This is a genomic window from Vicinamibacterales bacterium, from assembly GCA_036496585.1.
Taxonomy (GTDB): Bacteria; Acidobacteriota; Vicinamibacteria; order Vicinamibacterales; family 2-12-FULL-66-21; genus JAICSD01.
This window is the reverse complement of sequence record DASXLB010000066.1, coordinates 1-57671: the sequence shown is the minus strand read 5'-3', so window position 1 is coordinate 57671 and position 57671 is coordinate 1. Positions and strand designations below refer to the sequence as shown.

Below are 57671 nucleotides of genomic sequence, written 5' to 3'. Positions count from 1 at the left end.
GGTCTCGTCAAGAAGAACGGCATCATGATGGTCGACTTCGCCGTGGAAGCCAGGCGCGAGCGCGAGGTCACCGCCGCCGATGCAATCTACGAGGCGTGTCTCGTCCGCTTCCGACCGATCATGATGACGACGATGGCGGCGCTGATGGGCACGCTGCCGATCGCGCTTGGCCTCGGCGCTGGCGCCGAGGCGCGCCGCCCGCTCGGCCTCGCCGTCGTCGGCGGCCTGCTCGTGTCGCAGACGCTCACGCTCTACGTCACGCCCGTCTTCTACATCTACATGGAGCTGATCCAGGCGTGGATGAAGCGGCGCAAGACAGCCGACCTGACCGACGCGCCGCTGCACGGCCACGAGACCGCAGCCGCGAAGTAGCGCGGGCCTTCTCGTCCCGGACGCTTCAGGCCGGGCCGGACAAGTACTCGGCAACCCGGTCGATCAAATCGGCCGGGTTGTCGTATTTCAGGACCGTGCAGCGCGGGTGCGTGTTGCCATGGACGAGCCGCGAGATCTGATTGGCGCGATCGGCACGATAGAGCAGCAACACGCGCTGCACCGTTCGATCGCTGCGGCCAAGGACGTAGCCGACCTCGAAGCCAACCCCGTAGCTCGAGCCCGACGCGTCGGCGATCAGCACGTCGCACGATTCCAACCACGCAATGTCGCGTTCGTACACCGCGCGTTCGGTGAGCGCCGCCTCCGCGGCGTCGACGCCGTCCTCGAGCAGATGCGCGGTCAGCACCGTGTGGCCGATGGCGTCGAGCGCGGTGACGAGCGTGCGCAACGCCGCGACGGCGCCGCGGTCGCCGCGGACCGTGCAGGCCAGGTAGATGCGCATCTTACCCACCGGTGGCGCCAAAGCCGCCGCGCGAGCCGGGGCGCGGCGCGTCGGCGGTCTCCTGCCACTCGGCGCGCGCGATCGGTAGCAACACCCCCTGCGCGATGCGGTCGCCGCGCGCCACGGTGACGGGCGCGGCCGTGAAGTTCAGAACCTGGATCCGGATCTCGTCCGCCGGACCGCAGTAGTCCTCGTCGACGACGCCGACGCCGTTGGCGACCATCAGTCCGCGCTTCAGCGGAGTGCTGCTGCGCGCGAACACGCCGAGAAGGTGCCCACGCGGTACTTCTATGACGAGGCCGGTCGGCACCAGCACGACCCCGCCAGGCGGTACCGTGACGTCTTCGCTGGCCGCCAGATCGAATCCCGCGGCGCCGGCCGTCTCGTACCTGGGGAGCGGCACGTCGGCACGCAGGCGGTGAATGCGAACGCTGATCATCGCGACACTGTAGCGCAGGCGGCGGCTGTCGGGCAGGCCTCGATGCCTGGCTGGACGTCAGCGTTTCAGGCGATACAGCCGCACGTCGTCGGCCCCGATGCCGAGCAACTCGAAATCGCTTCGTGCGTCGAGCAGCGGCACCACTTCCTGGTGGTCGCGGCGGAACGCCGCCGGGTGGACGACGACGTGCGTGACGCCGGCGTCCTTCATCGCCTTGATGGCCCACTCCTGCGGGAAGTACCAGAACGCGTTCGCGTACTGATGGTAGGTGTCCGGCGTATAGCCGCTGTAGCCGTTCATCAGCGGCCGCCAGTGCGCGGTCGAATTCAGCACGTAGGAGCCGTTGAGGAAGACCGCCCAGGGCGGGTAGAACGGCTGCTCGGCCACGACCACGGGGCCCGGCTCGTCACGCAGCAGCGCGTACACGGAAGGGATCCCGGCGAACGGCTGATAGGTGAACGGCGCCCTCAGCGCTTCGGCGTTGACGAGCACGATCAGCGCGATGGCGACCGCCGGGCGCCGGATGCCCGCCGCACCGTAGCCGGCGAGAATCGCCATGCCGAGCAGGAACAGATTGCCGAAACGCGCCGCGGCGCGCAGCCCCTGCATCGGCGGAAACACGTGATACAGCCAGCCGTAGAAGGGCGTGGCGGTACCGAGCGCGAGCACCGCCCCGGCGGCGGCGAAGGCGCCCACGCCGACGATCCGCCATCGCGAGACGCCCGATTCGTGGCGCCTGAGGAGCGCCATGGCGGCGAGCACGATTAGCGTGAAGCCGGGGAAAAAGCTGTCGACCGGATCCTTGAAGAACCGTCCGCTCCAGGTCGAAAAGTGGATCCGTCCGGCCGAGGCGAGGAACCCGCGCGGCGTCGCCGAATACTCCTTCACCAGATCGAGGCTGCGCAGCATGTGCTGCTCGGTCGCGGCCCGGTGATAAGGGAGGTAGATCGGCACGAGGACGAGCGCCGACAACGCCAGGGCGGCCGCGGTGCGCGGGCCGACGAACCGCCATTGCGGCCGCCACACCGGCAGCGTCGCGACGCCGAAGATCGCCAGCATCACCGCGGCGAAGACGATGAGATAGCCCGATGTGTAGGCCGCCAGGGCCAGCCCGCCGACGAGCGCGGCCCCGGCCTTCCACGAACCCTCGCGCAGCAGTGTGTCGGCCGCGAGGAGCACGAGCGGGAGCGAATAGATGTGGATGCCCTGGATGTGCGGGAGCCTCGTCAGCGTGTGCGTATTGAATGCGAATGCCGAACCCGCCAGGAGCCCGGCGAAGAAGCTGCCGGTCCAGCTCTCGACGAGCAGGAACGTGGCAAAAGCGGTCAGCGCAAACCCCGCGATCAGGACGAGGTTGTAGACGAGAACGGGCGACCCGCCGCTCCACGCGATCGGCGCGCCGAGCAGCGCCGGCACGATGAGCGGTTCCGAGAACGCCAGCGCGTCGTGGGCCGGATAGAAAATATTGGCCTCAAAGAGGTGCAGGGGAGCGCGCGGCAGCTCGTGCTCGACCCAGGCGAGGATCCACTCGTTCAGTTGAGTGTCGGCGTTGTCGTTGCGGGAATAGCGGCCGGGGTGCATCGCCAGCGGCCAGGTATGGATCAGCGCAAGCAGCACGCAGACGGCAAGGGCCCTGGTGCGGCGCTCGGATGTCATCGGCGCGAGATTATCGCTCATCCGGCGCCATTTTCCGACGCCGCGCCGCTGGCGGATGAATTGCAATGTCGTCTCCAGAATCGGAGGTCGGATCCATGCTGAAGAGTTTCGCAGCCGCGTGTCTGGCGGCCATTGTCACCGTTCCGATGGCGGCACAGTCCAACATGGCGCAGCCGGAGAAGTTCACCGCGTTCGCCGTCGATACGAGCACCATGACGCCGCGGGCGGGCACGGCGCAGGTCGATATCACCATCAACCGCTGGTCGACCGACGCCGATCGCACCGGCTTGATCGAGATCCTGCGCAGCAAGGGACAGGATGCGCTGCTCGAGGCGTTGCAGAAGATGCCGGTCGTCGGCTTCATCAACACGCCAGGCTCGCTGCGCTACGATCTGCACTTCGCGCGGCAGATTCCGCAGCCGGAAGGCGGCCGGCGGATCGTCCTCGGCACCGATCGCTACATCGGGTCCTGGGAAGCGGCCAACCATCCCCGGACCGTGGACTACCCATTCACGGTCATCGAGCTGCAGCTCGACAAGAACGGCCTCGGCAAAGGATGGGCGTCGATCTACACCAAGGTCACCGCGACCGAGAGCGGCAACGTCGAGCTCGAGAACTTCACGAACGAGCCGGTCATGCTCAACGAGGTGCATCCGGTGAAGTAGCGAAGCGACAGGGGGTGGCTGGTGTCGGGCGGGATACACTTCAGCCGTGCATCCGCTCGTCATCGGCGTCGCCGGAGGCTCGGGCTCGGGCAAGACGACCGTCGTTCGCAAGATTCTCGACGCGCTGGGCGATGCCCGGGTGCCCGTGCTCGAGCACGATCGCTACTACCGCGACCGTAACGACCTCCGCCTCGAAGAGCGCGCCGCGCTGAACTACGACCACCCCGATTCACTCGAGACCGATCTGCTCGTCCGTGACGTCAACGAGCTTCGAGCCGGACGGGTCGTGCAGGTGCCGGTCTACGATTTCGCCCGTCATGCGCGTAAAGACGAGACGGAGACAATCGCGCCGGCACGCGCGATGATCGTCGAAGGGATTCTGATTTACACGGATCCGGAGTTGCGAAAGCTGATGGACGTGAAGGTGTTCGTCGATACCGACGACGACACACGATTCATCCGCCGCTTGCGCCGCGATATCGCCGAGCGCGGCCGGACGGTGGAGTCGGTCATCGACCAATACCTCGGCACCGTCAAGCCGATGCATCTCGAGTTCGTCGAGCCCAGCAAGCGCTACGCCGACATCATCATTCCGCAGGGGGGACACAACCCCGTCGCCGTCGACATGCTCCTGCGGCTGATCCGGGGCCTCGCGACCGACATCCGCTGACGCCCTCCCCTCGCGCCTTTATTCCGCGCGCAGCGCGACCATCGGGTCGATAGCCGCCGCCCGCCGCGCGGGAATGTAGCCCGCCAGCAGCGCCGCCGCCATGAGCACGCCCGCAAACGCCGCGAAGACCTTCGCGTCGCTCGTCGCGATGCCCAGCAGCGCCGTTTCCATGACCCGCGCCAACGCCAGCGACAATGCGAATCCGATCGCCGTCCCGACCACCGTGAGCCTGAACGCCTGCCCGATCGTCAGCCGCACGACGTCGCCGCCGGTGGCGCCGAGCGCCATCCGCAGCCCGATCTCGTGACGGCGCTGCGCCACGAAATAGGCGATCACGGCATAAAGCCCGACCGCCGCCAGAATCAGCGCGAGGATCGCGAAGGTGGCCATGATCGACGCGAGGTACTGGAGGCCGATCGTCCGCTCGTGCAGCTGCCGCCGCATCGTCATCATGTCGAACACGGGCTGGTCGGGATCGACGCGGAGCAGCGCGGCGCGGACGCCGGCCGCGGCGCTCGTCGGATCGCCCGCCGTGCGCACCACGACGCCAAAATAATCGGACGGCGCCTGCGCGATCGGCCGGTAGATCGTCGGCGCGTTGCGGCGCATGAACCAGTCCTGAATGACGTCGCCGCAGATGCCGACCACGGTCACCCAGTCCTTGCCGCCGATCTTGACGCGTCGGCCGATGGGATCCTCATCCGGCCAGTACTTGCGCGCCATCGACTCGCTGACGACCACGACCGGTGCGGTGTCCTCGCGATCCGCGTCAGTCACGCCGCGCCCGCGCTGGATGGGGATTCGCATCACACCGAGGTAGCCGGAAGTGACGAGGCGGTTGTCGGCCGACGGCGGGTTCTTCGGATCCGCCGGGGGATGGCCGTCGATCTCGATCGTCCGGGACGAGTTGCCGCCTGTCGCCGGCAGGTTGTTCGCGATCGACGCCCGTTCGACGCCCGCCACCGTCGACACTTCCTGGACGGCGCGCTCGATGAAACGCCGCCGCGTCGCGTCGTCGGGATACTTGCGCTCGGGCAGGACCAGCTTCATCGTCAAGAGACCATCGGGGTCATAACCCTGCGGGCCGTTGAGGAACCGGTTCGTGCCGAGCACGCCGAGCCCCGCCGTCACCAGCAGCGGCAGCGCGATCGCGATCTCGGCAACCACGATGGCGCGTCGCAGGAACTGACGGCCGGTGGCGCTGCGGCCGCCCTCCTTCAGCGTTTCGGCGACGCGCGACCGCGCCGCCTGGAACGCCGGCAGGATCCCGAAAATGCAGGCGGTCAGGAACGCCAGCGCCAGCGTAAAGGCGAGCAGCCGGAAGTCGGGGCCCAGCGATTCGAAGCCCGGCACGAACCGGATGATGTTCGCCGGCATCGCGATGCGCATCAGGTACAGCCCCGCCCATGCGAAGCCCATCGCCGGCGGGACGGCCACGCAGGCGAGGAGCACGCTCTCGGTCAGGAGTTCGCGGACGATGCGGCCGCGGCTGGCGCCCAGCGCGAGGCGGACGGCGACGTCACGGCGGCGCTCGGCGGCGCGCGCCAGCAGCAGGTTGGCGATGTTGGCGCAGGCGATGAGCAGCACGACGAACGCCGACGCCTGCCACATCGAGAGAATCGATCCGGTTCCTTCGTCGAGCATGCCCTGCGACAGCGTGTAGACGTGCACGCCGTGATCGCGATTGGCGTCGGGATACTGCTGTGCGAGACGGACCGCGAGCACGTTCATCTGCGACGTTGCCTCTTCGAACGTCCGGCCCGGCGCGAGGTGGCCGACCACGGTGAGGAATCGCGCGTCGCGCCGCGGCGCCGTCTTCGGATCGAACGCGAGCGGCGCCCACAGCGACGAGCCATCAGGGAACTGGAAGCGCGGCGGCGCGATGCCGATCACGGTGTAGGGCTGGCCGTCGATTGTGATGCTGCGTCCGACGATTGACGGATCGCCGTCGAACCGCCGCTTCCACAAGGCGTCGCTCAGCACGACGACGTAGTGGCGGCCGAAGGTTTCGTCGTCCTTGACGAAGCCGCGTCCGAGCGCCGGATGCACGCCGAGCGCGTCGAAGTAGTCGGCCGAAACCAGGTACCCCTGGACACGCTCCGGGTCGTTCTTCTCGAGCAGGTTGGCGTCCCACCAGGCCATGGCGGTGAGCGCGGTCAGGGAATCGGCTTGCGCGCGCCAGTCGAGGAAGTTGGCGGGCGACGTCGTCTCCTTCTTGAAGTCGAGCCCGGGCCCGGTTTCACTGACCATCACGACCCGGTCGGGATCAGCGAACGGGAATGGCCGCAGCACCAGGCGATCGATCACGTTGAAGATCGCGGCGTTGGCGCCCAGGCCGAGCGCCAGCGTGCCGGCAACGGTGAGGGTGAGCAGCGGCCGCTTGCGCAGGCCGCGCCAGCCGTAGCGGATGTCGTTCAGAAGGGTGGTCATCAGTCGGTCTCCAGCGCGGGTGGGACGGTCTCGGGTCGGGGCGCGGCGAAATGCCGCATGGGCCGCGATGCCGGCGGCCTGCCGCCAGCACCAGGTCGGGCCGCGCGTCGCGCATTCCTCCTCGAGGTCGCCGAGGATCATGTCGCGCTCGTCTGCGCTCGGGACGGTGAGCGCGAGCAGCCAGTCGGTCAGCCTCGGAGATCGAGGCCCGCGCGCGCCGCGCGAGCGAAGGTGGCTCACAGAATCGACTCCAGGCCGTTCCAGAGGCGCTGCAGCGCGAGCCGGGATTCCCTGAGTGCGCGGACGGCGGACGGCGTGACGGTGAAATACCGCCGGGCGCGGCCGCCGCGCTCGGCCAGGGGTTCGCCGAGCCGCGACCGCAGGCAGCCTTTCGATTCGAGCCGATCGAGCGCCGTGTAGAGCGCGCCGCGCGCGACCCGCCGACCCGCCTGCCGCTCGATTTGATCGAGGATAGGAACGGCATACGCCTGGTCGCCGAGCCGGAGCACCGCCAGCAGCACAATCTGTTCGAGCTCGCCCAGATAGACGTCAGGCATATGACTGCATTGTAGTCAAAATACGCGAAACGCCCCGCGCCAGTTCCGCCGCCGCCTGCGTTTCAGCGAAGCTTGCGCGCGGCTGCCTGCACTTCGTCCATCACCCGGAGCAGATTGCCGCTCCAGATTCTGGCGATCTGATCTTCGCTGTAACCGCGCTTGACCAGTTCAAGCGTGACGTTGAAGGTCTCGTCGGCGCCGTTCCAGCCGTCCACCCCGCCGCCGCCGTCGAAGTCGGACGAGATGCCGACGTGATCGATGCCGACCTTCTTGACGGCGTAGTCGATGTGGTCGACGAAATCCTTGACCGAGGCGCGCGTCGGCGGTGGGATCCTCGCGTTGAGCGCCTCCAGCTTTTTCTGCAGGTCGGTCCGCTGGTCGTCGCCGAGCGCGGCCAGCGCGCCGCCGCGTCCCCGGCCCTGACCGCCGCCGCGGGCGCCGGCAGCCGGCGCATCCGCGCGGCCCGCGCCGCGTTCACCGCCCGTCGCACAGGGGTTGGGCGCCGCAATGGCGTTGCCGCCGCGCGCGCCGCGACCGCCTCCGCCGCCGAGATTCGTTCCTGGCGGCAGGTTGAACTCCTTGCGCAGCGCGTCGAGCGCCGCCTTGCGTTCGGGTGAGTCGGTCTTCACGTACGACGCGAACGCCACCACCTGCACGACGCCGCCGTTCTTCTTGAGCGCGGCGAGCTGCTCGTCGTCGAGATTGCGGCTGACGTCGGCCAGCGCGCGCATCGCCGAGTGCGACGCGATGATCGGCGCCTTGCTCAACTGGATCGCCTGCATCATCGACTCCTTCGACGGGTGCGAGACGTCGATCATGATGCCGACCTTGTTCATCTCGGCGATGGCCTGCTTCCCGAGCGGCGAGAGGCCGTGCCACTTCCAGCCCTCGACCTCGCCGGTATTCGAGTCCGACAGTTGACTGTGACCGTTGTGCGCCAGGGACAGGTAGCGCGCGCCGCGATCGTAGAATTCCTTGATGCGGCTGAGGTCCTCGCCGATCGGGTAGCCGTTCTCGACGCCGATGAACGCGACCTTGCGGCCCGACGCGTGGATCCGGCGCGCGTCGGCGGCGGTCAGCGCGAGGCCGATCTTGTCCGGGGCAATCTGTTCGCTGAGGCGGTGGATCGCGTCGAATTTCTCGATCGCCGACTTGTAGGCGCGATCGTAGCCCGCCGGCGTGAACGCGTCCGGGCCGGTATCCTGGCCGACATAGACGATGAAAAAGGAGGCGTCGAGGCCCCCCTTGATCATCTTGGGCAGGTTGACCTGGTTGCCCAGGTCCATCGTGTAGTTGCACGTGCTGGTGAAATTGGACGGGTTGATGTCATTGTGCGTGTCGAGCGTCATCACCCGCTCGTGAATCGCCCGCGCCTTCGCCGTCAACGCATCATCCTGTGCCGTCAGCCCAGCCGTCGCCAGACCGGCCGCCATCCCCACCGCCCACAACTGCCTCATCCACGCTCCTCCCATCGGCGCATGATAGCGCGAGGAACCGGTGGCCGGCGCGCACCGCCGACGGGCCTGGCCCAATCGTGTGACGAAATAATGGCGCGGCTGAGTAAGCCGAACTCCCCCGCGGGTCGTCTTAGCACTATAGAATCGCCTCACTACCGTGCTCGAATCGCTATTCCAATTCCTGTTCGAGTACCGGCCAGCCGTTTTCCGTCAGGGGGACTTCCGTTTCGCCCCGCCGGCCGGCACGCCGGTCGCTGCGGCGGTCGTCCTCGCCGCTGTGGCGGTGGCGTTCGTCAGCTATCGCATTCTGCGCACGCGGGTGCAATGGAGGGAGCGCGCGACGCTGGCCCTGCTGCGGCTCGTCGCGCTTGCCGTGATCCTGTTCTGCGTCTTCCGGCCGGTCCTCGTCGTCAAGGCCGCGGTCACCCAGCAGAACGTCGTCGGCATCCTGATCGACGATTCGCGCAGCATGCAGCTGACCGACGAGAACGGCCCGCGGGCCGACGTGATCCGGCGGACGTTCGCCAATCCCGACAGCGCGGTCATGAAAGCGCTCTCGGATCGCTTCCTGGTTCGTACCTTTCGCTTCTCGTCCTCGACCTCGCGGCTGACCGCACCGGGCGAGCTGACCTTCAGCGGCACGCAGACGCGCGTGGCGAATGCGATCGAGAGCGCGCGGCAGGAGCTCGCCGGCTTGCCGGTCGCGGGGCTGGTGCTCGTCACCGACGGCGCCGACACCACTGACGCGACCGTCACCGACGCGCTGCTCGCGTCGAAGGCGGAGCAGCTGCCAGTGTTTACCGTCGGCGTCGGCAAGGAGAAGCTGGCAAAGGACATCCAGGTCGGCCGCGTGTCGACGCCGCGCACCGCGCTCAAGGGGACGTCGCTGCTCGTCGACGCGGTGGTCACCCAGACCGGGTATGCGGGCCAGACCGTCACGCTCGACGTCGAGGACGGCGGCCGTATGGTCGGCAGCCAGCCGGTGCGGCTGCCCGCCGACGGCGATCCGGTGTCGGTGCGCGTCCGCTTCACGGCGACCGAGGCGGGGCCGCGCGTCTTCCGTTTGAAGGTGGCGCCGCAGCCCGGCGAGGTGGTTACCCAGAACAACGAACGCGACGTGCAGATCGACGTCCGCGATCGCCGCGAGCGGATCCTGTATTACGAAGGGGAGCCGCGGTTCGAGATGAAGTTCGCGCGTCAGGCGATTGCCGACGATCCGAACCTCGAGCTGGTGACGCTGCAGCGCACGGCCGACAACAAGTACCTGCGCCTCGACATCGACGCCGCCGGCGTCGAGCTGGCCGCCGGCTTTCCCAAGACGCGCGAGGAGCTGTTCAAGTACCGCGGCATCGTGCTCGGCAGCGTCGAGGCGAGCGCGTTCACCGCCGACCAGCTGCACATGATTGCCGATTTCGTCGACGTGCGCGGCGGCGGACTGCTGGTGCTCGGCGGCCAGCGGTCGTTCGCCGAGGGAGGCTATGCAGGCACGCCCGTCGCCGAAGCGCTGCCGGTCGTCATCGGCAAGTCGGGCAGCGGCTTCACGCGCGTCAAGGTGCGCCCGACCCGCGCCGGCGAAGCGCATGCGGTCACCCAGCTCGGCGACACCGAGGAGGCCTCGGCCGAGCGATGGAAGACCATGCCGTCGCTGTCCACGGTGAACCTCATCGACACCGTCAAGCCCGGCGCGACCGCGCTGCTTTCGGGCACCGACGATCACCATCGTGACCGTATCGTGCTCGCCTTTCAGCGGTACGGCCGCGGCAAGTCGATCGCTTTTCCGGTGCAGGACTCGTGGCTGTGGCAGATGGACGCGTCGATGAGCGTCGAGGATCAGACGCACGAGAACTTCTGGCGCCAGCTGCTGCGCTGGCTGGTCGACGGCGTCCCCGACATCGTCGAGACTCGTCCCCTGGCCGACCGCGTCGAACCCGGACAGCCGGTGACGCTCACTGCCGACGTCGTCGACGACCGGTTTCTCGAGCTCAACGACGCGAGCGTCGTCGCGCACGTGACCTCGCCGTCAGGGCAAATCAGCTCGGTGCCGCTCCAGTGGACCGGCGAACGAAACGGACAGTACCGCGGCACCCTGTCGACTTCGGAGACCGGCTGGTACGAAGCGAAGGTCGAGGCGACGCGCGACGGCAAGCCGGCCGGCACCGCCGTGACGCACGTCCGCACCGCGCCCGACGACGCCGAGTACTTCGATGCCGCCATGCACGCGCCGCTGCTGCAGCGGATCGCCCAGGAGACCGGGGGCCGCTTCTATCACTCGGACAACGTCGGCTCGCTGCCTGAGGATCTCAAGTATTCCGGCCGCGGCGTGACCGCGGTGGAGGAGCGGGATCTGTGGCACATGCCGGCGCTGCTCTTCACGCTGATGGTCGTGCTCTGCGCCGAGTGGGGGCTGCGGCGGTATTGGAGGCTGGCGTGAGCCGCGAGATGCGAGGCGCGGGCCGGGTGCTGCGGATCCGTCTACGGCGGACGTTCAGGTCCGTCGTCTGCGCCATCGTGCTCGTTCTCGCACCCGTGACATCGGCGTTCGCGCAGTCGACGCATTTGCTGATCGTCGTCGGGTTGCCGGGCGACCCCGAGCACGGCGAGCTGTTCGCCAAGTGGGGCGCGACGCTGTCGGCTGCCGCGACCGAGAAGCTCGGCATCCCGAAGGATCACGTGACGCTGCTGTCGGATCGGCAGGCGACGCGCGACGCCGTCATCAAGGCGTTGGGCACGCTGGCGGCGACGGCGGGCGAGGACGACACGGTGGCGATCGTCCTCTTCGGCTTCGGCACCTATGCGAACAAGATCGCCAAGTTCAACCTGCCGGGACCCGACATGACTCCCGAGGACTTCGCCGTACCGCTGAGCAAACTGAAGTCGAAGCGGCTGATCTTCGTCGACACGACGAGTGCGAGCTCGCCGTTCATCGAGGCCCTGTCGGGGCCCGGGCGGGTGATCGTCACGGCGACGCGGACCGGCGGCGAGATGTACGCGACGCTCTTCGGCGGTCCGTTCGTCGAGGCGTTCTCGACCGAGGCCGCCGACGCCGATCATGACGGGAAGGTGTCGATCCTCGAGGCGTTCGACTACGCGCGCAAAGCGGTCGCGGCGAGTTTTCAACGCGAGGGGCTGCTGCCGACCGAGCACCCGCTGCTCGACGATAACGGCGACAAGGAAGGCACACTCGAGCCCTCGCGCGACGGCAAGGAGGGCGCCCGTGCAGCGGTGCTGAGCCTGGGCGCGTTGCACCAGCCGTCGCTTCCGACCGACGAGAAGCTGCGCGCGCTCTATCTCGAGCGTCAGGATCTGGAGCGCCGTATCGACGCGCTGAAGCTGCTCAAGAGCGGGATGGATCCCGCCAAGTATGCCTCCGAGCTGGAGAAGCTGGCCACCGACCTGGCGCTGAAGTCGCGCCAGATTCGCGAAGCAGAGGGCAAGGGTAAATGACCCTCGACAACGAGACGTACGAGTAAGACATCAACGATTCATTGACGGGATGACACACTGAGGAGATTGGCGAGCGGGCTGTCGAGGGTGGCTGGTCGTACCCTCGACGACCCCGCCGCCAGTGTTCCGGACAGGACGGAGGATACGTGGCTCTGGTGACCAACAGCGTTGATCTCGATTCGCCGGACGACGTCGCCCTTGCGGACCGGATGAAATCCGGCCGCGAGCGCATCGTGACCGAACTGCGCAAGGCGATCGTCGGCCAGGAAGAGGTGGTCAACGAGGTGCTGCTGACGCTCTTCACCGGCGGCAACAGCCTCATCGTCGGCGTGCCGGGACTGGCCAAGACGCTGCTCGTCCATACCCTGGCGCGCGTGCTCGAGCTGAAGTTCGCGCGCATCCAGTTCACGCCCGATCTGATGCCGTCCGACATCACCGGCACGGATCTGATTCAGGAGGACCCGGCGACCGGCCGCCGACAGATGGTCTTCTCGCCGGGGCCGATCTTTGCCAACATCGTATTGGCTGACGAGATCAACCGGACGCCGCCCAAGACGCAGTCGGCGCTGCTCGAGGCGATGCAGGAGCACCGGGTCACGATCCAGGGGCGCACCTACCAGCTCGACGAGCCGTTCTACGTCTTCGCGACGCAGAACCCGATCGAACTGGAGGGTACGTATCCGCTGCCGGAAGCGCAGCTCGATCGCTTCATGTTCATGACCGTGATCGATCACCCGCCGATGGAGGAGGAGTTCGAGGTCGTCCGTTCGACGACCTCGCTGCGCGACGTGACGTTCGAGCGCTCGGTGAACGGACAGGATCTGGTCGCGTTCCAGCGGCTGACCCGCCGCGTGCCCGCCGCCGACCCGGTGGTGAAGTACGCGCTCGAGATCGTCCGCGCGAGCCGGCCGAAGTCCCCGAGCGCGCCCGAGGCGATCCGGAAGTGGGCCGCCTTCGGCGCCAGCGTTCGCGCGGCGCAGCACCTGGTGCTCGGCGGCAAGGCGCGGGCGCTGACCGCCGGCCGCTATCACGTCAGCTTCGAGGACGTGCGCGCGCTCGCACACCCGGTGCTGCGCCACCGCGTGCTCACCAACTTCCACGCGCAGTCGGAAGGTGTCACCAGCGACGCCCTCATCGACAAGCTGCTCGAAGCGGTGCCGATGCCGCGCAGCGGCATGTAGGGGCAGGGGCCGGAATGGTGCGGAACGACGTTCAGCGCGGCGGGTTGTCGGGGACGAGGTTCGTCGACCCGGCGGTTCTCGCCAGGATCGGCAACCTGGAGCTGGTGTCGCGCTCGGTCGTCGACGGCTTCATCAACGGCCTGCACCGGTCGCCGTACTTCGGCGCGTCGGTCGACTTCGCCGAGCATCGCGGCTACACGCCGGGCGACGACATCCGCCGCGTCGACTGGAAGCTGTTCGGCCGTACCGACCGCTTCTACATCAAGGAGTACGAGGCCGACACCAACGCCAACTTCGCCGTGCTGCTCGACGTGTCGAAGTCGATGGGGTTCGGCAGCCGCGGCGTCACCAAGTTCGAGTACGGACAGATGCTCGCCGGCTGCCTGACCTACATGGTGCACCGCCAGCGCGATCGGGTGGGGTTTGCCGCCTTCGACGACGACGTGGTGGAGTTCGTGCCGCCGTCGGCGAAGCACATGGAGACGACGCTGCACGTGCTCAATCGCCTGCGGCCGGCGCGCCCGGGCCGGCTGGCGCCGTCGATGCGGAAGCTGGCCGAGCATTTCGCGCGGCGGGGCCTGCTGGTCGTCGTATCCGACTTCTACGAGGAACCGCAGGCGGTGCTCGACGCGATCGCGCCGCTGCGCTTCCGCGGCCACGACATCATCGTCTTCCACCTGCTCGATCCGGCCGAGATCGAGTTCACCTACGACGACGCGTCGGCGTTCGAAGATCTGGAGAGCGGTGAACAGATTCCGGTGGTGCCGGAGGCGCTCGCCGAGCAATACCGCGCGCTGGTGCGCGAGCACTCGGAGACGCTGCGCTCCAAGTTCTCGGAACTGCGGATCGACTACGCGCTCCTGAGCACCGCGTCGCCACTGGACCACGCGCTCTTCTCGTACTTGTCGATGCGCGAGCAGCTGACGCGGGTGCGATGAATGGCCACTGACGGGTCGGCAATCGGCACTGATCCATGGGCTTCGTAACCCCCCTCGTCCTGCTCGGACTCGGCGCCCTCGCTGTGCCGGTCTTCGTGCACCTCATTCAGCGCGAGCGCAAGCGCGTCGTCGAGTTCCCGTCGCTGATGTTCCTGCGACGCATCCCGTACCAGTCGGTGCGGCGCCGCCGCATCCGCGACGTGGTGCTGCTGTTGATGCGGCTCGCCGCGCTGGCGCTGATCGTGCTAGCGTTCGCGCGGCCGTTCTTCCGCCGCGACACCCTCGCCGCCGCGGCTCAGAACGGTGCGCGGGAGATGGTGATCCTCGTCGACGCCTCCTACAGCATGGGCTACGGCGATCGCTGGCAGAAGGCGCAGGCGGCCGCGCGCGACGCGGTGGCCAGGCTGGCGACCGGCGACAAGGCGTCGCTCGTGTTCTTCGCGACGGGCGCCGACGTGGCGGTGCGCTCGGCGGCCGACCAGGGACGGCTGGCCGCGGCCGTCGCCGCTGGCAAGGTCGGCGCCGGGGCGACGCGCTACGCGCCGGCGCTGAAGCTGGCCGGCAGCCTGCTGAGCGAGTCGCCGCTGCCGCGCCGCGAGGTCGTCCTGGTCAGCGATTTCCAGCGCCGCGGGTGGGAGCAGTCCCCCGGCCGCGACGACCTGAAGCTGCCCGACCGGACCGAGCTGACCATCGTCAACGTCGCGTCGGGTGAGACCGCGAACCTGGCGGTGACGCCGGTTTCGCTGCAGCGTACGCGATTCGAGAATCACGATCGCGTCGCGGTGACGGCCGGACTGGTCAACCACAGCTCCAAACCGATCTCGAATGTGAACCTGACGCTCGAGGTGGACGGCAACGCCATCCAGTCGCTGCCGGTCAGTGCGGCGGCCAACGGATCGGCGAGCGTGACCTTCGCGCCCTTCACGGTCGCCTCCCGCAACATGCGCGCGACGGTCAGGCTGCCGCATGACGCGCTCGACCGCGACAACGTCTTCCATTTCGTGGTGTCGCCGTCCGAGCCGGTCCACGTGGTGGTCGTCGATCGGGCGGGCGCGGAAGGGGAAGCGCTGTACCTGACCCGCGCGCTCGCGATCGGCGAGGCGCCGCGTCTGGAGCTGACGCCGCGGACGCCGGCGACATTCTCGGACGCCGACACGCGGACGGCGCAGGTGATCGTCCTGAACGACGTGCAGGTGAGCGACGAGCTGGCCGACCGGCTCGGACGCTTCGTCTCGGCCGGTGGCGGGCTGCTGATTGCCGCCGGGCCGCACGCGACCTGGCCGGCGCACGCCGGTGCGGTCGTCCCGGCGCTGCTCGGCGATGTCGTCGATCGCACCACGTCGGTTCCCTCCCGGTTGGGCGCGCTCGAGTTCAGCCATCCCGTGTTCGAACTGTTCCGCGCGCCGCGGAGCGGCGATTTCTCAGCCGCGCGATTCTACGGGTATCGCGCCACCGGGCAGCCGGCCGGCCAGGTGCTGGCGCGATTCGACGACGGCACCGCGGCGCTCCTCGAGCGAAAGGTGGGAGCCGGCCGCGTGCTGGTCTGGACGTCGACGCTCGACCTGAGCTGGAACGACATGCCGGTCAAGGCGGTGTTCCTGCCCTTCGTCCAGACGCTGACGAAATACCTGGCGGATTACTCCGAAGCACCCGCATCATTGACGGTGGGACAGGTCATTCCGGCGCCGCGCCGCGCCGGGCTTCGCGCCGCATCGACCTCGCGGGGCGGAACCGTCGCGGTGGCCCCTTCCGGGGCGCGCGTCTCGGTCGAGACGGAGGATGGCGCGCTGGAGCTTGGCGAGCAGGGGTTCTACGACGTCCGCACACAGGGGGCGGGCGCCGATTCGGCGACGGTGCTGGCGAGCAACGTCGACCTGAGCGAGTCGGATCTGACGCCGATGGATCCGCGCGAGCTGCAGGCCGCGATTGCCGGCCGGGCGACGGGATCGGCATCGGGCGTCGGCGAGGCGCGGCCGAGCGCCGAGGCGCAGGCGCAGGCGCAGCGGTTGTGGTGGTACCTGCTGGTGGCGGGCGGACTGCTGCTGGCCGGGGAAACGCTGCTGGCCAACCGACTGTCGACGAACGCCTCGAGATTGTCGTGAGGACGTCGATCGGGCGTTGCGAACGAGCGTGAGCGAGCGGGTCAGTAAGTCCGAGGGGCGAAGCCCCCGGTGAAGATCGAGGGTGTCATGATGCAGCACGGAGACGGCCGGTCCGACCTCATCGCCATCATCCACGAGGTGCGCCGGCGCTGGCGGACCAAGATCGCGCTGCGCGGCGGTGCCCTGACAGCGGGCTGCATCGCCGCGGCGCTGATCCTGTCGGCGTTCGCGCTGCAGTGGATGCGGTTCACCCCCGAGTCGATCCTCGGCTTCCGCATCGCGCTCGCGCTGGTCGTCGGCCTGGCGGGGTACCTGCTGCTGGTGCGGCCGCAGCTGCGCCGCGTGACCGACGAACAGGTGGCGCTCTATCTCGAGGAGCACGAGCCCTCGCTCGAGGCGGCGATCATCAGCGCCGTGGAAGCGGAGAAAACGGCTGGCGCGGCCCCTTCGCCGGTGCTCGTCGCGAGGCTGGTGCAGAACGCGGTCGAGAAGGTGCGCGCCATCGAGGATGGCCGGCGCGTCGAGCGGGCGCCGGTCAGGCGCTACTCCGGCGCGCTCGGCGGCGTGTTCGCGATCGCGGCGCTGGTGTTCCTGCTCGGTCCCGCCTATATGCGGCATGCCCTGTCGGCCCTGCTCGTCGTCTCGCGCAGCGTCGAGGCGGCGACGTACCGCATCGAGGTCACGCCCGGCAATCACACCCTGCCGCGCGGCGCCGATCAGCCCGTCACCGCGAAGCTGGTCGGCTTCCAGGCCGATCAGGCGGTGCTGATGGTGCGCAGGTCGGCGACCGCGGCGTTCGAGCGCGTCCCGCTCGTGCGCAGCGACGATCGCTATGAGGGCACGCTCTTCGACGTGGCCGCCCCCGTCGAGTATTTCATCGAGGCGGTCGGAGTCCGTTCGCCGATCTTCAACCTGAAGGTGGCGGACATGCCCTACGTCCAGAAGCTCGAGCTCGAGTACCACTTTCCCGCCTATACCGGCCTGGCGCCGCGCAAGATCGAGGACGGCGGCGACGTGGCCGTCATCCGCGGCACCGAAGTCCGGGTGCGGGCCGTCACGACGATGAAGGCGAACGGCGGGGCGATCGTGATCGACGACAAGACCCAGGTGCCGATGAGCGCCGACGCCGACGGCACGCTGCAGTCTTCGTTCACGGCCGATCACGACGGCTTCTACCGCATCGATCTCGATTCGCCCGGCGGTTCCCGCGTCAACGGCTCGCCGAAATACTCGATCGACGTCCTCAACGATCAGCCACCGTCGGTCTCGTTCGTCAAGCCTGGCCGCGACACGTCGGCTTCGCCGATTGAAGAGGTGTTCCTCGAGGCGAAGGCGGAAGACGACTACGGCATCAAGTCTATGGAGCTGGTCTACAGCGTCAACGGCGGCGCCGAGAAGACGGTCAAGCTGTTCGACGGCAGCACCCGCATGCCGACGGTGTCGGCCGGTCACACGCTCTACATGGAAGAGATGGGCGTGAAGGCTGGCGACTCGGTCTCGTACTATGCGCGCGCGTTCGACAACAACACCGTCGCCGGGCCGCAGAAGGCGACGAGCGATCTCTACTTCGTGCGCATCCGTCCGCTGACCAAGGACTTCCGCAAGGCCGATTCGCAGGCGGGCGGCGGGGGCGGCGGCCAGCAGAACCAGGTCAACAGCCTGTCGGAGCAGGAGCGCCAGATCATCGCGGCGACCTTCAACCTGCAGCGCGATCGCAAGGCGAGCGGCGAGGAGAAGACCAAGCAGGGCGCCGTCGTCGCCGGCCTAATGCAGAAGCGGTTGCAGGACCAGGTCAACGAGCTCCTCACCAATTTCGCGACGCGGGTCGGCGATCAGGCCGAGCGGTTCAAGAAGATTACCGACTTCCTGAAGCAGTCGATGCCCGACATGCAGTCGGCCGCGGCCAGGCTGCAGGCCGGGGCGCCCGATCAGGCGCTGCCGCTCGAGCACAAGGCCCTCGAGGCGCTGCAGAAGGCCGAGGAGGAATACGAGCTGCAGGTCTCTACGCAACAGCAGCAGGGGGGCGGGGGTGGCGGCGGCAGCCAGAAGATGGCCGAGGAACTCGCCGATCTGTTCGAGCTCGAAGTCGACAAGATGGCCAACCAGTACGAGACCGCGCAGCGCGCGTCGCAGCAGCAGGCCGACCAGAAGATCGACGAGCTCGCCGAGAAGTTGAAGGAGCTGGCGCGCCGCCAGGAACAACAGGCCGAGCAGCAGCGCCGGCGTGCCGCACAGGGGCAGGGGCAGGCGGGAGGGGACGCGCAGCGGCAGCTCGCCGACCAGGCCGAAGAAGCGGCGCGCCAACTCGAAAAACTGGCGCGCGACGAGAACCGGCCGCAGTTGCAGCAGACGGCGCGGCAGCTGCAGGACGCCGCGAACAAGATGCGGCAGGCCGCGGCCAACGGCGACCCGAATGCCGCAGCTGCGGCGGCGGGAGCGATGGAGCAGCTCAAGGAAGCCGAGCGCCAGCTGCAGCAGTCGCAGTCGCAGCGCACCGGGCGCGACGTGCAGGACGCGCTGCGCCAGGCCGAGGCGATGGCCCGCGACCAGCAGCAGATACAGGACGATGTCGGCAAGCTCGATCAGCAGCAGGGGGACGCGCGCGCCGGCAAGGCGCAGCAGCTGAGTGAGCGCAAGCAGCAGCTCGCCGGCCAGGTCGATCAGTTCGAGAAACAGCTCGATCGCACCGCCGGCGACATGTTCAAGAACGAGCGCGAGGCGTCACGCAAGCTGACCGACGCGGCCAATACCATCCGCGACAAGCGCATCCGCGACAAGATTCGCTATTCGGACGGCATGCTGCGCGGCGGCAGCTCGGCGTCCGACGTCGCCGCATTCGATCGCGACGTCCAGAACAACCTCGACGATCTGAAGAAGAAGATCGGCGAGGCCGCGTCCGCCGTCGGCCGGACGCCCGCCGACCCGAACGCTCAGGCGCTCGACAAGGCTCGTCAACTGGCGGAGGGGCTGCAGTCGCTCGGCGAACGTATGCGCGGCGACTCGCAGCAGCAGGGCAATCGTGCCGGCCAGCAAAGCCAGAACGGCCAAAGCCAGAACGGCCAGAACCAGAACGGCCAGCGCCAAGGCGGGCAGTCCCAGAACCAGCAGGGGCAGCAAGGCCAGCAAGGCCAACAGGGCCAGCAAGGGCAACAAGGCCAACAGGGCCAGCAAGGGCAACAAGGCCAGAACGGTCAGCAAGGGCAACAAGGGCAGAACGGCCAGCAGGGTGGCGGCCAGCAGCAGAATGGCCAGCAGGGCGGCAACGGCGGCCGCAATCAGGGCGATCCGACGCAAGGCGGACGCAATGGCCAGGGCAGCAACACCGCCGGCATGATGAATCCGAACGGTTCGCCGACCTCGGGCCCAGGCCGTTTCACCGACGAGCAGATCCGCCAGTTCCGCGCCGAGGCGCGGCAGCGCGCCGCGGACGCGGAAACACTGCGGCGGCTCCTCGGCCAGCAGAAAATGGACACCAAGGAGATCGACGACATCGTCAAGGGCCTGCGCAAGCTGGACGACGAGAGTGCATACACCAACGCGCAGAACGTCGCCGGCCTCGAGCAGGCGCTCGCCGACAACGTGAAGCGCTTCGAGTACACCCTGCGGCGCAAGCTCGACGCCAATCAGAATCAGGTCTTCCTCTCCGGTACCGACGACGTGCCCGAGCAGTACCGTAAGCTCGTCGAACAGTACTACCGGTCGTTGTCGAAGGGCGGGAAGTAACAGGGACACGAAGGAGACGAAGGGCACGAAGGGGCACGAAAGGCACGAAGGATCGTCGTTTGGGGTGACCGCGGCAGCCAGTGTAATAATCAGACGCCAGCGTCTGGGTGATGCGATGACGAAACGCACCCGCTCCTTCGTGTCCTTCGCCTCCTTCGCGTTCTTCTTATCCTTCTTGTTCGTGTGCCTGGCGGCGCAGCGGCCGGAGGCGCCCACCCAGGCGCAGCAGCGGCCGCTGTTCCGGGGCGGGACGCATTTCGTGCGCGTCGATGCCTACCCGATGCAGGACGGCCGGATCGTCGAAGGGCTCACGCCGGCGGACTTCGAGATCCTCGAGGACGGCAAGCCGCAGGCGATCGACAGCCTCGACTTCATCCGCTTCGACACCCTGACGCCGGAGGCCGAGCGCCGCGACCCGGTCTCGCAGCAGACCGGATTCGACATGGCGGCCGACCCGCGGTATCGCGTGTTCGTCGTCTACGTGGACCTGACGCTGAGCCAGTCGGCGGGCGCCTTCTCCGCCAGCAGCGATTTGCCGCGAGTACAGCAGCCGCTCGTGAATTTCTTCGAGCGCGTCATCGGCTCGCAGGATCTCTACGCGCTGATGACGACGCGCAACTCGGTCAAGGATCTGGTGCTTGCCCAGAAGACCACGGTAACGGTCAGCCAGGTCAAGGATCTCTTTCGCGCCAACGTCATCGAGCGGGACGAAGCCGACGAAGTGCTGGGCGCCTGTGATTTCGGGTCCGCGGTCGAGCAACTGAAATTCCTCTACCGCGCCGACGCGAGCTACACCAACCTTCACGAGTTGACCGCGCAGCTCGGCTCGCTGCGTCAGGAGCGCAAGAACCTCGTCCTCGTCACCAATCTGCTGCCGCGATGGGGGCCCAACCGGAGCCTCTACGAATCGCTGGTGGCATCGCAGGGCGGCAGGGCCGGCCAGAACGGCATCCAGAACGGGCGCGTCACCGGCGACAATCGCGAGATCTACACGAACGGCCGCGGCGGCAGCATGGACGGCTGCATGGCCGAAGCGGGACGGCTCTCGCTGATGGACTTCGAGCCGCGGTATCGCGAACTGCTCGACGAGGCCAAGCGCCAGAACGTCAGTGTCTACGTGATCACGCCTGGGGGGCTGCAGGCGCCGCCCTCGATCGCGCAGCAGGCGTCGGTGAAGACGGCCTACAACGATTTGCGATCGCTCGCCGAAGAGACCGACGGCATCGCCGTCGTCGATACCAACGATCTGAACGCCGGTTTCAAGCGCATCGCCGACGATCTGGCCGCCTACTACGTGCTCGGCTACTACACGACGAACACGAAGTTCGACGGCGGCCTTCGGAAGATCACCGTCAAGTTGAAGGGGAAGACCATTCGGGCGCGGCGCCAGTATCGCGCGCCGACGGAAGCCGAGATGACCGACCTCGCCCAGCGCGGCTCTGCGTCCCAGGCCGCCGCTGCCGCCGCCGAGATGGCGAGCGGTCCGCCGGCCGTCATTGGCGAGCCGATCGCATACCGGGTCAGCCGCACACAGCCGCCCGAGCGGGCGAAGCCGCTCGAATTCGTCCGCTCGGATCGCCTCCGCGTCGAGTGGCCGGTACTGGCCGGGCTCGATCGCCGAGAGGCGCGCATGCTCGACACCGCCGGCAAACCGATGCCGTTCGAGGTGCCGGTTTCCGAGTCTGCCGACGGCAAGATCGTCGTCGTCGAGTTGGCGTTGGCGCCGTTCGGCCGCGGCGGCTATTCCCTCGAACTGACCGCGGCGTCCGGCGGCCGGACGGAGCGCCGACGTCTCACGTTCATCATGAAATAGAAGGACGCGAAGGAGGACCAAGGAGCGAAGGAGCGAAGGGACGAGGCCGATCCCAGCCGCGTTTTCGGAAAACGAAAACGACAGGACCGCGCGAGCTGGCACTGGCGTTGTGTGCCGGCGACGTTTACTCTATCGAGCTGACGGTGACGCCATGGGACCACTAACGCGAAGGAGACGAAGGACACGAAGGAGCGGAACGCTCCGCTTCTCCCGATCCTTCGTGTCCTTCGTCTCCTTCGCGTTCGGTCTATTCGGTTCCTTCCCTTCTGCGCAGCAATCCGATCAGAAGCCGCCTGTCTTCCGGGTCGGCGCCCACCTGGTGACGGTCGACGCGTATCCCACCCAGGGCGGCGGACAGATCATTCGCGGGCTGACGCCGGACGATTTCGAGATTTCCGAGGACGGCCGCCCGCAGAAGGTCGAGAACGCCGAGCTCATTGACTACGGCGAGAAACTGTCCGACGACGACCGGTCGGTGCAGATGTCGGCGCGCGAGGCGCTCGAGCTGGCCGCCGACTCCCGCTACCGCGTCCTGGTCTTCGTCCTCGATCGCCAGGCCTTCGACCGCGACACCTGGCTGGCGACCCGCGGTCCGCTCCTCGAGTATCTGCGCAGCACGATCGAGCCGCGCGATCTCGTCGGCTTCGTCACCACCGACGATCCCTGGGACAGCGTCGTGCTCGGACGTCGGCTCAGCTCGATCGAGGAAGAGATCGCCGATCCCGACTGGCTACGGACCCCGTATCGCGAGGACGCGATGGTGATGGCGGGCTGCGGCATGGACGGCATGAACTCGCGGGTACGCGCCGACACCACCTTCACACTGCTCGAGGGACTCGTCCGGATGCTCGGCCAGGTGCGCGAGGATCACACCAGCATCGTCTTCATCTCCAACGGGATCGCGCGCGTGACGCCCGACCGCCGCACCGACGACTCGCACCCGATCTCGCTGCCGAAGATGGGCATGGTCAATGGGCGGATCCAGCGCGCCGGGCCTGACATGCACGAGGCCTACTGCCGTCAGGAGCGGCAGCGGCTCAAGGACATCGATTTCGAGCACCGTTTCACGGACCTGACCCGATCGGCGCGCGCCTCGAACATCTCGTTCTATCCGATCGGCATCTGGAATCCGCACCCGGCGCTGCCGCCGGAGCTCCTCGCCTCCGGTTTCCGCTGGCCCCAGCATCCGCCGGCCGAGCTCGTCGACTCGCTGCTGGCACTGGCCAAGGATACCGACGGCTTCGCGGTGCCGCCGCAGGGCGACGTCCCCGGCGGATTGAAGCGCATCGCGGCCGACGTCGGGACGCACTACCTGCTCGGCTACTACACGACCAATACAAAGTGGGACGGGCGGTTCCGGTCGATCCGCGTCCGCCTGAAACGGACCGGCGCCGAGATCCGCGCGCGCAGCGGCTACCGCGCGCCCACCGCCGAAGACGTCGCCAGCTTGTCAGCGCCGCCGAAACCGGGCGCACACGTGACGCCGGCGCCGGTCGCGGCCGCACTCGCCACGCTCAGCGCCGTACGTCCTTCGGCGCAGTTCATCGCCTATGGCGCGCTGGCCGGCCGGATGCTCTACGTGACGATCGAGACGCCGTCAGTGGCGGTCGACGCCGGACGCTGGAACGACGGCGCGGCGCTCGACGTCATCGCGGAAGCCGGGTCAGGCGAATCGGTCGGCACCGCACACGGGCGGCTCGGCGCCAACGGCCGCGCGTCGCTGCAGGTACCGATCGATGCCGGCGCCGCGCCGTCGAACATGTTCATCCGCGTCCACTCGGAGGGGGCCTCGATTACCGAGCGCGTGCAGATCGGCGTCGACCCTGCGTCGCTCGTCGGCGACCCGCTCGGTTTCCGTTCGAGCGCCCGCGGCCTGGCGATTCCGGCGGCCTCGTTCGTGTTCGCTCACGACGAGAAGCTCCGGCTCGAGTGGCCGGTGCTCGGTCCGGTGGAGCGGTTCGAAGCGCGCCTGCTCGATCGCTACGGCCTGCCGCTGAAGTTCCGGCTGAACGTCGAAGACCAGCCGGTGCTCGGGACGCGCCGGCTGGTCGCCAGCCTGTCGTTTGCGTCGCTCGCCCGCGGCGACTACGTGCTCGAATTGATGGCCGCTTCAGGCGGCACGAAGGAAGCCCACTATCTGGCGCTTCGCGTGAACTGAGCGCGAAGGCAGCCGATTCGTCCGTTCTCGCCGACGCCCCAACCGATCGCACCTGACGGCGCGAACGCGAACGCGTGGTAGCCGTCGCCCGGAATCGCGGTCCACGACGCGCCGTCGTTGTCGGACCAGTCGGCCCCCTGCGGGCCGACCGCGATCCACGAGGAATTCGAGCCGGGCGCGAAAGCGACCACTGAGCGGAAGCCGCCGAGCCCCCGGACGAGCGTCCACGCGCGGCCGCCGTTGCCGGTCGACGCGGCGTTGTCGTCGGCGTCGTTCTCGCGGCGGTAGTCGCCGCCGACGGCAAGCCCGTGCTGCGGATCGCGGAAGGCGACCGAGAAGATGCCGGCCGAGGGCGATGACAGAACCGGCGTGTCGACGACCCGCCAGTGTCGGCCGCCGTCGTCGGTCTGCAGCACGCGCGCGTTCGAGGCGGCGCCGGTGCCGATCCAGGCACGCCCTCCCGGTTGCACGGCGACGTTGGTGCCGCTGCCGGCGAATCCCCCCTCGTTGGGCAGCGCCGGCGGGAGCCCTTCCGGCGCCACTCGCGCCCACGTCGACCCGCCGTCGTCCGTCGTCAGGATCACGAAGCGGCCGTCGACCGAGTCACTCATCGCCAGGCCGTGCTGCGAGTCCCAGAACGCCATCGCGTCGAAGAATGCCCGGGCGTCTTCGTTTGTAAACTGGAGCGTCCAGTGCGCGCCGGCATCGGTCGTCTTGTAAATGCGGGACGCGGGCCCGGCGCCGATGCTGAGGATCCAGGCGGTCGTCTCGCTGGCGGCGTCGACATCGCGGAAGTCGAGTTTGTCGGCGTCGGGCACGTGGAGTTTCGTCCAGGCGGCGCCACCGTCCGCCGTGCGCAGGACGGTGCCGTCGGCGCCGCTCGCCCACGCGACCGTATTGCTGGCTGTGCTGATGCCGCGCAGGCGGGCCGTGACGCCACTAATCTGCGGCTCCCAGCGGGGCTGCGGCTGCGCGGGAACGAGAAACGCCGCCAGCGCGAGCGCCCCTGCGAGGTGCCTCATGCGTGTATCTTGCCACGCCGTCCCGTCCGGCGATCTAGGCTATGGGCATGTTTTCGGTCCTGCCGCTCGTCCTCGCTGTCGGCCTCCAGGCCGCGTCCGGCGACTACAGGGTTCAGCTCGACACGACGAAGGGCGCCATCGTGATCGCCGTGCATCGCGCCTCGGCGCCGCACGGCGCGGCCCGATTCTACGAGCTGGTGACGTCGGGCTACTACGACAACGCGGCTGTCTTCCGTATCCGCAAGGGCACGTGGGCGCAGTTCGGCATCGCCGGCGATCCGAAACTGGCACAGGTATGGCGGACGAAGACGATCCCCGACGATCCGTTCGTTGGCGTCTCCAACACCCGCGGCACCATCGCCTTCGCGTTCAAGGATCCGAACGGGCGCACGACGCAGGTGTTCATCAACCTCAAGGACAATTCGGCGACGCACGACAAGGAGCCGTTCGTCGTGTTCGGCGAAGTGGTGCAGGGCATGGACGTCGCCGATGCGCTGTATGCCGAGTATGGCGAAGCCGCCGGAGGCGGCATCCGTGCCGGCAGGCAGGCTCCGGTCTTCGAGGGGGGAAGCGCGTATCTGAAGGCGAATTTCCCCCTGCTCGACTACATCAGGAAGGCGACGATCGTCCGCTGAACGACGGACCTGAAAGCCCGACCTGCAGACTCAGGCGGACGCGTTGTCGCCGACGGCGGAGCGCTGCGAGAATGCGGAGTAGAGCATCGTCACCGACGTGTAGAGGACGACGACGATGACCAGCCAGCGGACGTAGGTGAGCGGCATCGACTTGACGATGTAGGCGGCAATCAGCACGCCGGGAATGCCGCCGATCGCGAGGCCGAGCGCAGCGGCGCGATCGTAGGCGCCTTCCTTGATGAACTTCAGGCTGCCGACCGGCATCAGGAACGCGCAGGAGCCCATCATGATCGGGAAGGCCGCCGTCGGGCTCATGCCGAGCAGGCTGACCAGGATCATGCACGGTGCGTAGAGGCCGATGCCGAGCGACATCAGCGCGCCCAGGAGCAGATTGCCGGCGATGGCGACGATCAGCTTGACGCCACGGACGCCGAGCGCGTCGCCGCCGCCGGGGAATAGCTTCATCGCGGTCATGAAGAACAGCGTCGCCGCAGCCAGCAGCGCCAGGCCCATGCCGATCTGCACGTAGCGTTTCGGCCACTTTGCCACGAGGCCGGCGCCAAGCCACGCGCCGAGCACGGCCGCGGCGATCATCGAAATCAGCGTCGTGACATCGACGGGAATGATCGCCGTGTAGATCAGCGCCTCGGCCACGGTCGGGAGTGTATGCCCGACGTTCAGCGTGCCGGGGATGACGCGGTCGGGCACCATCTTGAATGCGCGCCACATCGATGTCGTCGTCGCGAACGATCCAATGCCGAGCGTGTCGAGGAAATTGGTCAGCCAGCCGACGCCCATCGCTCCGGCGGTCGGTCCGTTCTCCAGGCGCGACCAGCCAATCACGTAGCCGCCAGTCAGAAGGGTGAGGACAGCCAGCAGGGCATTGATCGGACTGGCAAGGCCCGCGAGCAGAGATGTCATGTGCCGGGGTAGCTTATATCAGGTTGCGCCGGCATCCGGCCGGCTACCGCTTCCTCTTGCGACCGTCCTGAAGCACGGCGCGCACGCGCGCGACGAGATCGTCCGGGAGGCACGGCTTGGTGACGAAGCCGTCGCAGCCGACCGCCTTCGCCTCCTGACGCGCATCGTCGAACGCGTGGGCGGTCAGCGCGAGGATCGGGATGTGTTTCGTTGCGGCGTTCGCCTTCAGCTGCGCGGTCGCCTGCCAGCCGTCGAGCACCGGCATGCTGGCGTCCATCAGAATCAAGTCGGGAAGCAGCGACTCGGCGAGTTGGATCGCTTCCCGGCCGTTGGCGGCGGTCTGCACGCTGAAGCCGGAGAACTCGAGGTACTCGCGATACAGCTCGCGCGCGTCCTCGAAATCCTCGGCCAGCAGCACGAGCGGTTGGCTGCGGCTGGCGCTCACCGCGTCTCGTTCCGCGTGTAGCCGCGCCGGGTCAGGCGCCCCGCGAGCCGTTCGGAGTGCTTGCGGGCTTCGGTGTCGCGCAGGAAGCGCGACCGCCGCCGGAGCGCGCCGTCGGCCCAGATCTCGAGTTCGATGCCGTCGGTCAGCGCGACGAGTACCACGTTGATGGTCTGCGCGTCGCCGACCAGGCGCGCCAGCGTCTCGCGGCCGTCTTCCTGGATGCCGTGCCGGACCGGGGCGGTACGTGGAAGAGTCTGCTTGCGCATCGTCCGGTGTCACAGTGTACACCCGCGCTCGAGCCCGAATGGCTGAGTCATCGAAGATCGGCACGCGACATGCGGAAGGGAGGGCAATTCCCGCGCGGCAGGCGGTTTGGCGTCGGGAATCGGTACATCCCAGAATGGCTCTGACTTTGATCTGTCCGAAGTGCGAAGGCTCCACCGAGTTGCGCGGCTCCATGGACGCCTGGTATCTGACGTGGTGCGCTGACTGCGGTCGGCTGTGGCGGCTCGATCTGCGGACGCTGCTCGACGATGGCGCCAGGACCTCTACCGCGGGAGCAAGCTCGGCTCGGCCGCTGCGTCCGCGCGCTCCCTCGCCTCCCGAGCGCGCCTGATCGTCTCTCTTATCCGAAGGGCGTCGCCCCTCGGACTCCCCGACACGCGCTCTCGCTCGCCGCTTCGCCGGCTCGCTCCGATCGAGTGGCTCGTTCGCGGTGCTCACTCGCGACACGCCGACCGGGTTGGTCAGACAGCTCAGCTAAGATTCGCGCAGCAGGAATTCCAGGGCCTGGGGCAGCCGCCAGGCCCAGTCGGCCTCGCGGTGCTGATGGCCGTCGGCCTCTCCGTAGCGCAGCCGGTCCTTGCGGTAGCCCTTGGCGCGCAGGAGCCGATTGAGGGCGCGGCCGTTGCGGAGCGTGCCGGCGCCTTCCGCGGTGCCGACGTCGAGATAGAGGCGGCCCCGCGTATCGCGCGCGCGATCCACGAACTCGAGGATGCTCCGTCCGGCGAACCAGATCGACGGGCTCATCACCGCCGCCCGTCCGAACGGCGACGGACGCCTGAAGAACAGGTAGAGGGAGACGAGGCCGCCCATCGACGATCCCGCCACGACCGTGGCATCGCGCTCGCGGCGCGTCCGGTAGGCGGCGTCGATGCGGGGCTTCAGCGTGTCGATCAGGAAGCGCGCGTACTTGTCGCCGTCGCCGCCGCCGTGCCTCGCGTCGCGGGTGGGACTGTATTCGGCCAGCCGTCCCGGCGTGTTGTGGATGCCAACGACGATCGGCTCGATGCCGCGTCCGGCCAGCCAGTCGAGCCCTTCGTGCAGATGCCAGGTCTGTCCGCCGTAGGCAACCGCCGGATCCGAGAGGTTCTGCCCGTCCTGCATGTAGACGACGGGGTAGCGGCGGCGGCCCGTCTGGTAGCTGTCGGGCAGATACACGTCCACGTAGCGGCGGTTGCGCAGCTGTGGCGACCAGATCTCGAACGAGGCTTTTTGCATGCGGGTCGCGGGTGTGGATTGCGTTCCGGTACGGCTGCAGCATGTGGACACGAGGAACGGGTGGCGCCTCCTGTCCGCGTCCTGCCGGCCGCGCTACGCGTTCGCGATGTACTCCCAGATCATGTGGCGCCAGTACGGCCAGTCGTGGCCGCCCTGCGGTCCCCAGTCGTCGAGGTGGTGGGCGATGCCCCGCGCGCTGAGCACCCGCGACAGGCGGTAGGCTTCCTCGGGCTTTTCCCACGCGCCGTTGCCGGTGGCCAAATGGATATCGCAGTCCGCCAGGTGGTACAGCGTCGTGGGATCCGCCAGGTTCGCCACATAGTCGACCGGGTTGTTGAAGTAGAAGTTGTCGTCGTAGTCGCCGCCCATGAAGCGCGACATGTCGTAGACGCCCGAGAGCGCGAAACAGCGCTTGAAGAGATCGGGGTGCTTGAGGAGCGAATTGGCCGCGTGGTAGCCGCCGAGCGATGCGCCGAAGGTCCAGATCGGGACGCTGTCGGTCCGGCAGTGGCTGCCGATGAACGGCACCACTTCGCTGACGATGTAGTCGTCGTAGCAGGCCTGCATCCAGCTGCGGTGACGCGGGTGCGCGTGGCTGCCGAACGAGTCGCGATGGTTGGTGTTGACGCAGAACACCTTGACCCGCCCGGCGTCGATGAACCGGCTGAGCGTCGCGATCACGTCCTGCCGTTCGTACTCCCATTCGTCGCCGCCGGTCGTAGGGAAAGCCAGCAGCGGCGTGCCCCAGTGGCCGTAGACCGCGACTCCCATCTCGCGGCCGAGCCGATGCGAATACCAGCTGTGATAGTCGCGCTGCATCAGAGCTCCAGCCTCTCGATCAGATAGCGTCCTTTGCGGATGATCATGTCGTCGTCGATCCAGACGTCGCAGTCGCGCGTCAGGACGTCGACATGCGTGCGCGACTTCCAGGGAGCGCCGGTCTGGCTCCCGTACGGATCGCCGAACGCGAGGTGCACGCCGGGGACCTTCTCGTCCTGCAGCAGGATGCCGATCATCCGCGACAGCGCGAGGTTGGTGCCGAAGGCGAGTTCGCCGACGCGATCGCTGAATTCGTCGGTGTGACAGTACTCGAGAAACTCGCGCTGCAGCTCGGCGCGCTCGCAGTGCGCCGCGACCAGCCGGCCGCGCGCGATCTCGAGGGTCAGCGGCGTCCGCGACAGATCGCCGTACTTCGGGCCGAAGTAGTCGCCGGCGGTGCCGTTGCAGATGAACACCCCGTCCACCGATTTCGGCGTCGTGAACACTTCGCCGGCCGGCAGGTTCGACCAGTAGCGCGGACTGATGATGCCGCTCGTCTTCACCCACTGGAACGTCGGCTCGAAGGTCGCGGTCAGCGAGGTGCCCTGCTCGGTCTCGACGCGCAGGGCGGAAGCGGTGCGCATGCGTTCGCAGAGCGCCGAGCTGAGGCGGTCGACCTCCCGGTAGTCGGCGCGCATCCCCTGCTGCATGATGAGCGGCGTGACGCCGACCATGTGGGCGTAGCGGATCTGCCGGCGCTCCACGACCTCGACGATCCGCATCCGCGCCGCGAGCTCTCCCTGCAGCGGCTGGACGCAGAGAATCCCGGCGTCGGCTCGTTCGAGCGCTTGCAGCACCTGGCTCGGCGCCGCCGCGAGCGGCCGCGGCGCGAGCTGCTCGACCAGCAGGCACTCGACAACGGCGCCGGCGCCCTCCAGCGCGGCCTCGAGACTGGCCGCGACCTCGCGGCTGGGCTCGTCGGCGATGAGCGCGACGCGCTCGCGTGGCGCAATCGCGAGGCAGACATCAACAGCGTTTCTGGCGCCGGGCGTGAGTTCCGGTGAGAACGGTCCGAACAGCGTGGAGGTGGTCATTGGCGGCGCAGTGTCGAATCCGTCACCTGCAGGCCGGCCTCGAACCCGGCGTCTTCGGGCCCGATGTCCCTGGGCTGGACCACGAACGCCGGGACCTGCCCGCCGCCGGAGGTGACGTTGGCGAGTCCACTGGCGCTCAGGCGTGTGAGGAACCCCGCGACACGGCCGCGGAACAAGTAGGGGGCGAAGTCGACGAGCATGTCGCGGTCGACCACCGTGCCGCCGTCGCAGACGGGGAACGGCTCGCGGCGGACGGCGATCCGGCGCTGCGCGATCCAGCCGCCGTCGGCGACCGCGCTCTGAAGCGCCGCGTCCCAGGCCGACCCGGTCGACTCCCATCCGAGCATCACGCCGGTCCCGCCATACTCGTCGTTCGGCTTGAGGACGCAGTCCTCGCGGCGGCCGCGAACGTCGTCGGCGATCTTCCCGTCGACCATCCGCGTCCAGGGCACGTGCGCGCGCACCGCGTCCAGGTCCGCCGGATCGAACAGATGCGCGTAGCGTTCGTCGGTCAGCACCGCGAAGAACGCCTTCTTGTGCGGGATCTTGCAGCGGAGGTTGTTGGCCACGCACACGGCGCCGGCACGGTAGGCGTCGACCAATGCACGGCATTCATCGGGCCGCGCCACGATATCGTTGATCAGCACCCGACGGTAGACGAAGTCGATCGCGCGCCCGCCGCCGTACAAGCGGGAGCCGTCGAAGGTGAGGTCGCGCGGATCGTGGATCGACGTCTCGATTCCTGCCGCGGTGAACGCGTCGCGCAGCAGCTCGAACTCGCTCCAGGTCGGCACTTCCCGCCAGTCGACGATCGCCATGCGCGGCGCCGTGTGCGTGCCACTCCATTCGGCCCACGTTTGCAGCAGCGCGGCCCGGATCGCGTCGACCGGCGTGTAGTAGCGCACCTCGAACTGCTGCCGGAACCGCGCCATCATGACGCCGCTGTCGAAGAGCTCCGACAGCCGCTGGCTGTAGGCGGCGCCGGCCGGACTCTCGGCGTTGTACTCCGCGAACTCGAGCGAGTCGGGAAGCAGAAAGGCGTCGGCGCGGCCGGCGGTGCTGGCCGGCCCCGGGCCGGGCTCGATGGCGGCCAGCGCCATCTCGGCGTCGCTCATGCCGAGCGACCGCATCAGCGCGGGATCCGCCGGCGCTACCGCGGCCAGCCGCTCGCCGAGACGCCAGAGCGCCTCGGAGGCGCGCGCCACCCGTCCCTCGTCGCGCGGATGCAGGAAAAACGGCCGCAGGAACGGACAGAGCAGGCGTCCGCCGAACGTCAGGCGGCCGGCCCGCATCCGATCGGCCAGTGTGCCGCACAGATCGGCGTCGCTCTCGACGCGCAGGATCGCATTCCACGCCGCCGCGGGATCAGTCACCAGCTTCCAGCTCCCAGTTGGCAGTCTGCCGTTCGCGTCTCGCGCGGCCGGCTTTCGGGCGTTCCAACCCCACCTCCTAAACCGGTCCGGTCGTCGTGCCGAGCCCCGTCATCTCGGCCCATCGCGGCCACGACTGTGTGGGCTGGCCGCTGAGCGCCCGGTCGATCACCAGCCGCGCCATCTTGTCGACGACGATCTCGAAGTAGTGCGGCGTGATGCGGTCGCGCTCGAAGTCGGGCGCCGGGTTGAGGAAGTCGATGGCGTAGGGGATGCCGTTCTCGACCGCGAACTCGATGGTGTTCATCTCGTAGCCGAGCGCGGTGTTCAGCGTCTGCGCGTCCTTGATGATGCGCGACCCGAGCTCGGGCGTCAGATAGGAATGCTCGACGAGGTAGCGCCGTTCGTGCGGATCGTAGCGGACCGGCGTGATGTCGGTCTTGCCGAACGTGAAGCACCGCACGTACTGGTCGAAGTGGATGAACTGCTGCAGCGTCATGCAGTACGGCCCGGTGCCGTCGTAGGCCGCGATCAGTTCCTCGCGGTTGTTCACCTTGTAGACGTGCTTCCAGCCGCCGCCCGAGTAGGGCTTCAGGATCGCCGGACGGCCGACGTAGTCGAGCAGCCCGTCCCAGTCGATCGGATATCCGAGGTTGTGCAGTGATTCCGGCGTGAGATCGATCTCCGACGGGTACGACTTCTGCGGCAGGACCACCGTTTTCGGCACCGCGACGCCGACTTTCTGCGCGATCGCGTAGTTGAAGAACTTGTCGTCGGCCGTCCACCAGAAGGGGTTGTTGATCACGTAGGTGCCGGTCAGCACCGCATGCTTGAGAAAAGCGCGGTAGTACTCGACCTCATGCGAGATGCGATCGACGATGACGCGGTAGCCGGACGGCTCGCCCATCGTGGTGCCGGTCAGCTTCACGAACTCGGCGGTGATCCCATGCTCTGCACCGAGCCGGTTGACCCGATCGAGGAACGCGGGGGGGAACGCGAATTCGCGGCCGCACAACAAGCCGATTTTCATGTCCGTCTCCATCTCGTGCCAGGTCCAAGATCTGGTCGACAAACCGCTGTCGGCCGGGGCCGGAAGGTCAGCGCCCGGTCCCGATGGCCGGAGCGTTGCCGGCGCGCGTCTCCTCGACCACCCACTGCACCACCGCGCGCAGATCGCCGGTCCGGCGGAACACCTCGAGCTGGCGATCCGCGCTGGTGCCGGTCTCGACGATCGTGTGGACGTACTGCAGCGCCTCGCGGCTGCCCAGTTCATCGGCGACATCGTCCACGAACTCGAGCAGTTCGAGCGCCAGCTCCCGCATCGGCACTTCCTGACGTTTGCCGAAGTCGATGAGCTTGCCGTCGATGCCGTAGCGCGCCGCGCGCCACTTGTTCTCTTCCACCAGGCTGCGCGGATAAATCCTGAATCCGAGGTTGCGGCGACGCAGCCGATAAAGCTTGACGACGATCGCCTGCGCCAGCGCGGCCAGCGCGATCGTCACCCGCGGCGAGGTGGGCACGTCGCAGACCCGGAACTCCAGCGTGCCGAACACCGGATGCGGGCGCAGGTCCCACCACACCTTCTTGCCGTTGTCGATGCAATGCAGCTCGACGAGCGTGTCGACGTAGTTCTCGTACTCGCTCCATGAGTCGAACTTGTCGGGGATCCCGCTGCGCGGGAAGCGCCGGAACACCGTCGTCCGATAGGACTTCAGGCCGGTGTCGCGCCCCTGCCAGAACGGCGAGCTGGTCGAGAGCGCCAGCAGGTGCGGCAGGAAATAGCGCGCCTCGTTCAGGAGTTCAATCGTGCTCGCCTTGTCGGGTACCGCGACGTGGATGTGCAGCCCGAAGATGAGCAGCGAGCGCGCCAGCTGCTGCAGCTCCTCGACGATGCTCTCGTAGCGCGCGCCCGGCGAGATGATCTGGTCCTTCCAGTTCGAGAACGGATGCGTTCCGGCGGCGGCGATTCGCATGCCCACCCGCTCGGCGTTGGCCGAGAGATCGCGTCGGATACGGCAGACCTCGTCGGCGAGCTCGGTGACGTCGGCGCAGATCTTCGTGCCGACCTCGACGATCGACTGGTGCAACTCGCGCTTGATCTGATCCCCGAGCGACGTCTCCGAGGCCGTCAGCAGCTCCGAGACGTGCGAACGCAGCTCCCAGCTATCGGGGTCGACGATCTGGAATTCCTCCTCGACCCCGATGGTGAACGCGTGCCCCATCACGTCATCATAATGGAGAAGCGCCGCCTCGCTGGTTTACACTCACACCGCGATGAACACGCCGGCTGCCGCGGTCAGAGCGACGTGGCCGCTCATCGCGATCCTGGCGGCCGCGTTCGCGCTGCGTGTCTGGGGCGCCGGGTTCGGGCTCCCGCACACCGAGTGCCGCCCGGACGAGCGTCAGCTCGTGAACCTGGCGACGCGCGTCGCCGATGGCGATCTCAATCCGCACTACTTCATCTGGCCGACCTTGTACGTCTACGTCCTCGCCGCCGTGTTCCGCCTCGAAGGTCTCGCCGGCCTGTTCCACGACGCTCCCGCCAGACTGGCGGAGCTGATCTTCACGGCCCGGCTGCTGGGAGTGCTGCTCGGCACGGCGCTGGTCTACGCTGTCCACGAAGTGAGCCGGATCGTCTCGGGGCGCGCCGCCGCCAGGACCGCCGCTTTTTTGTGTGCCGTCACGTTCCTGGCCGTCCGCGAATCGCATTTCGGCATGCTCGACGTGCCGATGACCCTGGCGATCGTCGCCGCGATGACGGTGCTGCTCGGCGCGAGGGTGTTGACGCCGTGGCGCGCCGCCGCATTCGGGCTCGCCGCAGGCCTGGCAGCCTCCATCAAGTTCAACGGCATTCTCGTGATGGTGCCCGGCCTGGTGCTGGCTCTCTACGACGGCGCGCGGTCGAAGGATCTGGCGCGGACATCCTGGCGCCTCGCCCTCGGCATGGCTCTGGCGGCAATCCTGGGATTTCTCGCCGGCACGCCCTACGCCGCACTCGACGCCCCGGCGTTCCTGGCAGGCACCCGCGCGCTCCACGACCATCTCGCGTCAGGACACGTGCACGACGGACAGCAGCTCGCCATCGGCTCGCCGCTCCGCGCCTACGCGTTCGATCTGTTGCCGGCGGCGGTCGGCTGGCCGGTCGTGATCGTCGCGGCCGCCGGATTCGTATTGCTGCTGGTCCGTCAACGACGCGAGGCCGTGGCGCTCGTCTCGTTCCCCGTCGCCTACCTCGCCGCCGCGAGCACGGGGAGCACGGTGTTCGCGAGATACGCCTTGCCGCTCGTGCCGTTCATCTGTGTGGCGGCCGCGGAGGCGATTGCCTCTCTGGCGGGCAGGGCTGGCCATTACAAGGTCGCCGTGGTGGTGGCGCTGTCCGCGCTGCTGGCATTCCCCTCGATGCGGGCCGCGTTCTGGCTCGATACCCTGTTGGCGCGAACCGACAGCCGGCTGCTCGCCGCGCAGTGGATCGCCGCACACGTCCCCTCGGGCGCGACGATTGCGCAGACGGGCTCCGTCTACGGAAAGGTGCAATGGTCCGGGTCGAACTGGCGTGAGACCAGTCTCGATGCGACTCCGCAGAGTCTGCCCGACTTCGTGATCGTGCCGCGCTCGCCGCTGCGCCTCTACAGCCGGGTGCCGGAGTCAGTTGACGCCCTCATCAATGGTGACTACCGCCTCGTGCAGGACATCTCGACGGGCATCGATGCGGTGGCGCCCGAGGCGTTCGATCAATCCGACGCGTTCTTCCTTCCGCTGCAGCGTTCGCCAGCCATCCGCCGCCCGGGACCGGACGTCTCCATCTACGAAAGGCGCGCCCGCTAGTGCCGGCGAGCGGAATGGGCCGCCTCCGTAGCGACTGGCTTCCGGCGGGCGCGCTGACGCTCTGTCTGTTCCTGCTCTACAACGCGAACGGACGCGAGATTCCCAGCTATGACTCACAGCCCGCCAAGTACACGGCGATCGAGCTCGCCACGCGCGGCACACTGCGTCTCAATCACGTCGTCGGACGAATCCCGGCTCTCGCCGAGCGGCCAGGTTTCGCGCTCGATCGGCGCGGCAATTACCGATCCGCGTATCCGCTCCCCTCGGCGCTGGCGGCTGCCGGTGTCGCCTGGGGGCTGGCGAAGCTACACCTCCTCGACCTGAGTTCGCCGATCGCTGCCGCCGTGGTGGCGAAGCTGACGGCCTCGATGCTCACCGCGCTCGCCGCGGCCGCGGCATTCTTCTGCGCGCGCGCCGTGCTGCCCGTGGTTCCGGCCCTGCTGGTGGCGTTCGGCTTCGGCGCCGGGACGAACATGTGGGCTGCCGTCAGCCAGACGCTGTGGCAGCAGGAGACCGCGCTCTGTGCCCTGATGATCGCGATCGCGATGCTGATGGCGCCGAACTTGACCCGCCTCCGGGCGCTGCTCGTCGTCTGCCTGCTTGCCTTGGCGGCTGCCGCGCGGCCGCAGCTGGCGCCGTGCATCGCGGTGCTCGCGGTCTCGGTCGTCGCGCGCCTGGGTGTTCGTGTCGGCTCGATCCTCATCCTGACGCCGCTCGCTGCCGCGGCGGCAGTGGTGATCGGGCTCAACACCGTGTGGTTCGGCCACCTGCTCGGCGCGGTTCCGAGGCTGGAAGCGTTGCACGCAGGCGTTCACTTCGTGCCGGGCAGTCTGACGGCGAGTGTCCCGGCGGGCATGCTCGGACTGTTGATCAGTCCAAGCCGTGGACTGCTCGTGTTCAGTCCGATCGTGGCCATCGCGGCGGTGGGCGCCAGCCGGCTGACACAGGGCGGCTGGACGTCCGAGCGGCCGGAGCGGCGCTGGTGCGCCGCCGCCATCGCGGTTCAGTTCCTGCTGTACTCGACCTACAGCGTATGGTGGGGCGGTCACACGTTCGGGCCGCGCTACGCGCTCGACGCGCTGCCGATGATGGTGCCGCTTGGCGCCGACGGCGTCGAGATCGTCGGGCGGCATGCGACCGGACGGGCGTTGGCGATCATCGCGCTCGTCTGGTCGGTGGCGGCGGCGGGGACCGGCGCGTTCGTCTATCCGTCCGAGGCGTGGAACTCCGATCCCACCGAGATCGACCGCGCTCACGGCCGGCTGTGGGACTGGCGCGATCCGCAACTGCTGCGGTGCTGGCAGACCGGGCCGAGTCCCCAGAACTTCGATCTCGTCCGCTACTGGCGATATCGTTAGCGCACATGAGATTGCCGCGAACCGCCGCCTGGCCGCCTGCAGTGGAGCCCCTCGTCCTGACGCTGATCCTGCTGGCGAGCGCGGTCGCCCGCCTCTGGTTCCTGGCCGCCGGGGTGCCGCACGCCGTCGGCATCGACGAGCCGCAGGTCGTCGACCGCGCGCTGCGCATCCTCCGTACCGGCAGCTGGAACACCCATCTCTTCGACTATCCGACGCTCGTCATCTATCTGCACGCGTCCGTCCAGATCGTCCGCTTTCTGTGGGGAGCGCTGCACGGCGAGTGGGCCTCGCTCGACGCGTTCTCGATCGAGAAGATCTACCTGGCCTGTCGTGCCGTCACCGCCGTGATCGGCGTCGCCACGGTCTGGCTGACCTGGAGGCTGGCGCGGGATCTCGCGTCGCGTGGCGTCGCCCTGCTTGCCGCGGCCGAGCTCGCGGTCCGCTCGCTGCATGTACGCGAATCCCACTACGCGCTCACCGACGTGCCATTGACAGCGCTGACCACGCTCGCGTTGTGGCTGGCGGTCCGCGCCGCGCGCCTGCGCACGACTGCCGGCTACGCCTGGGCCGGTGCCGCCTGTGGATTGGCCGCCGCGGCCAAATACAACGGCGGCGTCGCCATGGTCGCGGTCGCGGCCGCGTGGTTCGTCGCCGACCGGACGGCCGCGGATCGATGGCGCAAAGCGGCGGCGGGCCTCGCGGCCGCGGCGGCGGCTTTTCTCGTCGCCGCCCCCTACACGTTGCTCGACCTGCCGTCGTTCCTCGACGGATTCGCCGCGCAGTTCTCGCGCTTTGCGGGGGCGCCCCCCGGCGGCGCGCTCTGGCTCACTTACGTAAAGCACCTGTCGCCGGCGTGGTCGCGCTGGTGGGTGCCGCTGGCCATCGCAGGCGCGGCGATGGTCCTGGCACGCCCGTCGACGCGCCGCGCCTGGGCGCCGGTCGTCGCGTTTGCCGCCGTGTTCTTCTATGTGCTCGCGTCCCATGCGCCGGCGTTCGGCCGCTACGCGCTGCCGCTGCTGCCGCCACTCTGCATCCTGACCGCGTCCGCCGCCGCCGCGATCGCGTCGGCGCTCGCGGGGATCCGCGGGCTTGGCCGCCCGGTGGCGCGCCACGTCATCACGGTGGCCGGAATTGTCCTGCTCGTCGCTCTGCCGGCGGTCGAGACGGTGGCCTGGCTCGACGCCCTCAAGCGCCCGGATACGCGGACAATGGCCGCCGACTGGCTGAAGGGCAGCGTGCCGCATGCCAGCCGGATCGCCGTCGAGAACAGCGGGCCGACCTATCTCGACGCCGCCGGCTTTCGCGTGATCGCCAGCGAACGGCTTCTCGATCACCCGATCGCGTGGTACCGGGATCACGCCGACCTGCTCGTGATCAGCGCGTCGGATCTGGATCGCTACGAGTCGTACGTGAACGCCGGACCGACGGTCTTCCAGGTCGAGCCGACTCCGCAGCGGTGGGGACCGCCGATTCGCGTGGTCGAGATTCGGAAAGAGTAGGCGCCCACCCTTCTACATTCCGCTGTCTCTCCCGATCACATCCGGCGGCGTGATCGCGGCCTGGATCCGGTGCGCCAGTTCGTCGTGCTCGTTGCGCAGGGCCGCCGGCATGTGCGCGCCGAACATCCGGATCAAGTCGTCCTGCCCGGCCACGGCTTCGACCCATTCGGGAGGATCGACCCGCAGCAGCCTGGCCATGTCGGCATCGCTGATGTCGAGACCCGTGCGATCGATGCCGTCGGGTGTGGGTACCGCGCCAATGACCGTGGCGACCGCGTTGCCGCGACCCTCGCAGCGATCCAGGATCCACTTCAGCACGCGCAGGTTGTCGCCGAAGCCGGGCCACAGGAACCGGCCCGCCGAATCGGTGCGGAACCAGTTCACCCGGAACAGTTTTGGCGGCCGCGCGATCGACTGGCCGACGTCGAGCCAGTGCTGGAAGTAGTCCCCCATGTCGTAACCGCAGAACGGCCACATCGCCATCGGATCGCGCCGCAGCACGCCGACCTTGCCCGTGGCCGCTGCCGTCGTTTCCGATGACAGCGTCGCGCCCAGGAAGACCCCGTGCTGCCAGGTGTGCGCTTCGTACACGAGGGGAATGCGGCGCTGCCGCCGCGCGCCGAAGATGATCGCCGAGATCGGGACCCCCTCCGGGTTGTCGAACTCCGGAGACAGCGAAGCGCAGTTGGTGGCGGGGGTCGTGAAGCGGCTGTTGGGATGGGCGGCTTTCTCGGTCGCCGCCGGTGTCCACGGCCGCCCCTGCCAGTCGAGCGCCTCGGTCGGCGCCGGGTCGTCGTGCCCTTCCCACCACGGCGTGCCGTCGGGGCGCAGCGCCACGTTCGTAAAGATGGTGTCGCGCTGGATCATGTCCATCGCCGTCGAGTTCGTCCTGCGGGACGTGCCCGGGACGACGCCGAAGAAACCGGCTTCCGGATTGACGGCCCACAGCCGTCCGTCGGAGCCGGGGCGGATCCAGGCGATGTCGTCGCCGACGGTCGTGGCCTTCCACCCTGGCAGCGCCGCCGGCGGCTGCAGCATCGCGAGATTCGTCTTGCCGCATGCCGATGGGAACGCGCCCGCGACGTAGTGCATGCGCCCCTCAGGATCCTGGAGGCCGAGCAGCAGCATGTGCTCCGCCAGCCAGCCTTCCTGCCGGGCGAGATAACTGGCCAGCCGCAGCGCCATGCACTTCTTGCCGAGCAGCGCGTTGCCGCCGTAGCCCGACCCGATCGACCACACCGTGTTGGTCTCGGGGAAGTGCATGATGAAGCGGCGGTCGGGGCTGAGATCGCCGAGCGAGTGCAGACAGCGGGTGAAGTCGTTCGAGGCGCCGAGGTGATCCAGCGCGGCCTGTCCGACGCGCGTCATGATCCGCATGCTCAGGACCACGTAGCGGCTGTCGGTGATCTCGACGCCGACTTTCGAGAATCGCGATCCGGGCGGCCCCATCAGGAAGGGGACGACGTACATCGTCCGTCCCTGCATGGCATTGGCGAAGAGCGGCGTCAGCTTGGCGATCGCCTCGGCCGGGACCATCCAGTTGTTGTTGGGGCCGGCGGCGTCCTTCTCGGCGGTGCAGACGTAGGTGAGGTGCTCCGTGCGGGCGACGTCATGCGGCGCGCTCCGGTGCAGGTAGCACCCCGGCATCTTCTGCTGGTTCAGCTCGATCAGCTCGCCTGCGGCGACCGACTCATCGGTCAGGGCGCGACGTTCGGCCTCGGAGCCGTCGCAGATGAGGACCCGGTCGGGACGGGTCAAGGCCGCGACCTCGTCAATCCATTTGCGGATGCCGGTGTGCGTCAGTCCAGCTTTGTCGCTCATCATTCTTATTCTATTAGCGTGGCTTCATCGACTGTCGCGGAATCGATCGCCCGGAAGAGTGAGTGGCGGCAGCGCGCCGGCGATCTGCGACCGCGACGGCTCGAACCACGGCGGCAGGACGAGCGTCTCGCCGAGGTGGGACGGGTTCTCGTCGACCGCGAATCCCGGTCCCTCGGTAGCGATCTCGAACAGCACGCCGCCCGGCTCCTTGAAGTAGACCGACGAGAACCAGAAACGATCGATGACCTCGGTGGCGCGGCCGCCGGCCGCCTCGATCTGGGCGCGGACGGCGAGCTCGTAGGCGACATCGGTCACCGACCAGGCCAGATGATGGACGGCGCCGACGCCCCAGGCGCCGCGGCGTTCCTGCGGCGTCTCCCGGATGTCGACGACTCCGGAATAGTCGTCGAATCCGTAGCGGGTCCAGCCGCGCTCCTGCGCCAGACGCCGGAAGCCGAGCGCGCCGGTGAGAAACGCCGCCGTGTCGGGTTCGTGGCGTTCCCAGAGCTGTGCGCCGAAGAGACCGCGAATCTGGCGCTCGACGGGCACGGCGCTGCCCTCCCACGGCGCGAATGGCCGCGAGGGTCGCGGCTCGCGCTCGACGAGGGCGAGGCGCATGCCGTGCACGTCGACCAGCGGCAGAACCCGGTCGCCGAACCGCGATTCCACGGCGCCAATGCGGACGGCATACTTCTCGAGGCGGGCGCCCCACCAGCCCAGGCTGTCGGGCGGCACCTCGAGCGCCACTTCCACGGCGAGCCCGTGGCCGAGGCGCGGCGGTGCCATCTGCGCCCACGGGAAGAAGGTGAGATCGGTGCCGGGATGCCCTTCGGCGTCCGCGTAGAACAAATGATAGGTGCCGGGATCGTCCTGATTGATGCTGCGCTTGACCAGTCGCATCCCGAGAATACCGGCGTAGAAGTCCAGATTCTCCTGTGCCGGGCCGGCGATGGCGGTGATGTGGTGCAGTCCGTGTACGGTATTCATATCCCTCACACGACGCATGCGTGAAAGTGCTTGACACTGTTCATGCCCTGCGTAACCTCTCCCTGATGCATTGATTGCGTTTTTCTCTGGGAGGACAGTTTATGTCTGTGGTGACCCGGTTCGCCACAGTGCTGGCGCTCGCAGCCGGCCTGTGCGTGGTCCCGAACAGTGTGTCCGCGCAAGCGGTCACCGGCACACTTCTTGGCAACATTACCGATTCCAGCGGCGGCGCCGTCCCGGGGGTGACGGTGACGGCGACCGAGGTGCAGACGAACGTTGCGCGCACCGTCGTGACCAATGAATCCGGCGTCTTCCTGTTCTCGAGCCTGACCAACGGCAAATACACGGTCACGGCCGAGCTGCAGGGCTTCAAGAAGATCATCCGCCAGAACGTCCTCGTCGACGTCAACACCACCATCCGCGTCGACATGGCGCTCGAAGTCGGCAACATGACCGAGGCGGTCAGCGTCACGGCGGAATCGCCGTCGCTGCAGACGGACCGCACCGACACCGGCCGTTTGCTCGAGTCGAAGATGGTCGAGGACATCCCGACCGCGTTCAATCGCAACTTCCAGAGCCTGCTGGTCACGGTGCCGGGGGCGACGCGGCCGCACCGCGATCACTCGGCCTTCTTCAACTCGCAGGACTCCCTGTCGACCGAGGTCAACGGCCAGTCGCGACTCGCCAACAACACGATGATCGAAGGGGTCGACGACAACCAGAAGACCGGGCTGCTGCAGGTAATCATTCCGGCCGCCGACGCGCTCGAGACCGTCAGCGTCACGACCAGCAACTACGACGCCGAGTTCGGCCGCTCGGGCGGGGCGATCACCAACGTCACGCTGAAATCGGGCACCAACGCCCTCAAGGGTACCGCCTTCGTGTTCGGCAACAACCAGTCGACCATCGCCGGCGACTACTTCACCCACACCAAGGCGCCGACCAAGTTCCTCAACAGCGGCTTCACGCTCGGCGGGCCGATCATGAAGAACAAGCTGTTCTTCTTCGGCGACTACCAGCGCACCATCGACAACCAGGGCTACACGGTGCGCGCCCTCGTGCCGACCGCGGCGATGCGGGCCGGCGACTTCAGCGCCGTGTCGCAGCACATCTACGATCCGCTCACCGGCGACGTCGGCGGCAACAATCGCGCGCAGTTCCCGGGCAATGTCGTCCCCGCCGATCGCATCAGCCCGATCGCGTCGCAGCTGATGAAGTTCATCCCGCTCCCGAACTTCAACGCGCCGCTCGGCCAGAACAACTTCGTGCAGGACCAGACGCGCGAGAAGACGACCGACGGCTTCGACGCCAAGGTCAGCTACACGGCGAGCCAGCGCGATCAGTTGTCGGCGCGTCTCAGCTTCATGCGCCCGGTCCTCTTTGATCCCGGCCTCTATGGCCAGTACGGCGGGCCCGCCAACGGCGGCTTCGCCGGCACCGGTACCAACACCAGCTACAGCACGGCGGTCACCTGGACGCGCGTCGTCAGCAAGTCGACCGTCTTCGATCTGCGCGGCGGCCTGAACTACTACCGTAATACGACGACCACCACCGCCAACGGGTTGACGACGAGCACCGACGTCGGCATTCCGGGCGCCAACCTCGGCGACGACTATACGAGCGGCGTCTCGCAGATCAGCGTCGGCGGCTATTCGGATCCGGTGCTCGGCTTCTCCGCCAGCCAGCCGTGGGATCGCTCCGAGAAGACCTGGAACATCGTGACCTCGCTGACCAAGCTGTACAACGCGCACACGGTCAAGATCGGCGGGGAGTGGCGGAAGAACCGCGACATCCTGCTGCAGACGCAGGACGCCGGCGGTCCCCGCGGCCGCTTCGCCTTCACTGCCTCGGGCACCGGCTCCCCGGCGGAGTCGGCCTCGCAGACCGGCATCGCCAACTCGTTCGCGGCGTTTCTCCTCGACTGGCCGAACACCGTGCAGCGCGACCTCAAGGTCATCGACCAGCCCGGCACGCGCCACTGGGCCACGGCGGCGTTCATCCAGGACAAGTGGCAGGCGCGCTCCAACATCACCATCGATCTCGGTCTGCGCTGGGAGTACTACCATCCGCTCGAAGGGGTCGAAGGGCAGGGGACGCTCTCGAACTACGATCCGACGACCAACACGCTGCGCGTCGCCGGCTATGGCGGCACCGACGAAGCGCTCAACGTCAAGAGCTGGTTCAAGAACTTCGGGCCGCGCACCGGCATCTCGTGGCGGCCGAACGAGGCAACCGTCGTCCGCGCCGGCTACGGCGCGAGCGCGATTCCGTTCCCCGACAACCGCTACGCCTTCAACTATCCGGTGAAACAGAACTACGCCGGCAGCGCCGTCAACGGGTTCCAGACCGCCGGATCGATGGCCACCGGCTTCCCGGCGCCGGTGTTCGCGTCGATTCCCTCGGACGGCGTGCTGCCGGTGGCTGGCTCGCTGCTGAACTCGACCTACGACGTCGTCCCGAGCGTCCTGCACGAGGGCACGCTGCACTCGTGGAACGTCGCCTTCCAGCGCCAACTGCCGTACGGCTTTACCGCCGATGTCGCCTATGTCGGCAGCAAGGGCGTCGACCTGGTGATGGACGTGGACCTCAACGCGAGCCTGATCTACGGGTCCGGCAACAACGGCCGCGCCCAGTTCGCGCAGTTCAACCGCACCGGCACCTCGCGCGAGCGTTCGAACCTCGGCAAGTCGCGGTACGACGGCCTGCAGATGAAAGTGGATCGCCGCTTCCTGAACGGGTTCCTGATCACCAACTCGTACACGCTTGGACGCTCGCAGGACCTGGCCAACGAAAACGGCACGATCGGGACGCCGATCGATTTCAATCAGAGCTGGGCGCGCTCCGACACCGACCGCCTCCACAACTACGTGCTGTCGACGGTCTACGAGCTGCCGTGGGGTCCCAACAAGCGGTGGCTGCAAGACGGGGTGACCAGCAAGATCCTGGGCGGCTGGCAGCTGAGCGCCCTGTTCGACGCGCAGTCGGGACAGGCGCTGACGATCGGCGGCAACGGCACGGCGCTGAACACGCCGGGCAACTCCGCGTTCGTCAACCTGACCGGCGACAACAAGGTGCTCGGCGGCCTCGGGCCGGGTCTGCTGTATTTCGATCCGACCGTCTACTCGCTGCCGGCGGCCGGCGTGCAGGGCAACCTGCCGAGACACGCCGGCCCTGACGGGCCGGGCTTCTGGCAGCTCGACGGTGCGCTGTTCAAGCGTTTCGCGATCACCGGCGCGCGCTACGTCGAGTTCCGCGTCGATGCCTTCAACGTCACGAACTCGGTGCGCTGGGCCAATCCGAACACGACGTTCAGCACGTCGACGGGCAACACCTTCGGGCAGATCACCGGCACCAACGGCAGCCAGCGCAGCATCCGCTTCGGCGGGCGGTTCGTCTTCTGAAGGAGTTGGCAGCTCGCAGTTAGCAGTACCCATGCGCAAGGCCGGCGGACGCCGGCCTTGCGCATGCTGGTCATCGGGCACTCTCGACGAACCATTCCTTCTTCACAATTCCATCAGATCCTTCCCGACAACGATGCGCCCTCCGAACGTGCTGCGCGCCGCCGCGCGGAGCTCCTCGTCTGGCGGCGCCGAGTCGGTCGGGACGATATGCGAAAGAACGAGCGTGGCGACCCCGGCGCGTGCCGCGATGCGGCCGGCGTCTTCGACCGGCGTATGGCTGTTCAGGATGTGCGTCCGCAGCGGCGAGCCGGGCGCGCCGGGTGCGCCCGGCACCCAAAGCGCCTCGTGCACCAGGATGTCAGCGCCTCGCGCCAGCGCGACGAGCGCGTCGCTCGGGGCCGTGTCGCCGGAAATCACGATGGACCGATCGCCGCAGTCGAAGCGATAGGCGAGTGCGATCGGCACGAGCGGGTGGCGCACCACCGCGCAGGTGACGCGCACCCGATCGTCCGACATCACGAAGCCGCCCTTCACGATCTCGTGCGGGTGGATGAGCGGCGCCAGCGGCGGCCGCCCCTCGTCACGCATCCGCACCTCGACATCGGCGCGGCTCATCTCCAGGAACAGCTTCGTCATCCGTGCGAGCGGCGGCGGTCCCCACGTATCGACCGCCGTCTTCATCTGGTCGCCCCATTCGAGCAGCAGCAGCGTTCCGTAGTCGGCGTTGTGGTCCGAGTGATGATGGGTGATGAAGACGTGCCGCAGCGTGCGGAACACGCCCGCCAGCGTCATCTGTCGGGCGACGCCGTTGCCGCAGTCGACGAGATAGCCGCGGTCGCCGATCACGATGATCTGCGCCGGGGCGGCGGCCCGGACCTTGGGGGTCGGCCCGCCCGCCGTGCCGAGCAGAATCAGCCGCGACGCGGCGCCGCTCGAGCGCGCGATCGTCGCGGCGCCGGCCAGACGGAGGAAGTCGCGGCGGCTCAGGGACAAGAGGGTGGACGGGGGGCTGGTGCCAAAGGTGCTAAGGGGGCCAAGGGTGCTAAGGGTGCTAAGGGTGCTGGTGCTAAGGGTGCTGGGGTGCTGGTGCCAGGGGTACTGGTGCTGAAGGTGCTAAGCGGTGTCCGGTGATGCGACGCTGGCAGCCGTGGCGAAAGTCGGTTTCAGGCTGTCGCCGGAACTGTGAAAAGTTGACGTAATAGCGCGGTTCCGACGATCAGACAGAGCGGTGCTGTCCATGCTCCTGGGAAATAGCCACCCTGCGCCACTACCAGCAACAGATGGGCGACGCCATTGCCGACCCCCCCACCCAACGCAAGGAACAGCACGATCAGCACGGCGAGTGGGCGACGTCGACGCAGGCCCCAACCAGCGAGAACAAACGCCGCAAACCACGTCGCATTGAACACCAAGAACTGTGTATCGGTCCAATGGTCGCCAACGAGCGCCGGCAATCGGCGCTGAAAACCTGTGAGGAACTCCTCGCACGCATGGACGAAGAAGATCGCGACTGCTACGACGTAGGTCGCCTGGAGAGACGGGCTTCCGAGACTCCACGCCCCCCAAAGCCAGACGGCATACGCGGCCAGGAACGCGACACTGATCAGGGCCGCGGCACGCCCAAGCCACAGGCCTTGGAATAACGCGGCCGCGACCACGACCGAGCCACCGAGCATTCGGTCGCGCGATGACGGATGCATCGTTCGTGCGGCAGCGTACTACAACGGGCCGTCTGTGAATGGCAAACGCGCACGCGATCGGCCGCCGCCGACATGGGTCGCGACGGCGGATTTGCCGACGGCGGCGAGCCATCCCTTCTCCATCTGCGTTTTGAGATCAGCTGCGGCGCGGGCACGGATTCGATGGTTCGTCGAAGGCAGTGCGCCGCCTTCCATGACGCGACGATGGGTTGGCCCGCGTTGCCGCCGGGCATCTATTTGCGCTGCTGCCTCGGTGATCGGGACGCCGACGCGAGCCTGCTCGGCGCGGATCCGACCCGCGACGGAAGAAGAAAGGGGGTCGACCGAGAGACTCGCCTCCAACTCCCACTAGTCGATGCCTCAGTGAAAATCAGCACTTCTACCCCGGGCTACGAGAGGCGCGCCGTCGAGAGTGCAGCGCACCCTCGGCCCCAGCACCCCTAGCACCTAGCACCCTCGGCACCAGCACCCCTAGCACCCTTGGCCCCAGCACCCTTAGCACCCTTGGCCCCGTTAGCACCCTTAGCACCCCTCACCATCTCCCCCCGGCTCCTTCCCGAGCGCCGGCTTGTTCACCTTCCCCATGGCGTTGCGAGGCAGCGCCTCGACGGCGCGCAGCTCGCGCGGGATCTTGTACGGTGCCAGCCGCGGTTTCAGCCACTCGCGCATCTCGTCGAGCCTCAGCGTCGTGCCGGGCTGCAGTTCGACGACGGCGATCACGCGCTGTCCCCATTCGTCGTCGGGCGCGCCGACGACCGCGGCGTCGGCGACTGCTGGATGCTCGCGCAGAACGTCCTCGATCTCCAGCGCCGACACCTTGAAGCCGCCGGTCTTGAGGATGTCGGTACTGCGGCGGCCGAGTAGGCGGTAGACGCCGTGCTCGAGGACGGCAACGTCGCCGGTGCGGAACCAGCCGTCGCGAAACGCTGCTTCCGTCTCCTCCGGTCGCTGCCAGTACTCGGAGAACACACCTGGGCCGCGCACCTCGATCTCGTCGTCGGCGAGACGAACCTCGACGCCCGGCAGCGGCGTGCCCACCGCGCCTGGCCGCCGCTCGCCGCGCAGCGGATTGGAAAGAATCATGCCGGTCTCTGTCATGCCGTAGCGTTCGAGCAGCGTGTGGCCCGTGATTGCGCGCCACCGATCGAGCGTCCGCAGCGGCAGCGCCGCGGATCCGGACATCATGAGGCGGAGCTGCCGGCTGCCGTCGCTCCAGCGGCGCTGCTGCGCGGGCGAGGCGGCCTCCCACGCGGCGATGAGCCGGTGGTAAATCGTCGGGACGGCGCTGAACACCGTGACCTCGCCCTCTGCGAGGCGTTGCCAGGTTCCGAATGGATCGAACTGCGGCGGGATCTCGCAGACGGCGCCGGCGGCGAGCGCGGAGCCGAGCACGTTGATGATTCCGTGCACATGGTGCAGCGGCAGGACCAGCAGCGCGCGGTCGGCTGCCGTCCAGCCCCATGCGTCGAGCAGCGAGGCAATCTGCGCCGCGATCTGCCCGTGGGTGGTGACGACCCCTTTCGGCCTGCCGGTGGTTCCGCTGGTGTAGACGATCAGCGCCCGGCGCGCCTGCCGCGGAGGCTCAGGCTGCTGCCGAGGCTCCGGGACGTCGAGGCCGGCGAGGAGATCGTGGGTGTCCAGGAAGCGCGCGCCGGCTCGGGCGCTCACCGCGCGCAGCGACTCGGCCAGCCGCCCGCTCGCGACGACGATCGACGCGCCGGCGTCTCGGACCACGTACTCGAGCTCCGCCTCCGGATGCGAGACGGCGAGCGGCACGGCGACGCCGCCCGCCTGCCAGATCCCCCGCGAGACGGCGACGTGCCCGAAGCTCGGGGGGACGAGATACGCCACCCGCGCGTCCTGCAGGTCGGGGGCGCCGTCGAGCAGCCCCGCGGCGACCCGCGCCGCGCTCTCGGCGAGGTCGTGGTACGTGAACACGCCGTCGGCGGCGACGATGGCGAGAGGGTCCGTGTCGATGCGCCCATTGTGCCACTGTCCGTTGACCGGGAGCGGTTCGTCAGGCAGGATCCATCGCATGCGCACTGCCGCGCCGGAACGCTGATGGAAGTGCACCTCGTCGACGGCACCTACGAACTCTTCCGGCACTACTACGCGGTGCCGAAAGCGCGCGACGCGCGTGGCCGCGAGGTCGGCGCCGTCCGCGCCGTCGTCGGATCGATGCTCGGCATGCTCAACCGCGGCGCGACGCACCTTGGCGTCGCCACCGATCACGTCATCGAGTCGTTCCGCAACGATCTCTGGCGCGGCTACAAGACGGGCGCCGGCGTCGAGGAGGATCTGCTCGCGCAGTTTCCGCTGCTGGAAGACGCGCTCGCCGCGCTCGGCGTCGTCGTGTGGCCGATGATCGAGTTCGAGGCCGACGATGCCCTGGCGGCGGCCGCCGCGAAAGCGGAGGCGGACGCACGCGTCACGCGGGTGTTCGTGTGCACGCCCGACAAGGATCTCGCGCAGTCGGTGCGCGGCATGCGCGTGGTGCAGCTCAATCGGCGGACGAACCAGATTACCGGTGAGGACGGTGTGATCGCGAAATTCGGCGTGCCGCCGGTGTCGATTCCCGATTACCTGGCTCTCGTCGGCGACGCCGCCGACGGCTACCCTGGCCTGAAGGGGTGGGGCGCGAAGTCGACCGCCGCCGTGCTCTCGCGGTTCGGGCACCTCGAGGCGATTCCCGGCGACTGGCGCGAGTGGCACGTCAACGCCGCGAGCCCCGCGGCGCTGGCCGCGACCTTCGTGCGCGAGCGTGAGCACGCGTTCCTCTTCCGCACCCTGGCGACCCTGCGCCGCGATGTGCCGGTGTTCGAGGATGTGGAGGAACTGCGCTGGCGGGGTCCAGCCGATCGGTTCGCCGCGCTCGCGGCGTCGCTCGACGCGGCGACGTCTGCGCGCTAACGCATCGCCTCGGCGCCGTTGCGCGTCGCGCCTCGATACGCAGCAGGCCGGAGCGTCCTCGCCTCCGACTCCACGCATGTGCCGCGATCATGCCGAGCATGCTCAGGTACTTCTCCACACGATCGCGTCGCGGGTGTTATAACCCGCGTATGTGGGCGGGGAGTTGTGCCCCCGTTCGTTCGAATAGCTCGATGGAGTGGGGGGAGGGTGAGATGCGTTTACGCACCTGCGGAGCATTCCTGGTGGTGGTGCTGCTGCTGTCGATGCCGGCGTTGGCCCAGGAGCAGCGCGGCTCGATTGTCGGCATCGTCAAGGATTCGTCCGGCGCCGTTCTACCCGGCGTTTCGGTCGAAGCGAGCGGCGGCCCCGGGGTCACGCTGACGGCGGTCACCGATGCGAATGGCGCGTATCGCTTTCCGTCATTGCTGCCCGGCATCTACGGGATTTCGGCGGCGCTCTCGGGGTTCAAGACCGAGAAGGTGACGGCCGTTGCCGTCGACCTGGGCAACGTCAAGAAGGTCGATTTCACGCTCGGCGTCGCTACTGTCGAGGAAGCCGTGCAGGTGACGGCCGAATCCCCGATCGTCGACGTCAAGAGCAGCACGAAGGCGACCGCGATCGCCGGCGATCGCATTAGCCTGGTGCCGCACAACCGCGACTTCACGTCGCTGGTCACGCAGGCGCCGGGCGCCAACCAGGAGCCCAAGTCGGGTGGGATCTCGATCGACGGCGCCAGCGCCTCCGAGAATCGCTACGTCGTCGATGGTGTCGAGACCACGAACATCCTCAACGGCACCTCGGCCAAGCCGGTCGTCGCCGACTTCGTCGAACAGGTGCAGATCAAGTCGTCGGGATATCCGGCGGAATACGGCGGATCGACGGGTGCGGTGGTCAATGTCATCACCAAGAGTGGCACCAACAACTTCAACGGCAACGCACTGGCCTACTGGCAGGGCAACGGCCTGGTCGGCTCGTGCAACCAGCCCGGTCTCTCCCCCCTCAACTCGAAAGGGGCAGTGACGGGAACGTCGCCGACGCCGGCGAGCATCACGACGGCGACGCCGGTCTGCGGCGTCAACCCGACGCTGCGCAACACGTTCGCCAATGCGGCGGTGTCCGAGTACTGGACCTACCCGAAGGACGACCTCAACACCTTCGAGCCGGGCGGCTCGATCGGCGGCCCGATTCAACTCAACCGAGCCTGGTTCTTCGTCGCGTATCAGCCGACGCTGACGGCCCAGTCGCGGACGTCGAACGCGGCCACCAGCGGCAACATTGCCGGCATCACGCATACACAGACGCAGAATGTCCAGCGGCAGTACATCACTGCCGATCAGACAACACAGCTCGGCTCGAAGCTGCGGACCCGGTTCGCGTTCAACAACAGCTGGTCGAAGACCAACGGCGCGCTGCCCGGCACGAGCGCGCAGGACGCGGCGACCACGAACTACGCGACCGGCTCGACGGCCCCGAACTGGTCGCTGTCCGCCGTCGCCGACTACACGGCGAAGCCGAACCTGCTGCTCAGCGCCCGCTATGGCTTCTTCGCCACGAACAGCCACACCTACGGCAATCCCACCGACGCGAAGTACACGTTCGGGTTTACCAACGTCGGCATGGCAGGAGTGCCAGCCGAGTTTCAGCACCTGGCGAACTACACGAACATCCCCTCCAACTCGCTGACCGCCTACGACCTGGTCGAACGCAAGTTCTTCCAGGCGGATGCGACGTGGTTCACGCACGCCGCAGGGCAGCACGAAGTCAAGGCGGGGACGCAGTTCGATCTGCGGAGTGAGAACGTCAACAGCGGACAGCAGGCGCAGAACCTCACGTTCAACTGGGGCCAGCAGTTTGCCGCGACCGGCCCGCAGGGGACGTACGGCTACTACTATGTCGACAGCAACGCCGTCGCGCCACGCGAGGGCTCGATCACCATCGGCAACGAGCATTCGAATGTCGTCGGCCTCTTCGTGCAGGACACGTGGGCGGTGAACGGCCGGCTGACGCTGAATCTCGGCCTCCGCAGCGAGCAGGAGAAGGTGCCGGCGTACACGGACGCCAACAACGACTACGGCGACTACCCGATCCAGTTCGGCTTCGGCGACAAGCTCGCTCCGCGCATCGGTGGCTCGTACGATCTGAGGGGAGACGGCCGCTGGAAGCTGTACGGCTCGTGGGGGCTGTTCTACGACATCTTCAAGCTGAATCTCGCGCAGGGTTCGTTTGGCGGCGCCAAGTGGATCCGCTCCTACTACACGCTGGACACCGCCGACTTCACATCGGTGAATCAGAACCAGGGCTGTCCGCCGGCCTGCGCCGGCACGTTCATCACCAGCGTCGACGAGCGTCTGCCCTCGCTCAGCAAGACCAACTGCTATGGGCCTTGCCTCGATCCCGATCTCAAGCCGATGCGGTCGCAGGAAGCGAACATCGGCCTCGAGCATCAGCTCAATAACACGAGCTCGATTTCCGTCCGCTACGTGCACAAGCAGCTCGACCGCGGCATCGAGGACACGGGGTCCATCGATCAGAACAACGGCGAGGCCTATACGATCTCGAACCCGGGTGAAGGGCTGACCGCGACCTTCACGCCGCTGCCGTGCTCGGCGACGGGGATCACGCAGTGCGATGCCTACCAGAGTTCGAGCGGGGTGGCCGTGCTGCCCAAGCCGAATCGCGAATACGATGCCGGGGAATTCCTTTACACCAAGCGCCTCTCGCACTCGTGGAGTCTCTACACGAGTTACACGCTGAGCCGGCTGTATGGCAACTACCCGGGACTGTCCGAATCGGACGAGAACGGACGCACCTCCCCCAACACCGGCCGCATCTACGACTACCCGATCGAAATGATGGGCACCGACGGCAAGCCGCTCTACGGCGTGCTGCCGACGGACCGTACGCACCAGTTCAAGGCGCAGGTCGTGTACCTGATGCCGTGGGGGACGTCAATCGGCCTGAACCAGGGACTGGCGAGCGGAATTCCGATCGGCCGATCGCTGTCGGTGATTCCGGGCCACAGCTATCCGATCTACTTCGCCGGCCGCGACAGCGATGGGCGGACGGCGTCGCTGTCGCAGACCGACCTGTACGTGCAGCACGAGTTCAAGCTCTTTCACTCCGAGAAGCGGTTCCAGCTGAACATGAACGTGCAGAACCTGTTCGACCAGCGTACGCCGATCAACTACGTGAACACGGTCCGCCGCGCCGGTACGACGCCGTCGATCGACGAGAACGCGTTCTACGCCGGCCAGGTCAACCTTCAGGCCGTCGTCGATCAGCTGATCACCAGCGGAGCGATGTCGGTGAATCAGCAGTTCCTGCTGCCAAGCGCCTTCCAGGACCCTCGACTGATCCGGATCGGCGCGAAGTTCACGTTCTGACCGGGACGGGCGGTCTCCAGGCGGCCTGCCGGCCATTGCAGTTCCGGCAGCGCCGCCACGAAACTGTCGGTGCGCGCACCCTGCGCGGCCGCCGCACACGCCTGCTAACAAGACACGAATGAAGAACTTACCGGGTCGGGCGCCGCCGGTATGCGAGTTGCCTTCTGTCTGTGGCGGAGGCGTAATGCTGAGGACTTTAGGCGCGGCAATCGGCGCGGCGATCGTACTTCTGCTTCTGGCGACGGTGGCCGCGAGGGTGACCTCGCACCAGGAACCGGCGACGCAGGAAGCCATGCTCCACCACTGACACGCGTTGTCTGCCGCGCAGACCTTCACCTCCGCCCGCGGGAGAGCCTGAAGGCCTGCGCGACCACTCCCGTCGCGACCGCGTCGAGCGGTCCCGCGCGGCTCCGCTCCTTCTCGAAGCCACTCCCGCCCTGGCGGTTCCCACCGGCATCACGCGCGCGAGCGTTCGGCTATGATCCGCTCCGATGATTGCAGTCATGTGGCAGTTCGATGTGAAGAAGGGGCGCGAGAAAGAGTTCGAAACCCTTTATGGCGTCGATGGCGACTGGACGGCGCTGAACCGGCAGACCCGGTCCTATCTAGGCAGTTCCTTCCTGCGCGACCAGAATCGCGCCTCGCGCTATCTCTTGATTGAGTACTGGAGCGAGATGCTCGTCTACGAGCAGCACCGGACGACCCGGTCGGAGCTGATCCAATCGATCGAGACCCGCCGCGCGGAACTGCTGGAAGGCGTGGAACCGCTCGGCATTTACACGCCGCTCGACGTGCCGGACCGCTGGGGACCGACCTGGTCGCAGCGGCGCTGAGGCCAGCCGAGACGTTCCGCCGCGCAGCGCGCGTTCGGTGCGACCTTCCACGCGCGACTGATTCCACCCACCATCGCGACTACGCCGAGGGACGGCCTGCGTCGAGGGACGCCGCGATTTCGGCTTGACCGACCAAGTTGGTCGGATATATCCTCGACTGGTCCAATTGAGACGACGTCTCAATTGAATGGCCCGCCGGGCCGTCTACCAGAACCTGCTTCGTCAATGGGCCGAGCTTTGATGCACCTGTCCAGCGTGGGCGCCCGTCCCCTGACCGCGCCCGGGTCGTCAACATGATGCAGGCGTTCGTCATCACGCTCCGCGAGGGTCTGGAGGCGTTCCTCATCGTCGCTCTCACCCTGACGTATCTCCGGAAGCGCGGCCTCGTCGCCCTGGGCGCCGCCGTGCGTTGGGGCATCGTCGCCGGCGTGATGGTCAGCATCTTCGGCGGGGTGATTCTGTACGGCGCGCGCAACCAGGAGCGGCTCGAGGGGCCGCTGGCGCTCGTCGCCGCCGGGTCGGTCGCGTTTCTGACCGTGCAGATGTGGCGCGCCGGACGCCACATGAAGGACGAGATCGAGGCACGTCTCGAAGCCTCAGTGTCGAGCACGCGGGTCGGCGCGCGGGCTGGCGTGTTCCTGTTCACGCTGTTCATGATCGCGCGCGAGGGAATGGAAACCGTCCTCTTGCTCGTGCAGCTGCGCGGACTCATGCCGCTGCTCGCCGGTGCGTGCCTCGGGAGTGCCGCGGCGGCGGCGGTCGGTTGGGGATGGACGCGCTACGGTCGGCGGGTGCCGCTCGCGCTGTTCTTTCAGATGACCGCGCTGTTCTTGTTCGTCTTCCTCGTCCAGCTGTCCATCCAGGCAGTGCACGAGATGGCGGAGCAGGGAATGCTGCCGGCCAGTGCTCTCATCCACGAGCGAACGGAAGCGTGGGGGCCCGATAGCGCGTTCGGTCACGTCCTGAGCTACCTGCTGGCCGGCCTGCCGTTGATGTGGCTGGCCGTTTCACGTCTCCGGCAGACGCGGCGGGCGCATGGGCAAACGGCATCAGTTCCGCCGCCGGCTGTCCAGGGACGGCTCTGAGGAGGTGTCGACTCTGGGCCGCCTCGCTCCCGCCTGTTCTTTCAGCGCGTCTTCCGGCGTCGCCGTCCGGCGCGCCCCTGCAGCGACTTGAGCTCGCGTTGGAGGAGTTCGAGGTGCGCCCGCTCCTCGTCGGCGAACTCCAGGAAGATGCGCTTGCCCTCGGAATCGTCGAAGCGCTGGCCGTAGCGCTGGAAGAAGCGATGCGAGCCGCGTTCGCAGGCGATGCCGATCCGCAGCGCCTGTTCGTCGTTGACGCCGGCCCGCAGCTCCTCGAGCCCTTCCGCGAACAGGCCGCCCGCGGCTCCCTTGAAGAACAGGAACTGCGGACGTGCCTCGAGCTCCGGATCCTCGTCGACCAGCTCCGCGTACCGCCGTTCGAGCGTCGACAGGTGTTCGTGCTCTTCCGCCGCGAGCGATTCGAACACCTTGCGTCCGGCGGCGTCGCGGGTGATGCGGGCGGCGCGTGTGTAGAAGCGCAGCCCGGAACGCTCCGTGTCGATCGCGACCCGCAGCGCGTCGCGGGCAAAGACCCGTTTCGTCGCGGCGCCGTCGAGCGTCGGCGCCGTCGTGCCCTGTCGGCAGTCGCGGCAGATGCCGTGCACCTGGACGACCGTCTGCGCAGCCTCGAAATCGCGAACCGCGGCGATCTCCTCGAGCAGTGCTTCGACGTCCGAGCTCAGGAACTCGGAGGTGCGGTGGCAGCGCTGGCAGATGAGATGCGAATGGCGCGGGTGGCCGTGGGCCGATTCGTAGCGCTGGAGTCCCTCGCCGAAGTCGACCTGGCGCGCGACGCCTTCGTCGACCATCCGCTTGAGCGCGCGGTAGACGGTGGCTCGGCCGACGCGCGGGTATTTCCGGCGCACGTCGGCGAAGAGCGCATTGGCCGTGACGTGCCCCTCGTGGGCGAGAAACACTTCCTCCACCCGCTGGCGCGGCGTCGAACGCCTGGTGACGGTCATCGGAGAACTCTAGCATTCCACATTCGTCGACTCCGCCGGCGGCATCGACCGAACGGTTTCGCGATACACTGCGGCGCCCTCGACGTCACGGAGAACCAGCGTGTCATCATCAGACCATCCCGAGCCACCGGAACCGGCGGACGCGCCGCGCCGCCTGACCCGGCGCCGCCTGCTGGGGAGCGCCGCCAGCGTTGCGGCCGCCGCCGCCGCCGCGGCGTTGATGCCGCCCAACGTCAGGCGCCTGCTGGCGCGTGAACCTCCGTCGCCTTCGCTCAGCGACATCAAGCACGTCGTCATGCTGATGCAGGAGAACCGTGCGTTCGATCACTACTTCGGGACCCTGGCGGGCGTACGCGGCTTCAACGATCCGCAGGCGCTGAAGCTGTCCACCGGCCGGTCGGTGTTCTATCAGCCCGACACGTCGCACCCCGACGGCTACATGCTCCCGTTCCATCTCGACACGCGCCGCACGAGCGCGCAGAAGATTCCCTCGACGAGCCATGCGTGGGCCGTCCAGCACGAATCCTGGAATGGCGGCGCGATGGACAACTGGATGCCGGCGCATCGCCGGGCGGACGGCGTCAAGGCGCCGTACGTGATGGGGTATCACACGCGAGCCGACATTCCGTTCCAGTTCGCGCTCGCCGAGGCGTTCACCGTCTGCGACGCCTATCACTGCTCGGTGCTCGGGCCAACCTGGCCCAACCGCATGTACTGGATGACCGGCACCATCGATCCCGGCGGCCGCAGCGGCGGCCCGATGACAGCCAACACTTCCATGGCGGGGGGCGGCCGCTGGAAGACCTACGCCGAGCGCCTGCAGGACGCCGGGATCAGTTGGCGCGTCTATCAGCAGGCCGACAACTACGGGTGCAACATGCTCGAGCAGTTCGAGGTGTTCCGCACCGCCGACTCGAATTCGCCGCTGCATACCCGCGGCATGCTCCGCGGTCCGGAAGGGCAGTTCGAGTACGACGCCGCCAACGATCGGCTGCCGACCGTCTCCTGGATCATTCCGACGAGCACCCAGTCGGAACATCCTGACTACATGCCGGCCGCCGGTGCCGCGTTCGTGGCGAGCAAGCTCGACGCGATCGCGGCCAACCCCGACGTCTGGGCCAAGACCGTGTTCATCCTGAACTACGACGAGAACGACGGCATCTTCGACCACGTCGTGCCGCCGACCCCGCCGGCCGGCACGCCCGGCGAGTTCATCGGCGGCCTGCCGATCGGCGGCGGCTTCCGCGTGCCGTGCATCATCGTGTCGCCCTGGACCGCAGGCGGATGGGTGTGCAGCCAGCCGTTCGATCACACGTCGGTGCTCCAGTTCCTCGAGCAGGTGACCGGCGTGCGCGAGACGAACATCAGCGACTGGCGCCGCCGGACGTTCGGCGACCTGACGGCCGCCTTCCGCTTCGAGGAAGCCGCGGCGCGGCCGGCCGCGCTGCCCGACACGGCGGGTCAGCTGGTCCGGGCGGCTTACGAGGCGTCGTCGCTTCCCGCACCGTGGCTGCCGGGGCCCGATCAGCGTCCGCCTGCGCAGGAGAGCGGCTCGCGCAAACAGGTGCCGCGCAAGTCGTGATGGCGGGCGGGGTGGCCGCGTCTCACCGACCACGGCACGCCTGACGTCGTTCAGCGTTCAGGCTTCTGGGCGCAGAGGCGGACGACGCGCGTGCGTTGCAGACCGAAATCTGCGGTCGCGTCGGTATCCTCGTAACGAAGCACCCGGAAACGCGAGAACAGTTGCGGGAGTTCGTTGGTCTCGAACACGACGCCGGCGCCGATCGGTCCCGATCGTGTCGCGTCGTGGTGAAAGCCCTCGACGACGACCAGTCCGCCCGGCTTCAGCGAGTCGAAAACCCGCGTGACATTCTCGCGAACGCCGGCCCCTGGGTTTCGGCCGGTCGGACGATGAGATGGCCGAGGAACTGCGAACCCATCGAGATCGGTAGATGTCAAACCCGAGTGGTCGCGCCGTGGCCCAGATCGGCCCTCATCGCTCAACCGAACATAGCCAGTGATAGTGTTTCCCACAGTAATGCCCCTCCGCCAGTGGGTACGCGGCATCATGTGCCGGTCAGCTGAAGACCGCGGGC

The 57671-nt window shown here is 67.8% G+C and carries 45 protein-coding genes (1 of these 45 running past the window's edge); 22 read left to right on the top strand and 23 right to left on the bottom strand.

Annotated features, from left to right (window positions below; all coding sequences use genetic code 11):
* Positions 1–372: the final stretch of an efflux RND transporter permease subunit gene (locus tag VGI12_19070; GenBank protein ID HEY2434782.1), read on the top strand. 2736 nt of this gene lie to the left of the window's left edge; 372 of the gene's 3108 nt are visible here — the last part of the coding sequence; its start codon lies off the left edge, out of view; its stop codon occupies positions 370–372.
* A 25-nt stretch (positions 373–397) separates the two neighbouring features.
* Here the strand turns inward: VGI12_19070 and VGI12_19065 are convergent, their stop codons facing one another.
* From VGI12_19065 to VGI12_19055, 3 genes are read right to left on the bottom strand one after another with little or no spacing between them, the layout of a single operon-like run.
* Positions 398–835 (bottom strand): nucleoside 2-deoxyribosyltransferase, encoded by a 438-nt coding sequence (locus VGI12_19065; protein ID HEY2434781.1) that lies wholly within the window; start codon positions 833–835, stop codon positions 398–400.
* Between the two features lies 1 nt (position 836).
* On the bottom strand, positions 837–1274 hold the full coding sequence (dut, locus tag VGI12_19060) for a dUTP diphosphatase (GenBank protein ID HEY2434780.1): 438 nt from the start codon (positions 1272–1274) through the stop codon (positions 837–839).
* A gap of 57 nt (positions 1275–1331) precedes the next feature.
* Positions 1332–2951: a hypothetical protein gene (locus VGI12_19055; GenBank protein ID HEY2434779.1), complete on the bottom strand. Its 1620-nt coding sequence runs from the start codon at positions 2949–2951 to the stop codon at positions 1332–1334.
* Positions 2952–3025: 74 nt separating this feature from the next.
* Between VGI12_19055 and VGI12_19050 the strand changes: the two genes are divergently transcribed.
* Both VGI12_19050 and udk read left to right on the top strand, forming a co-directional pair.
* The gene (locus VGI12_19050) at positions 3026–3595 is read left to right on the top strand and encodes a hypothetical protein (protein HEY2434778.1); all 570 of its coding nucleotides are present in this window, start codon (positions 3026–3028) and stop codon (positions 3593–3595) included.
* 46 nt (positions 3596–3641) lie between these two features.
* Positions 3642–4265 (top strand): uridine kinase, encoded by a 624-nt coding sequence (gene udk / locus VGI12_19045; GenBank protein ID HEY2434777.1) that lies wholly within the window; start codon positions 3642–3644, stop codon positions 4263–4265.
* A gap of 18 nt (positions 4266–4283) precedes the next feature.
* On the opposite strand, the gene VGI12_19040 is transcribed toward udk, so the two are convergent.
* From VGI12_19040 to VGI12_19030, 3 genes are all read right to left on the bottom strand, one after another.
* Complete coding sequence (locus VGI12_19040; protein ID HEY2434776.1) at positions 4284–6695, bottom strand: ABC transporter permease; 2412 nt, start codon at positions 6693–6695, stop codon at positions 4284–4286.
* Positions 6696–6931: 236 nt separating this feature from the next.
* Complete coding sequence (locus tag VGI12_19035; GenBank protein ID HEY2434775.1) at positions 6932–7252, bottom strand: helix-turn-helix transcriptional regulator; 321 nt, start codon at positions 7250–7252, stop codon at positions 6932–6934.
* A gap of 62 nt (positions 7253–7314) precedes the next feature.
* A complete protein-coding gene (locus VGI12_19030; protein ID HEY2434774.1) occupies positions 7315–8709 on the bottom strand; it encodes a membrane dipeptidase in 1395 nt (464 codons plus the stop codon).
* A gap of 157 nt (positions 8710–8866) precedes the next feature.
* On the opposite strand from VGI12_19030, the gene VGI12_19025 reads away from it, so the two are divergent.
* The 8 genes from VGI12_19025 to VGI12_18990 all read left to right on the top strand — a co-directional run bounded on the left by VGI12_19025 (position 8867) and on the right by VGI12_18990 (position 24068).
* Complete coding sequence (locus VGI12_19025; protein ID HEY2434773.1) at positions 8867–11140, top strand: glutamine amidotransferase; 2274 nt, start codon at positions 8867–8869, stop codon at positions 11138–11140.
* On the top strand, positions 11137–12153 hold the full coding sequence (locus VGI12_19020) for a hypothetical protein (protein ID HEY2434772.1): 1017 nt from the start codon (positions 11137–11139) through the stop codon (positions 12151–12153). The genes VGI12_19025 and VGI12_19020 overlap by 4 nt, the downstream gene beginning before the upstream one ends.
* A 155-nt stretch (positions 12154–12308) precedes the next feature.
* Positions 12309–13334, top strand: a complete 1026-nt coding sequence (locus VGI12_19015) for an AAA family ATPase (protein ID HEY2434771.1) — start codon at positions 12309–12311, stop codon at positions 13332–13334.
* Between the two features lie 17 nt (positions 13335–13351).
* Positions 13352–14272, top strand: a complete 921-nt coding sequence (locus VGI12_19010; protein ID HEY2434770.1) for a DUF58 domain-containing protein — start codon at positions 13352–13354, stop codon at positions 14270–14272.
* A gap of 35 nt (positions 14273–14307) precedes the next feature.
* Positions 14308–16374, top strand: a complete 2067-nt coding sequence (locus tag VGI12_19005) for a BatA domain-containing protein (GenBank protein ID HEY2434769.1) — start codon at positions 14308–14310, stop codon at positions 16372–16374.
* A 69-nt stretch (positions 16375–16443) separates the two neighbouring features.
* Positions 16444–20097, top strand: coding sequence for a DUF4175 family protein (locus tag VGI12_19000; protein ID HEY2434768.1), 3654 nt, complete (start codon positions 16444–16446; stop codon positions 20095–20097).
* Positions 20098–20212: 115 nt separating this feature from the next.
* Positions 20213–21910 carry a VWA domain-containing protein gene (locus VGI12_18995; protein HEY2434767.1) on the top strand — a complete coding sequence of 566 codons (1698 nt, stop codon included), beginning with the start codon at positions 20213–20215 and terminating at the stop codon, positions 21908–21910.
* Between the two features lie 220 nt (positions 21911–22130).
* Positions 22131–24068 (top strand): VWA domain-containing protein, encoded by a 1938-nt coding sequence (locus VGI12_18990; protein HEY2434766.1) that lies wholly within the window; start codon positions 22131–22133, stop codon positions 24066–24068.
* Here VGI12_18990 and VGI12_18985 read toward each other — a convergent pair.
* Positions 24044–25090, bottom strand: coding sequence for a hypothetical protein (locus VGI12_18985; GenBank protein ID HEY2434765.1), 1047 nt, complete (start codon positions 25088–25090; stop codon positions 24044–24046). The two genes, VGI12_18990 and VGI12_18985, sit on opposite strands and share 25 nt — an antisense overlap.
* A 47-nt stretch (positions 25091–25137) precedes the next feature.
* On the opposite strand from VGI12_18985, the gene VGI12_18980 reads away from it, so the two are divergent.
* On the top strand, positions 25138–25725 hold the full coding sequence (locus VGI12_18980) for a peptidylprolyl isomerase (GenBank protein HEY2434764.1): 588 nt from the start codon (positions 25138–25140) through the stop codon (positions 25723–25725).
* Between the two features lie 30 nt (positions 25726–25755).
* Here the strand turns inward: VGI12_18980 and VGI12_18975 are convergent, their stop codons facing one another.
* The 9 genes from VGI12_18975 to VGI12_18935 form a co-directional block, all read right to left on the bottom strand.
* A complete protein-coding gene (locus tag VGI12_18975; GenBank protein HEY2434763.1) occupies positions 25756–26646 on the bottom strand; it encodes a sulfite exporter TauE/SafE family protein in 891 nt (296 codons plus the stop codon).
* A 43-nt stretch (positions 26647–26689) separates the two neighbouring features.
* Entirely contained in the window at positions 26690–27091 is a 402-nt protein-coding gene (locus VGI12_18970) for a response regulator (GenBank protein HEY2434762.1), read from the bottom strand.
* Positions 27088–27357 carry a hypothetical protein gene (locus VGI12_18965; GenBank protein HEY2434761.1) on the bottom strand — a complete coding sequence of 90 codons (270 nt, stop codon included), beginning with the start codon at positions 27355–27357 and terminating at the stop codon, positions 27088–27090. Before VGI12_18965 ends, VGI12_18970 begins: the two co-directional genes overlap by 4 nt.
* Positions 27358–27850: 493 nt before the next feature.
* On the bottom strand, positions 27851–28591 hold the full coding sequence (locus VGI12_18960) for an alpha/beta hydrolase-fold protein (GenBank protein HEY2434760.1): 741 nt from the start codon (positions 28589–28591) through the stop codon (positions 27851–27853).
* A 93-nt stretch (positions 28592–28684) separates the two neighbouring features.
* Positions 28685–29410: an alpha/beta hydrolase-fold protein gene (locus VGI12_18955; GenBank protein ID HEY2434759.1), complete on the bottom strand. Its 726-nt coding sequence runs from the start codon at positions 29408–29410 to the stop codon at positions 28685–28687.
* The gene (locus VGI12_18950) at positions 29410–30444 is read right to left on the bottom strand and encodes an aminopeptidase (GenBank protein ID HEY2434758.1); all 1035 of its coding nucleotides are present in this window, start codon (positions 30442–30444) and stop codon (positions 29410–29412) included. The genes VGI12_18955 and VGI12_18950 overlap by 1 nt, the downstream gene beginning before the upstream one ends.
* Positions 30441–31817: a circularly permuted type 2 ATP-grasp protein gene (locus VGI12_18945; protein HEY2434757.1), complete on the bottom strand. Its 1377-nt coding sequence runs from the start codon at positions 31815–31817 to the stop codon at positions 30441–30443. Before VGI12_18945 ends, VGI12_18950 begins: the two co-directional genes overlap by 4 nt.
* Positions 31818–31893: 76 nt before the next feature.
* The gene (locus VGI12_18940; protein HEY2434756.1) at positions 31894–32844 is read right to left on the bottom strand and encodes a hypothetical protein; all 951 of its coding nucleotides are present in this window, start codon (positions 32842–32844) and stop codon (positions 31894–31896) included.
* A 67-nt stretch (positions 32845–32911) separates the two neighbouring features.
* Positions 32912–34036, bottom strand: a complete 1125-nt coding sequence (locus tag VGI12_18935; protein ID HEY2434755.1) for a carboxylate-amine ligase — start codon at positions 34034–34036, stop codon at positions 32912–32914.
* 52 nt (positions 34037–34088) lie between these two features.
* Here VGI12_18935 and VGI12_18930 point away from each other — a divergent pair, with 52 nt between their 5' ends.
* Genes VGI12_18930 through VGI12_18920 form a run of 3 tightly spaced genes read left to right on the top strand, consistent with a single transcriptional unit; the run spans position 34089 to position 38496 of the window.
* Positions 34089–35639, top strand: a complete 1551-nt coding sequence (locus VGI12_18930; GenBank protein HEY2434754.1) for a glycosyltransferase family 39 protein — start codon at positions 34089–34091, stop codon at positions 35637–35639.
* 14 nt (positions 35640–35653) lie between these two features.
* Positions 35654–36997, top strand: a complete 1344-nt coding sequence (locus VGI12_18925) for a hypothetical protein (protein ID HEY2434753.1) — start codon at positions 35654–35656, stop codon at positions 36995–36997.
* A 41-nt stretch (positions 36998–37038) separates the two neighbouring features.
* Positions 37039–38496 (top strand): glycosyltransferase family 39 protein, encoded by a 1458-nt coding sequence (locus VGI12_18920; protein ID HEY2434752.1) that lies wholly within the window; start codon positions 37039–37041, stop codon positions 38494–38496.
* A gap of 12 nt (positions 38497–38508) precedes the next feature.
* On the opposite strand, the gene VGI12_18915 is transcribed toward VGI12_18920, so the two are convergent.
* Together VGI12_18915 and VGI12_18910 are read right to left on the bottom strand one after the other, a co-directional pair.
* Entirely contained in the window at positions 38509–40317 is a 1809-nt protein-coding gene (locus VGI12_18915; protein HEY2434751.1) for a phosphoenolpyruvate carboxykinase (GTP), read from the bottom strand.
* Between the two features lie 24 nt (positions 40318–40341).
* Entirely contained in the window at positions 40342–41304 is a 963-nt protein-coding gene (locus VGI12_18910; protein HEY2434750.1) for a ring-cleaving dioxygenase, read from the bottom strand.
* 101 nt (positions 41305–41405) lie between these two features.
* Here VGI12_18910 and VGI12_18905 point away from each other — a divergent pair, with 101 nt between their 5' ends.
* Positions 41406–44705 carry a TonB-dependent receptor gene (locus VGI12_18905; protein HEY2434749.1) on the top strand — a complete coding sequence of 1100 codons (3300 nt, stop codon included), beginning with the start codon at positions 41406–41408 and terminating at the stop codon, positions 44703–44705.
* Between the two features lie 102 nt (positions 44706–44807).
* On the opposite strand, the gene VGI12_18900 is transcribed toward VGI12_18905, so the two are convergent.
* The 3 genes from VGI12_18900 to VGI12_18890 all read right to left on the bottom strand — a co-directional run bounded on the left by VGI12_18900 (position 44808) and on the right by VGI12_18890 (position 48442).
* A complete protein-coding gene (locus tag VGI12_18900) occupies positions 44808–45698 on the bottom strand; it encodes an MBL fold metallo-hydrolase (protein HEY2434748.1) in 891 nt (296 codons plus the stop codon).
* A gap of 170 nt (positions 45699–45868) precedes the next feature.
* The gene (locus VGI12_18895) at positions 45869–46405 is read right to left on the bottom strand and encodes an HXXEE domain-containing protein (protein HEY2434747.1); all 537 of its coding nucleotides are present in this window, start codon (positions 46403–46405) and stop codon (positions 45869–45871) included.
* A 522-nt stretch (positions 46406–46927) separates the two neighbouring features.
* Entirely contained in the window at positions 46928–48442 is a 1515-nt protein-coding gene (locus tag VGI12_18890; GenBank protein HEY2434746.1) for an acyl-CoA synthetase, read from the bottom strand.
* A gap of 24 nt (positions 48443–48466) precedes the next feature.
* Here VGI12_18890 and VGI12_18885 point away from each other — a divergent pair, with 24 nt between their 5' ends.
* The 5 genes from VGI12_18885 (at position 48467) to VGI12_18865 (ending at position 54616) form a co-directional block, all read left to right on the top strand.
* Entirely contained in the window at positions 48467–49315 is an 849-nt protein-coding gene (locus VGI12_18885; protein ID HEY2434745.1) for a 5'-3' exonuclease H3TH domain-containing protein, read from the top strand.
* 212 nt (positions 49316–49527) lie between these two features.
* On the top strand, positions 49528–52698 hold the full coding sequence (locus VGI12_18880; protein HEY2434744.1) for a TonB-dependent receptor: 3171 nt from the start codon (positions 49528–49530) through the stop codon (positions 52696–52698).
* 184 nt (positions 52699–52882) lie between these two features.
* Entirely contained in the window at positions 52883–53005 is a 123-nt protein-coding gene (locus VGI12_18875; GenBank protein ID HEY2434743.1) for a hypothetical protein, read from the top strand.
* 196 nt (positions 53006–53201) lie between these two features.
* On the top strand, positions 53202–53531 hold the full coding sequence (locus tag VGI12_18870) for a hypothetical protein (GenBank protein ID HEY2434742.1): 330 nt from the start codon (positions 53202–53204) through the stop codon (positions 53529–53531).
* 296 nt (positions 53532–53827) lie between these two features.
* Entirely contained in the window at positions 53828–54616 is a 789-nt protein-coding gene (locus VGI12_18865) for an FTR1 family protein (GenBank protein ID HEY2434741.1), read from the top strand.
* A gap of 41 nt (positions 54617–54657) precedes the next feature.
* Here the strand turns inward: VGI12_18865 and VGI12_18860 are convergent, their stop codons facing one another.
* A complete protein-coding gene (locus VGI12_18860) occupies positions 54658–55575 on the bottom strand; it encodes a transcriptional repressor (protein HEY2434740.1) in 918 nt (305 codons plus the stop codon).
* 100 nt (positions 55576–55675) lie between these two features.
* On the opposite strand from VGI12_18860, the gene VGI12_18855 reads away from it, so the two are divergent.
* Entirely contained in the window at positions 55676–57157 is a 1482-nt protein-coding gene (locus VGI12_18855; GenBank protein ID HEY2434739.1) for an alkaline phosphatase family protein, read from the top strand.
* A gap of 50 nt (positions 57158–57207) precedes the next feature.
* On the opposite strand, the gene VGI12_18850 is transcribed toward VGI12_18855, so the two are convergent.
* Positions 57208–57671, bottom strand: a 464-nt coding sequence (locus tag VGI12_18850; GenBank protein ID HEY2434738.1) for a hypothetical protein, incomplete at its 5' end; no start/stop codon positions are given.

What these genes read in the sequence shown, in the direction of transcription:
- VGI12_19005 (HEY2434769.1), top strand. Translation starts at nt 14,308, where the DNA reads ATGGGCTTCGTAACCCCCCTCGTCCTGCTCGGACTCGGCGCCCTCGCT.
- VGI12_18905 (HEY2434749.1), top strand. Translation starts at nt 41,406, where the DNA reads ATGTCTGTGGTGACCCGGTTCGCCACAGTGCTGGCGCTCGCAGCCGGC.
- VGI12_18985 (HEY2434765.1), bottom strand. Translation starts at nt 25,090, where the DNA reads ATGAGGCACCTCGCAGGGGCGCTCGCGCTGGCGGCGTTTCTCGTTCCC.
- VGI12_18930 (HEY2434754.1), top strand. Translation starts at nt 34,089, where the DNA reads ATGAACACGCCGGCTGCCGCGGTCAGAGCGACGTGGCCGCTCATCGCG.
- VGI12_18865 (HEY2434741.1), top strand. Translation starts at nt 53,828, where the DNA reads ATGCAGGCGTTCGTCATCACGCTCCGCGAGGGTCTGGAGGCGTTCCTC.
- VGI12_18935 (HEY2434755.1), bottom strand. Translation starts at nt 34,036, where the DNA reads ATGGGGCACGCGTTCACCATCGGGGTCGAGGAGGAATTCCAGATCGTC.
- VGI12_19065 (HEY2434781.1), bottom strand. Translation starts at nt 835, where the DNA reads ATGCGCATCTACCTGGCCTGCACGGTCCGCGGCGACCGCGGCGCCGTC.
- VGI12_18885 (HEY2434745.1), top strand. Translation starts at nt 48,467, where the DNA reads ATGGAAGTGCACCTCGTCGACGGCACCTACGAACTCTTCCGGCACTAC.
- VGI12_18870 (HEY2434742.1), top strand. Translation starts at nt 53,202, where the DNA reads ATGTGGCAGTTCGATGTGAAGAAGGGGCGCGAGAAAGAGTTCGAAACC.
- VGI12_18890 (HEY2434746.1), bottom strand. Translation starts at nt 48,442, where the DNA reads ATGCGATGGATCCTGCCTGACGAACCGCTCCCGGTCAACGGACAGTGG.
- VGI12_18980 (HEY2434764.1), top strand. Translation starts at nt 25,138, where the DNA reads ATGTTTTCGGTCCTGCCGCTCGTCCTCGCTGTCGGCCTCCAGGCCGCG.
- VGI12_18975 (HEY2434763.1), bottom strand. Translation starts at nt 26,646, where the DNA reads ATGACATCTCTGCTCGCGGGCCTTGCCAGTCCGATCAATGCCCTGCTG.
- VGI12_18940 (HEY2434756.1), bottom strand. Translation starts at nt 32,844, where the DNA reads ATGAAAATCGGCTTGTTGTGCGGCCGCGAATTCGCGTTCCCCCCCGCG.
- VGI12_19040 (HEY2434776.1), bottom strand. Translation starts at nt 6,695, where the DNA reads ATGACCACCCTTCTGAACGACATCCGCTACGGCTGGCGCGGCCTGCGC.
- VGI12_19035 (HEY2434775.1), bottom strand. Translation starts at nt 7,252, where the DNA reads ATGCCTGACGTCTATCTGGGCGAGCTCGAACAGATTGTGCTGCTGGCG.
- VGI12_19050 (HEY2434778.1), top strand. Translation starts at nt 3,026, where the DNA reads ATGCTGAAGAGTTTCGCAGCCGCGTGTCTGGCGGCCATTGTCACCGTT.
- VGI12_18875 (HEY2434743.1), top strand. Translation starts at nt 52,883, where the DNA reads ATGCTGAGGACTTTAGGCGCGGCAATCGGCGCGGCGATCGTACTTCTG.
- VGI12_18925 (HEY2434753.1), top strand. Translation starts at nt 35,654, where the DNA reads ATGGGCCGCCTCCGTAGCGACTGGCTTCCGGCGGGCGCGCTGACGCTC.
- dut (HEY2434780.1), bottom strand. Translation starts at nt 1,274, where the DNA reads ATGATCAGCGTTCGCATTCACCGCCTGCGTGCCGACGTGCCGCTCCCC.
- VGI12_18880 (HEY2434744.1), top strand. Translation starts at nt 49,528, where the DNA reads ATGCGTTTACGCACCTGCGGAGCATTCCTGGTGGTGGTGCTGCTGCTG.
- VGI12_18955 (HEY2434759.1), bottom strand. Translation starts at nt 29,410, where the DNA reads ATGCAGCGCGACTATCACAGCTGGTATTCGCATCGGCTCGGCCGCGAG.
- VGI12_18965 (HEY2434761.1), bottom strand. Translation starts at nt 27,357, where the DNA reads ATGCGCAAGCAGACTCTTCCACGTACCGCCCCGGTCCGGCACGGCATC.
- VGI12_18860 (HEY2434740.1), bottom strand. Translation starts at nt 55,575, where the DNA reads ATGACCGTCACCAGGCGTTCGACGCCGCGCCAGCGGGTGGAGGAAGTG.
- VGI12_19030 (HEY2434774.1), bottom strand. Translation starts at nt 8,709, where the DNA reads ATGAGGCAGTTGTGGGCGGTGGGGATGGCGGCCGGTCTGGCGACGGCT.
- VGI12_18995 (HEY2434767.1), top strand. Translation starts at nt 20,213, where the DNA reads ATGACGAAACGCACCCGCTCCTTCGTGTCCTTCGCCTCCTTCGCGTTC.
- VGI12_18960 (HEY2434760.1), bottom strand. Translation starts at nt 28,591, where the DNA reads ATGCAAAAAGCCTCGTTCGAGATCTGGTCGCCACAGCTGCGCAACCGC.
- VGI12_18915 (HEY2434751.1), bottom strand. Translation starts at nt 40,317, where the DNA reads ATGAGCGACAAAGCTGGACTGACGCACACCGGCATCCGCAAATGGATT.
- VGI12_18895 (HEY2434747.1), bottom strand. Translation starts at nt 46,405, where the DNA reads ATGCATCCGTCATCGCGCGACCGAATGCTCGGTGGCTCGGTCGTGGTC.
- VGI12_18910 (HEY2434750.1), bottom strand. Translation starts at nt 41,304, where the DNA reads ATGAATACCGTACACGGACTGCACCACATCACCGCCATCGCCGGCCCG.
- VGI12_18950 (HEY2434758.1), bottom strand. Translation starts at nt 30,444, where the DNA reads ATGACCACCTCCACGCTGTTCGGACCGTTCTCACCGGAACTCACGCCC.
- VGI12_19055 (HEY2434779.1), bottom strand. Translation starts at nt 2,951, where the DNA reads ATGAGCGATAATCTCGCGCCGATGACATCCGAGCGCCGCACCAGGGCC.